The sequence below is a fragment of the Paenibacillus sp. VTT E-133291 genome, assembly GCF_002264395.1.
In the GTDB taxonomy this organism is placed as follows: domain Bacteria; phylum Bacillota; class Bacilli; order Paenibacillales; family Paenibacillaceae; genus Paenibacillus_AQ; species Paenibacillus_AQ nitricinens.
Map to the genome: position 1 here is coordinate 1 of NZ_NFVA01000047.1, position 52,868 is coordinate 52,868.

Annotated in this window: 47 protein-coding genes and 2 pseudogenes; 14 read left to right on the top strand and 35 right to left on the bottom strand. The window is 46.0% G+C overall.

Going from position 1 to position 52,868, the window contains the following annotated elements; translation table 11 throughout:
- A pseudogene (locus CA598_RS18340) lies at positions 1–228 on the bottom strand (RNA polymerase subunit sigma-70); the annotation flags it as partial.
- A gap of 589 nt (positions 229–817) precedes the next feature.
- Between CA598_RS18340 and nrdI the strand changes: the two are divergent.
- Genes nrdI through nrdF form a run of 3 tightly spaced genes read left to right on the top strand, consistent with a single transcriptional unit; the run spans position 818 to position 4,247 of the window.
- A complete protein-coding gene (gene nrdI, locus CA598_RS18345; RefSeq protein ID WP_094871201.1) occupies positions 818–1,177 on the top strand; it encodes a class Ib ribonucleoside-diphosphate reductase assembly flavoprotein NrdI in 360 nt (119 codons plus the stop codon).
- A complete protein-coding gene (gene nrdE, locus CA598_RS18350) occupies positions 1,164–3,248 on the top strand; it encodes a class 1b ribonucleoside-diphosphate reductase subunit alpha (RefSeq protein WP_094877406.1) in 2,085 nt (694 codons plus the stop codon). The genes nrdI and nrdE overlap by 14 nt, the downstream gene beginning before the upstream one ends.
- Positions 3,249–3,287: 39 nt before the next feature.
- On the top strand, positions 3,288–4,247 hold the full coding sequence (gene nrdF / locus CA598_RS18355) for a class 1b ribonucleoside-diphosphate reductase subunit beta (RefSeq protein ID WP_094871205.1): 960 nt from the start codon (positions 3,288–3,290) through the stop codon (positions 4,245–4,247).
- A 65-nt stretch (positions 4,248–4,312) separates the two neighbouring features.
- On the opposite strand, the gene CA598_RS18360 is transcribed toward nrdF, so the two are convergent.
- The 4 genes from CA598_RS18360 to CA598_RS18380 all read right to left on the bottom strand — a co-directional run bounded on the left by CA598_RS18360 (position 4,313) and on the right by CA598_RS18380 (position 9,153).
- Positions 4,313–4,672 (bottom strand): hypothetical protein, encoded by a 360-nt coding sequence (locus CA598_RS18360; RefSeq protein ID WP_094871207.1) that lies wholly within the window; start codon positions 4,670–4,672, stop codon positions 4,313–4,315.
- A 465-nt stretch (positions 4,673–5,137) separates the two neighbouring features.
- A complete protein-coding gene (locus CA598_RS18365; RefSeq protein WP_094871209.1) occupies positions 5,138–5,911 on the bottom strand; it encodes an SDR family NAD(P)-dependent oxidoreductase in 774 nt (257 codons plus the stop codon).
- A 507-nt stretch (positions 5,912–6,418) separates the two neighbouring features.
- Positions 6,419–7,642, bottom strand: a complete 1,224-nt coding sequence (locus CA598_RS18375) for a Ger(x)C family spore germination protein (RefSeq protein WP_094877407.1) — start codon at positions 7,640–7,642, stop codon at positions 6,419–6,421.
- The gene (locus CA598_RS18380) at positions 7,639–9,153 is read right to left on the bottom strand and encodes a spore germination protein (RefSeq protein ID WP_094877408.1); all 1,515 of its coding nucleotides are present in this window, start codon (positions 9,151–9,153) and stop codon (positions 7,639–7,641) included. The genes CA598_RS18375 and CA598_RS18380 overlap by 4 nt, the downstream gene beginning before the upstream one ends.
- A 144-nt stretch (positions 9,154–9,297) precedes the next feature.
- Here CA598_RS18380 and CA598_RS18385 point away from each other — a divergent pair, with 144 nt between their 5' ends.
- Positions 9,298–10,401, top strand: coding sequence for a GerAB/ArcD/ProY family transporter (locus tag CA598_RS18385; protein ID WP_094877409.1), 1,104 nt, complete (start codon positions 9,298–9,300; stop codon positions 10,399–10,401).
- A 78-nt stretch (positions 10,402–10,479) separates the two neighbouring features.
- Here CA598_RS18385 and CA598_RS18390 read toward each other — a convergent pair whose 3' ends face one another.
- Entirely contained in the window at positions 10,480–10,893 is a 414-nt protein-coding gene (locus CA598_RS18390) for a zinc ribbon domain-containing protein (RefSeq protein ID WP_094877410.1), read from the bottom strand.
- A gap of 287 nt (positions 10,894–11,180) precedes the next feature.
- Here CA598_RS18390 and CA598_RS18395 point away from each other — a divergent pair, with 287 nt between their 5' ends.
- Entirely contained in the window at positions 11,181–11,399 is a 219-nt protein-coding gene (locus CA598_RS18395; protein WP_042185808.1) for a PspC domain-containing protein, read from the top strand.
- Positions 11,400–11,446: 47 nt separating this feature from the next.
- Positions 11,447–12,130: a PspA/IM30 family protein gene (locus tag CA598_RS18400; protein ID WP_094877411.1), complete on the top strand. Its 684-nt coding sequence runs from the start codon at positions 11,447–11,449 to the stop codon at positions 12,128–12,130.
- A 36-nt stretch (positions 12,131–12,166) separates the two neighbouring features.
- On the opposite strand, the gene CA598_RS18405 is transcribed toward CA598_RS18400, so the two are convergent.
- Together CA598_RS18405 and CA598_RS18410 are read right to left on the bottom strand one after the other, a co-directional pair.
- On the bottom strand, positions 12,167–12,871 hold the full coding sequence (locus CA598_RS18405) for a DNA alkylation repair protein (protein WP_094877412.1): 705 nt from the start codon (positions 12,869–12,871) through the stop codon (positions 12,167–12,169).
- A gap of 22 nt (positions 12,872–12,893) precedes the next feature.
- Positions 12,894–13,511: a DNA-3-methyladenine glycosylase family protein gene (locus CA598_RS18410; protein WP_094877413.1), complete on the bottom strand. Its 618-nt coding sequence runs from the start codon at positions 13,509–13,511 to the stop codon at positions 12,894–12,896.
- 222 nt (positions 13,512–13,733) lie between these two features.
- Here CA598_RS18410 and CA598_RS18415 point away from each other — a divergent pair, with 222 nt between their 5' ends.
- Positions 13,734–14,372: a 3'-5' exonuclease gene (locus CA598_RS18415; protein WP_094871228.1), complete on the top strand. Its 639-nt coding sequence runs from the start codon at positions 13,734–13,736 to the stop codon at positions 14,370–14,372.
- A 219-nt stretch (positions 14,373–14,591) separates the two neighbouring features.
- Here CA598_RS18415 and CA598_RS18420 read toward each other — a convergent pair whose 3' ends face one another.
- The gene (locus CA598_RS18420) at positions 14,592–15,548 is read right to left on the bottom strand and encodes a 3'-5' exoribonuclease YhaM family protein (protein ID WP_094871230.1); all 957 of its coding nucleotides are present in this window, start codon (positions 15,546–15,548) and stop codon (positions 14,592–14,594) included.
- Between the two features lie 199 nt (positions 15,549–15,747).
- A complete protein-coding gene (locus tag CA598_RS18425) occupies positions 15,748–18,039 on the bottom strand; it encodes an FMN-binding protein (protein ID WP_094877414.1) in 2,292 nt (763 codons plus the stop codon).
- A 493-nt stretch (positions 18,040–18,532) separates the two neighbouring features.
- Here CA598_RS18425 and hemH point away from each other — a divergent pair, with 493 nt between their 5' ends.
- Positions 18,533–19,546, top strand: coding sequence for a ferrochelatase (hemH, locus tag CA598_RS18430; RefSeq protein WP_094877415.1), 1,014 nt, complete (start codon positions 18,533–18,535; stop codon positions 19,544–19,546).
- A gap of 91 nt (positions 19,547–19,637) precedes the next feature.
- Here the strand turns inward: hemH and CA598_RS18435 are convergent, their stop codons facing one another.
- The 18 genes from CA598_RS18435 to CA598_RS18520 form a co-directional block, all read right to left on the bottom strand.
- A complete protein-coding gene (locus tag CA598_RS18435; protein ID WP_094877416.1) occupies positions 19,638–20,090 on the bottom strand; it encodes an IDEAL domain-containing protein in 453 nt (150 codons plus the stop codon).
- Between the two features lie 313 nt (positions 20,091–20,403).
- Entirely contained in the window at positions 20,404–22,218 is a 1,815-nt protein-coding gene (locus CA598_RS18440) for an adenine deaminase (protein WP_094877436.1), read from the bottom strand.
- Between the two features lie 237 nt (positions 22,219–22,455).
- Positions 22,456–23,688, bottom strand: coding sequence for a pyridoxal-phosphate-dependent aminotransferase family protein (locus CA598_RS18445; RefSeq protein ID WP_094871238.1), 1,233 nt, complete (start codon positions 23,686–23,688; stop codon positions 22,456–22,458).
- Between the two features lie 44 nt (positions 23,689–23,732).
- On the bottom strand, positions 23,733–24,974 hold the full coding sequence (locus tag CA598_RS18450) for a Zn-dependent hydrolase (protein ID WP_094877417.1): 1,242 nt from the start codon (positions 24,972–24,974) through the stop codon (positions 23,733–23,735).
- Positions 24,971–26,365, bottom strand: coding sequence for an allantoinase (locus tag CA598_RS18455; protein ID WP_094877418.1), 1,395 nt, complete (start codon positions 26,363–26,365; stop codon positions 24,971–24,973). Before CA598_RS18455 ends, CA598_RS18450 begins: the two co-directional genes overlap by 4 nt.
- A gap of 34 nt (positions 26,366–26,399) precedes the next feature.
- Positions 26,400–26,804: a hydroxyisourate hydrolase gene (gene uraH / locus CA598_RS18460; protein WP_094871244.1), complete on the bottom strand. Its 405-nt coding sequence runs from the start codon at positions 26,802–26,804 to the stop codon at positions 26,400–26,402.
- On the bottom strand, positions 26,804–27,754 hold the full coding sequence (gene pucL / locus CA598_RS18465; RefSeq protein ID WP_094877419.1) for a factor-independent urate hydroxylase: 951 nt from the start codon (positions 27,752–27,754) through the stop codon (positions 26,804–26,806). The genes uraH and pucL overlap by 1 nt, the downstream gene beginning before the upstream one ends.
- A gap of 18 nt (positions 27,755–27,772) precedes the next feature.
- Positions 27,773–28,294 (bottom strand): 2-oxo-4-hydroxy-4-carboxy-5-ureidoimidazoline decarboxylase, encoded by a 522-nt coding sequence (gene uraD / locus CA598_RS18470; RefSeq protein WP_094877420.1) that lies wholly within the window; start codon positions 28,292–28,294, stop codon positions 27,773–27,775.
- A complete protein-coding gene (locus CA598_RS18475; protein ID WP_094877421.1) occupies positions 28,281–28,835 on the bottom strand; it encodes a (2Fe-2S)-binding protein in 555 nt (184 codons plus the stop codon). The genes uraD and CA598_RS18475 overlap by 14 nt, the downstream gene beginning before the upstream one ends.
- Positions 28,822–31,116: a xanthine dehydrogenase subunit D gene (gene pucD / locus CA598_RS18480; RefSeq protein ID WP_094877422.1), complete on the bottom strand. Its 2,295-nt coding sequence runs from the start codon at positions 31,114–31,116 to the stop codon at positions 28,822–28,824. Before pucD ends, CA598_RS18475 begins: the two co-directional genes overlap by 14 nt.
- Before the next feature lie 33 nt (positions 31,117–31,149).
- Complete coding sequence (locus tag CA598_RS18485; protein WP_094877423.1) at positions 31,150–32,049, bottom strand: FAD binding domain-containing protein; 900 nt, start codon at positions 32,047–32,049, stop codon at positions 31,150–31,152.
- Between the two features lie 56 nt (positions 32,050–32,105).
- Positions 32,106–33,035: an ABC transporter permease gene (locus tag CA598_RS18490; RefSeq protein ID WP_094877424.1), complete on the bottom strand. Its 930-nt coding sequence runs from the start codon at positions 33,033–33,035 to the stop codon at positions 32,106–32,108.
- Between the two features lie 3 nt (positions 33,036–33,038).
- Positions 33,039–34,181: an ABC transporter permease gene (locus CA598_RS18495; protein ID WP_094877425.1), complete on the bottom strand. Its 1,143-nt coding sequence runs from the start codon at positions 34,179–34,181 to the stop codon at positions 33,039–33,041.
- Positions 34,178–35,710, bottom strand: a complete 1,533-nt coding sequence (locus CA598_RS18500; protein ID WP_094877426.1) for an ABC transporter ATP-binding protein — start codon at positions 35,708–35,710, stop codon at positions 34,178–34,180. The genes CA598_RS18495 and CA598_RS18500 overlap by 4 nt, the downstream gene beginning before the upstream one ends.
- 109 nt (positions 35,711–35,819) lie before the next feature.
- Positions 35,820–36,977 carry a BMP family ABC transporter substrate-binding protein gene (locus CA598_RS18505; protein WP_094877427.1) on the bottom strand — a complete coding sequence of 386 codons (1,158 nt, stop codon included), beginning with the start codon at positions 36,975–36,977 and terminating at the stop codon, positions 35,820–35,822.
- Positions 36,978–37,214: 237 nt separating this feature from the next.
- Positions 37,215–37,787 (bottom strand): NTP transferase domain-containing protein, encoded by a 573-nt coding sequence (locus tag CA598_RS18510; RefSeq protein WP_179283703.1) that lies wholly within the window; start codon positions 37,785–37,787, stop codon positions 37,215–37,217.
- Positions 37,729–38,847 (bottom strand): XdhC family protein, encoded by a 1,119-nt coding sequence (locus CA598_RS18515; protein ID WP_094877429.1) that lies wholly within the window; start codon positions 38,845–38,847, stop codon positions 37,729–37,731. Before CA598_RS18515 ends, CA598_RS18510 begins: the two co-directional genes overlap by 59 nt.
- Positions 38,848–38,886: 39 nt before the next feature.
- Positions 38,887–40,461, bottom strand: a complete 1,575-nt coding sequence (locus CA598_RS18520) for a PucR family transcriptional regulator (RefSeq protein ID WP_094871267.1) — start codon at positions 40,459–40,461, stop codon at positions 38,887–38,889.
- Between the two features lie 239 nt (positions 40,462–40,700).
- Here CA598_RS18520 and CA598_RS18525 point away from each other — a divergent pair, with 239 nt between their 5' ends.
- A complete protein-coding gene (locus CA598_RS18525) occupies positions 40,701–41,084 on the top strand; it encodes a RidA family protein (protein ID WP_094877430.1) in 384 nt (127 codons plus the stop codon).
- 539 nt (positions 41,085–41,623) lie between these two features.
- Here CA598_RS18525 and CA598_RS18535 read toward each other — a convergent pair.
- Both CA598_RS18535 and ggt read right to left on the bottom strand, forming a co-directional pair.
- Positions 41,624–42,817 (bottom strand): amidase, encoded by a 1,194-nt coding sequence (locus CA598_RS18535; protein WP_094877437.1) that lies wholly within the window; start codon positions 42,815–42,817, stop codon positions 41,624–41,626.
- A 194-nt stretch (positions 42,818–43,011) separates the two neighbouring features.
- Positions 43,012–44,589: a gamma-glutamyltransferase gene (gene ggt, locus CA598_RS18540; protein ID WP_094877432.1), complete on the bottom strand. Its 1,578-nt coding sequence runs from the start codon at positions 44,587–44,589 to the stop codon at positions 43,012–43,014.
- 207 nt (positions 44,590–44,796) lie between these two features.
- Between ggt and CA598_RS32000 the strand changes: the two are divergent.
- A pseudogene (locus tag CA598_RS32000) lies at positions 44,797–45,139 on the top strand (chromate transporter); the annotation flags it as partial.
- A 122-nt stretch (positions 45,140–45,261) separates the two neighbouring features.
- Here CA598_RS32000 and CA598_RS18545 read toward each other — a convergent pair.
- Positions 45,262–45,639 carry a PH domain-containing protein gene (locus CA598_RS18545; protein ID WP_076298221.1) on the bottom strand — a complete coding sequence of 126 codons (378 nt, stop codon included), beginning with the start codon at positions 45,637–45,639 and terminating at the stop codon, positions 45,262–45,264.
- Positions 45,640–45,818: 179 nt separating this feature from the next.
- Between CA598_RS18545 and CA598_RS32340 the strand changes: the two genes are divergently transcribed.
- The 3 genes from CA598_RS32340 to CA598_RS18555 all read left to right on the top strand — a co-directional run bounded on the left by CA598_RS32340 (position 45,819) and on the right by CA598_RS18555 (position 48,576).
- Positions 45,819–45,986 carry a hypothetical protein gene (locus CA598_RS32340; protein ID WP_156114741.1) on the top strand — a complete coding sequence of 56 codons (168 nt, stop codon included), beginning with the start codon at positions 45,819–45,821 and terminating at the stop codon, positions 45,984–45,986.
- A gap of 122 nt (positions 45,987–46,108) precedes the next feature.
- Positions 46,109–48,082, top strand: a complete 1,974-nt coding sequence (locus CA598_RS18550) for an ABC-F family ATP-binding cassette domain-containing protein (protein ID WP_094877433.1) — start codon at positions 46,109–46,111, stop codon at positions 48,080–48,082.
- Between the two features lie 26 nt (positions 48,083–48,108).
- Complete coding sequence (locus tag CA598_RS18555; RefSeq protein WP_094877434.1) at positions 48,109–48,576, top strand: ASCH domain-containing protein; 468 nt, start codon at positions 48,109–48,111, stop codon at positions 48,574–48,576.
- Between the two features lie 101 nt (positions 48,577–48,677).
- Here the strand turns inward: CA598_RS18555 and CA598_RS32345 are convergent, their stop codons facing one another.
- The 4 genes from CA598_RS32345 to CA598_RS18570 form a co-directional block, all read right to left on the bottom strand.
- A complete protein-coding gene (locus CA598_RS32345; protein WP_179281637.1) occupies positions 48,678–48,830 on the bottom strand; it encodes a hypothetical protein in 153 nt (50 codons plus the stop codon).
- 202 nt (positions 48,831–49,032) lie between these two features.
- Entirely contained in the window at positions 49,033–49,650 is a 618-nt protein-coding gene (locus CA598_RS18560) for an NUDIX hydrolase (protein ID WP_094877435.1), read from the bottom strand.
- Positions 49,651–49,682: 32 nt separating this feature from the next.
- The gene (locus tag CA598_RS18565) at positions 49,683–50,636 is read right to left on the bottom strand and encodes a TRM11 family SAM-dependent methyltransferase (RefSeq protein WP_256990547.1); all 954 of its coding nucleotides are present in this window, start codon (positions 50,634–50,636) and stop codon (positions 49,683–49,685) included.
- A 42-nt stretch (positions 50,637–50,678) separates the two neighbouring features.
- Positions 50,679–51,074 (bottom strand): winged helix-turn-helix transcriptional regulator, encoded by a 396-nt coding sequence (locus CA598_RS18570; protein WP_256989872.1) that lies wholly within the window; start codon positions 51,072–51,074, stop codon positions 50,679–50,681.
- A gap of 289 nt (positions 51,075–51,363) precedes the next feature.
- Here CA598_RS18570 and CA598_RS18575 point away from each other — a divergent pair, with 289 nt between their 5' ends.
- Entirely contained in the window at positions 51,364–52,719 is a 1,356-nt protein-coding gene (locus tag CA598_RS18575) for a dipeptidase (protein WP_094871280.1), read from the top strand.
- Positions 52,720–52,868: the final 149 nt, after the last annotated feature.

The following is a 52,868-nucleotide window of genomic DNA, read 5'->3' on the forward strand; positions in this document are numbered from 1 at the left end:
CATGTCTTCTCCGGTGTTATCGAATTTTTTAACTATATGGGCGACAAGTCTCAAATTGTGCTCGATAAGCAAATTTCGGGCTTTAGCATCCCCTTCAGCCATCATGCCTAAGTATTTGCTTTCCTCCTGCTCCGAGAGCGGCTGTGGAAATGCGTTGTTCCTTACGTAGGATACCAGCAACGTCAGTTCTTTGATTAGCAACGCGATCGTACTTAAGAATCCAGGCAACTTGGCGACACCTCCCGCACTTGTACAATGAAACCGATCTGTTAGCCTTACGGGTTCATGGTCATCTTATTGTATGTGGGTAGATGCCTAGAAGTGCATGTACGGGGGAAATTGTACAAACCCATTATTAGTCTCACCGCTTTAGCTTCATTAATGTTCTCCTCCACTTGCCACCCGATTAAGTCCATGTACTTTAACCTACAGCTATATGCAAAGATTCTCTAATATCAGAAGCATATTTCTCACCCGTGATAGATGTTCCACCGCCTGCAGTTCTGCTCAACGGAACGACGCTAATTAGTCATGATAAAAATGATGCAGCAAGATCCAGCATCAAAAACAGTACAACTGCCTTAATAAACTGCAATAACCTGCGAATCTCCGCGATTTCAATACTTTAATAGAACGTTTACTAGACTAATTCCCAACAAATAAGGGCTCTTTCCATGTTGACTTTTCAACATATAGTGATTAAAATAAACAACGCACACTAAATATAGTATGGATATGATTTTCCAGTATTTACAGCTTATCTATTCAATCTTTACATATTTAATGTAGGTTTAATATATACAGGGGGAGAGACTCCATGCTAGTCGCATACGATTCGAAAACAGGAAACGTCAAACGCTTCATTGGTAAGCTTAAGCTGCCAGCTGTGCAGATTGAAGAGCATATGACCATTGATGAGCCTTATGTGCTTATTACATATACCACCGGCTTTGGACAAATTCCAGAGAAGGTGTCTACTTTCTTAAAGAACAATTATTCCAATTTGAAGGGCATCGCCGCCAGCGGCAACAAGAACTGGGGCGAGCTGTTCGCGAATAGTGCAGACTTGATTGCAGATCGGTACAACGTGCCAGTTATTGGGAAATTTGAACTATCAGGCACATTTGGTGATGTAGAACGAATTAAACAGGAGGTGAGCCGAGTTGCGGCATATTGAATTAAACAACATGTTGATGAAGAGAGACGAAAGTGGCTTCTTTCAATTGGATAAAGACCTTGAGGCAGTAGCCGAATTTATGCGGGATGTAGAACGGCGTAGCCTGGTTTTTGCGAATACAAAGGCCAAGGTTGATTATATGATTGAACAGGATTTCTATGAAAATTTTTACGAGCAGTACAGCGTGGCTGAAATTGAGGAAGTTTATCAAATTACCCATGCCTACAACTTCAGTTTTCCATCTTATATGGCAGCTTCAAAGTTCTATACGGATTACGCTGTAAAAACCAATGACCGTAAGCAATATCTGGAGCATTACCCGGACCGTGTGGCGGCAGTTGCCCTTCACCTAGGACGCGGGAACGCCGACACTGCCAGCATGCTTGCCCGTTCAATGATGGAGCAGCGCCTACAGCCGGCGACTCCGACCTTCTTGAATGCCGGCAAGAGCCGTCGCGGTGAGCTAGTGTCCTGCTTCCTTATTGAAATGGATGACTCGCTTAATTCGATCAACTATGTACTAAATACTTGCATGCAGCTGTCGAAGATCGGCGGTGGCGTGGCTGTCAACCTGTCCAAGCTTCGCTCCCGCGGGGAGACCATTAAAGGGGTTGAAGATGCAGCCAAAGGCATTATACCTGTACTCAAGCTGATGGAGGACGGCTTCTCCTATGCTGACCAGATGGGTCAACGTAAAGGCTCTGGAGCCGCTTACTACAACATTTTTGGCTGGGATGTTCTTGAATTTCTCGACAGTAAGAAGATCAATGCCGATGAAAAAACAAGACTCAAAACCCTGTCCATCGGCCTAATCATTCCGAATCGCTTCTATAAGCTGGCGAAGGACAATGAACCGCTCCATGTATTTGCCCCTTACAGTGTGTACAAAGCTTACGGCACGCATCTTGATGACATGGATTTGGATGAAATGTACGATAAGCTGCTAGCCGATCCACGTGTCAAAAAGAAAAAGGCCATGAGCGCACGGGATATGCTGACCAAAATCGCCATGATCCAACTGGAATCTGGCTATCCATATATTATGAACAAGAGCAACGCCAATGAAGCTCATGCCCTGAAAAACGTAGGACAGATCAAAATGTCCAACCTCTGCACGGAAATCTTCCAGCTGCAGGAGACCTCTGAGATTGCCGACTACGGGCAGGAGAATACTATCCGCCGTGATGTTAGCTGCAATCTGGCTTCCTTAAACATTGTCAACGTGATGGAGCATGGCAAAATCCGTGAATCGGTACATGAGGGCATGATCGCCCTGACCGCTGTCAGCGATATGACCAGCATCTCCAATGCCCCAGGCGTAGCCAAAGCAAACAAAGAGATGCACTCGGTTGGTCTCGGTGTTATGAATTTACACGGCTATCTGGCCAAGAACAAGATCGCCTATGAAAGCGAACAGGCTCGCGATTTTGCCCGGACCTTTTTCATGACCATGAACTACCATTCACTGGAGAAAAGCATGGAGATCGCTGCTGCAACTGGCCGGTCTTTCCAGGGATTCGAGGCTTCTGATTATGCGACAGGAGCTTATTTTGAGCGTTACCTGACTACAGATTACCGCCCTGTAACGCCAAGAGTACAAGAGCTGTTCGGTGATATTTTCATCCCATCCCCTGCGGACTGGGAACAACTACGCGATGCAGTAAAAGCAAAGGGTCTATATCATGCTTACCGTTTGGCGATTGCGCCAACTGCCAGCATTTCCTATATTCAAAATGCCACTTCAAGTGTTATGCCTATTGTAGAGCAGATTGAGACACGGACTTATGCCAATTCAACGACTTACTATCCAATGCCGTACCTGCGGCCGGATAATGTATTTTTCTATAAATCGGCTTACCAAATGGATCAGTTCAAGGTAATCGATCTGATCGCGGAAATCCAGCCCCATATCGACCAGGGCATCTCGACCGTTCTGCATGTGAACAGCGATGTCTCCACCAGAGAACTGGCCCGCTCCTATCTGTACGCGGCGCATAAAGGTTTGAAGTCGCTGTATTACACCCGGACCAAAAAGCTGTCCGTTGAGGAATGCCTCACCTGCTCTATCTAACTGGAAGGCTATAGCCGCAGAAAAGGAGATTGCCATATTATGACCGCTATCCAAGCCGTTAACTGGAACCGTCCTGACGACGATTTCTCATTGATGTTCTGGAATCAGAACATTATGCAATTCTGGACGGACGATGAAATCCCATTATCCGATGATAAAATGTCCTGGCTCACACTCAGCGAGACAGAAAAGGATTCCTATATGAAGGTACTCGGCGGACTCACGCTGCTGGATACGATTCAAGGCGGAGTAGGTATGCCGCAGATTATGGAGCATGTCGAAGGCCTTCAGCGCAAGGCTGTGCTTGGCTTTATGGGCATGATGGAACAGATTCACGCCAAATCGTACAGCAGCATCTTCACCACTTTGTCCTCCACGGAGGAGATTGACAGTGTATTCCGCTGGGTTGAAGAGAATCCTTATCTGCAGTTCAAGGCAGAGACCATATCACAATATTACAAAAAAATAGATTCACCCAAAGATCTGTACCTTGCCATGGCAGCCTCAGTACTGCTCGAGAGCTACTTGTTCTACAGTGGCTTCTTCTACCCCCTATATCTGGCCGGTCAAGGCAAAATGACTTGCAGCGGTGAGATTATCGACCTTATTCTACGGGATGAGAGCATTCATGGGGTATATGTCGGTGTACTGGCGCAGGAGATCTTTGACGGGCTTCCAGAGGACGAGCAACGCGAGCTACACCAGAAGCTGGTAGACCTCCTTAGACTGCTCCATGAGAATGAAGAACGTTATACAGAGCAGATCTATGCTCCCATCGGACTGGTGGACGAGGTTAAGACTTTCCTTAGATACAATGCCAATAAAGCCATGATGAATCTGGGCCATGATCCGCTATTCGACGAGGAAGAGATCAACCCGATTGTTCAGAATGGTATCAGTACCCACACCAAGCAGCATGATTTCTTCTCGAAAAAAGGGAATGGATACGTGCGGGCGCTTAACGTGGAGCCGCTAAAAGATGAAGACTTTCAATTTTAAATATAGATAAAGTAAAAAAGTGCGGAGAACATTCTCCGCACTTTTTTGCTAACTGTAATATTAGATTATTGCAAACTTTTTAGGTATGTTCTGGCTTCTTCGTAGGTATCGTAAGCATCTGCAAAATCTCTACCAAAAATACGTTTCAATTGCATTCTCCAAATTGGATTTTTAGTTACATAAGCCCATCCTGCTTGACCAGCTTCACTCGCCATCGCACCTGTAGGGGCTAGCATAGCTGCAACCTCAGGAGTAAGTACACTTTTAGATTCAGTTACATCAGTTGTTCCTGTAAATTTAGGTTTAACAAGCTTCATGATATTTTCAAAGTCTTTAAGGTATCCTGGAACATCTTCAGCTGAAAAATCAATAGATACTACATCGATATGGTTCTCATTTTGGTTGTACTTAATTGTGTATGGCATAATTTTTTTCCTCCAAGTTTTAAAGTTATTTTTTTAATAATAGAGATGAAAATGTATGTAACTTCACAGACAAAAAATACCTGCCCCAGGCTTTTTCAGGGCGAAGACATCTACTTCCTGTATCGTTTTTATAACAACACCCTTTCTAGAATATTAACTAATACATATTACCTATATTATTATCGACAAATTTCTTTTTTTATTTATATTAAAATACAATTTTCTACAAATTCCAACATATCCATGGTCATATTTTCCTTAATTCATTCATTTTTGTGTATCAGCTGTCCCTTACAACCATGCAATTTGCCAACATACGAAGAATCTGTTTTTAGACAACTAAAAAAGACTCTGCGTGCGACTTCCAATTTTAATCCAGTCACCCTACAGGTTTTTGGAACCAGAATACGCCGCAAAGCCTTTAATATTATATATTAGTTGTTATATAAGTAAATTAATCCTTAATTACTTTGTTGCGGAATAGCCCCCGTCAATCACATGTGCTGTACCTGTAATAAAGGAAGCCTCATCACTTAGTAGGAAGCATGCAAACGCAGCTACTTCCTCAGGCGTACCGTATCTGCCCAGAGCCGTTCCAGAAGCGATAAGAGATTGAAGCATCTCTACATCATCAGACAACAGCTTTTCATATCTGTTCATGGTTGGTGTTGGGATAGGACCAGGGCAAATAGCATTTACTCTGATGTTCCGGTGACCCACTTCTTTGGCAACCGATTTAGTCATGCCTACAATGGCATGTTTACTTGCTGAATAGGCTGCATCATTGGCCATCCCAATGAAAATACCATGCAAAGAGGAACAATTTAGAACGGAAGCTCCGGATTTCATATGTGGTAATGCATAATGCAACATGTAGAATTGGCCATTAAGATTTGTCTGAATCACCTTTTGAAACAATATCGGATCATATTCTGTAACATCCGCATTATCTCCTGTAATTGCTGAGTTGTTGTAAAGGCAATCAATTTTTCCGTAGGCTGCCAATGTTTGATCTACAATATTTTTGCAGTCTGCTTCAAGAGAAACGTCTGCCCGAACAAACAACGCTTGCCCGCCTAAAGCTTTGATTTCTTCAACTGTGTTAGCTCCAGCATCTGATCGATTGGCAACTACTACAGTACCACCCTCACTTGCTACTCTTAAGGCTGTAGCTTTTCCGATTCCTGTACCTGCACCTGTAATAATAACTACTTTGTTCTCAAATCTGTTGCTACTCATTATGTGCACCACTTTCTTCTGTCTTTTTCAGGAGGAGGATTCGAACCTCATAGACCCTAAAGTCACCTGATGCAATGCGAATTGGAACATTTTTGCAGAAAAATCGACAAAATTATCCTCTATATGACAACTTTATTGTATTTAATTGTATATAGCAATCAATATTTTGATCGACATAAAAAATACACCCCTTAGAATTTCATCAGAAAAACCAGAAGTTTTATCCAATGTATATTCTAAGGGGTTTGGTAGTTTGCAAATCCGTCGTTGTTAATGAAACCATATTCCAAACAAATTATTTATTGGCTTATAGATAAGGATAATTAGAAACAGCGGACTGGGGATGTTCAACTTTAACAACGCGCATAAGGTCGCGCCAAGCCCCAAAATCCAAAATATAAAATATACGCTAAGATCACGTACTCGGCGCTTTCGTATTAATTTAGGCAAATCAAGTGCCATACAACCAACAGCAATCACCAAAAAAAACAGTATTATCATTTGGCTTCACTCCTTGATTTTTTCAAGAAAAGAATTATCTGTTAGACCTACGCGGTTAATAACTACTGAGGCACTATAATGGATGGGCAATGATTTAAGGTAATCGTCGCCCTTTTTTTGCTGTAGCTTTGCCCAAGCTTTAGGGCTGGCATGGTAGATCGATTGTCCAAATCCCATAATATCAACATTGAAGCGATTAGTTACTTGCTCCACAGTGTTTTGCATCCGTTCTATAATCCGTTCCTCTGTTTCCTTTTCCAAACGTCTTATGGTGCTCTCCGATTCCAAATTTTCTGTACTTTGCACTTCTTCAATGTTGCAAAGCGCCTTCACATTAAGGTAAATATGCGGCTCTCCATCAATAATTTTCACTTTGCGTTTGGTTGAAGCCTGGATCGCTTCGATAACAATGGGCTTTCCGTCTTTTCCAGCTATCGGGCCAGAATGTGAGGTTACCTTATCGTTGATATAATTGTAACCAATCGTTTCACCCTCGTTTAGCCAACCGATCAGTTTGTCTTTTCTGAACACAGCTACAGTATGGTATTCCAATCTCGCCTTAGGCATTGTTCGCTCTACATTGCTTTTATCTCCCCCCTCTTTGGGATCTCCCATAACTTCCACTCCTGTCAGTACAGGATGTTCACCTTCAGCCAATAAATTTTCAATAAAATCATCCAGCGTGACAGCGACTGTTTTTGCTGAATCTTTATAAGAATTATCTAGGGAACTAAATAATTTGTTCGCTGGTAATTTATCCATAGGTGTAAGGACATTCAAGACATCGCTGGCGGTTGTATCTCTGGCAACCATAACGTAGAAATCCATTCGAGCTTCCCGACTTCTTTTAAATACGTCAAGTATCTCGCCCACTCCGGAGCGGGCAAGTTCCTCCCCAATAACCAACACCCGGATATGACCAAGATAACTCGTCCTGGAACTATCCAGATTCAACTTACGCTGCGCATCATAAAACGTAGGTACCGTAAATTTATAAACAACCACTGGGACTCCAGTGCCTCCCCCTCCTCCATTCGATTGTGAGGAAATCGCAGATGGAATAACGACCTGCATCGAAACTGTATAACCAGTTTCAGCCTTATCGATCCCTATCCCCAGGACAAAGGCTACCTCATTTAGCTCCTTTCTTTCCCAACAGCCACTTAGCACTAGCGTAAATTGGAGAGCTATCATCAATCGAAGAGCGCCTCTAACTAATTTTTTATTCATTGTGTTGATTCCTCATCACTGGATGTGCTTTGACGAAATAGGTTCTGCGTTTTGTTCTCAGCAGGTCTTGTCTTTAAAAAAGGCCACGGAAAGCGAAAAACAGAGTCTTTTAAGTCTTTTGAATTATAAGGTCCGAGCGGACTCATGTAAGGCATTCCGAAAGAACGCAAACTCGACAAATGCAGTACGATGATAAAAATTCCGAATAGAATTCCAAATAATCCGATAAATCCGGCAAAAGCTATAAGCACAAAACGGATCATCCGCGCAGCTATAGACATTCCTGTCTCCGGAATAACAAAACTAGAAATGGCTGTAAGCGATACAATAATGACCATTGCAGATGAAATAAAACCCGCTGCAACCGCTGCTTGCCCAATCACCAACGTTCCGACAATGGAAATCGCCTGTCCAATATTTTTAGGTATCCGCACCCCGGCCTCCCGCAAAATCTCATAAGTCATTTCCATGATCAGCGCCTCGACAAAAGCAGGAAAAGGAACACTCTCCCGCTGGGCAGCTAAACTAATTACAAGATTGGTCGGTATCATCTCCTGATGATAAGTAGTAATCGCAACATACAATGAAGGTGCAAGCAAAGTAATAAAAAACGAAATAAAACGAACTAACCTCAGCAATGTTCCAATATCGGCCCTTTGGTAATAATCCTCAGCAGACTGAAAAAATGCTACAAAAAATGTGGGTACCAATAGTACAAAAGGAGTTCCATCAACAAGAATGGCCACTTTTCCTTCCAAAATACCTGCTGCAATCGTATCCGGACGATCACTGTTGTATACGGTAGGAAAAGGTGTAAATACCGTCTCTTGAATAAATTCTTCAATATATCCACTCTCGAGAATACTGTCCGTATCAATTTTATTCAGACGGCGTTTTACTTCTTGTACCAACTCCTTATTCGCTATGTTGCTTAGATACATAATGGATACGCTAGTTTGAGTCACCCTTCCGATCTGAACGGTTTCCAGCCATAAATGGCTATCTTTTATTTTCCGCCGAACCAGTGCCGTATTCGTCCGCAAATTCTCAGTGAATCCTTCCATTGGACCACGTACAACCGATTGGGAACTGGGCTCCCCTACATTGCGGTCTTCCCAGCCAGGTAAACCGATCCGGAGAGCGGTGGATGTCCCATCGAGCAGCAGCATTACACTACCGGACAATAATTCGTGTACAAATTGGCTGAAATCAACGATGACGGTTAGATCACCGGCTATTAATATCTGTTTCTTAATGATCTCAATCTTCTGCTCGGGCTCAAGCTTCCCCAGCTGTTCATAAGGAATATGTTCCTGCAAAGAATACAAAATTGAATTATGCAGCACCTGAGTATCCACAAGACCATCTATGTAAATCAAAGAAATATGAGTGTTTTCTTCTATCTGCAACTCTTTGATCACTACATCAGAGCTTTCACCCATCAATTGGTACAACTGAGCAATATTGGTTTTCAATCGATTTGATAATCTACCAGTCTCCGAACTCTTCATGATGTAGCCTCCACTTCACTTAGATTAATGAGTATAGTTTGATATTAATTTTGATAATTATTCCTTTCTAATTAAAATTCGGAATGGCATAATTCTGGTAACTACAACCATACTAAAACTAGTCCAATAAATTTGAGGGGGTATATGCATTTGGAGAAAGATCGAATTAGTACCAATCAAATGATTATACTTGGGTTATTCACATTTATTGGGGATATGGCACTTGTATATCCAGCGTTAATGATATCAGGAGCGAAACAAGATGCATGGATTGCTGCTTTGATTAGTATTCCCTTGGGCCTAGCGACCATAAAACTGTTGCTCTGCTTAGCAGACATTGAACCAAACAAGAATATTATCGAGCTTAGCCTACAAATTCTAGGAAAATGGGCCGGAACTGCTGTAGCCTTGTTCTATCTAGTGTTCTTCTTGATTGCCGCTTCAACTTACATAAGAGAAATTGAAGATTTCATGTGTACACAGATTTACGAGAAGACACCCGGTGGGGTTATCCGTTTTATGGCCATTTTCCTACTGTTATATGGTGTACGACTGGGTCTGGAAACATTGGGACGGGCAGCTCAGCTTTTTTTCCCTTTGTTTGCAGTTTTTTTGATCGGTCTGCTGCTTCTGCTGACTCCCGATGTCAAAATGGAACGTTTATACCCCATTATGAACACACCAGTACCGGACATGCTCCATACTTTGATGTATGGTGTTTTTTATCCTTTTGGTGAATTATGCGTGTTTCTTATGGTATATCCTTATGCTCAGAAGAATAGCAAAACAAGCCGGGATATTTTCATAGCCCTGATCATCGGAGCTCTGGGACTTAACCTCATCTTATTTTTTTCACTTACCGTTCTTGGTGTTTACGCTTCTGAACATCAATTTTATGCCGCATATATTCTTGCTCAAAAAATTAATATTGCTAATTCCCTACAACGTATTGAAGCGCTTATGGCTACTGCATGGATTATCAGCACGTACTTCAAAACAGCCATTTATTACTATGCTTTAACCTTAGGTACAGCCCAATTATTTAAACTCAAAAGCCACCGTCCTCTGATCCTACCCACTGGATTTTTGTTATTTGGTATGTCACAACTGATTGCCAAAGACATCATTTTTTATGTAAAGGAAATCCCCGCCTACTGGGTAGATTGGGATTTCACCTGTGCATTTGTTCTGCCGCTTATGTTGCTAATTGTCTATTATTTCAAGAAACGTTTTGCTGCCAAGGTTTAAACAACCTCTCTCCTAAAAATAAAAAAGGACAGCTATTAAGCTGTCCTTTTTTCCATGAATTCCTTGTATGCAGTAAGTTTATTCCTTCTTATCCAAAGTAATCGACGATGGTGTTACATCACGAATAGGTTCATTGGATGCTTCAAAAGTTGATCCACAACTCGGACAAAAGCGAGCCTCAATAGCCACATTGCCACCGCATGCTTTACACTGCTTCACATCTGACAACCCAGCGATTTGCTGCAGATTGACCTCAATCTCCGATTTCAGTTCAAGAATACGGGAAATATTCTTCTCGATCTGCTCACTCGGCAGTGGTCCTGCTCCTTGTGTTACAGCTTCAAACAACAGTTTACCCATTACTTGATACTGCTGGTCAATGTCATTCTGCTTGCTGTTGTTCTGTAATTTCAAACGATTGATCTCCACCACTGTCTTTGCCTTATTCCCAGCCTCGCTTACGCCTGCCTTTACCTTGTTAAAAAAGCTCATGTTCAGCCCCCAATTCCGTAGTAGTCATATATAAGCATATTTCGACACCGCCACAAGTATTCCTCTCTTTATTGTACCTAACTTCAACCGCGATTTGTAGTTCATCCACAATCATGAACTTATTTCCCCCGCCTTCCTGCGGGAACGAACCTCGACTCAGGTCTGGTATTTAAAACCGCCTTCAGGCCGTTTTGCCGCTTTCGAAAAGGCTATACAATAAGTACATAAGCAAGCGGGTTGCAAGATTTAATAATACTCACCCCCATAAGAGAGGATGACAATAATAAATGAAAAAATTATATCGTTCCAGAAGTGACCAGAAAATTAGTGGTGTATGCGGAGGTCTTGCCAGTTGGTCAGGCATCGATGCCACAATTCTCCGTCTCGTAACGGTTGCGGCAGCACTTTTCAGCTTCGGTACCGTACTTATCTTTTACTTTATCGCCAGCATCATCGTCCCTAAAGAACCTTTTGGCAGCTTTTCGGATGGACATGATTTCTATTAACAGATCGTCCTTTAATACCAATCAAACATACTAAGGAGAGATATAACATGAGTTTATTCAAAAGAATTTCCACCCTTACTAAAGCTGCCCTACACGAAGGTCTGAACAAATTAGAAAATCCAGTGCTACTGACAGGTCAGTATCTGCGCGATCTTGAGAACGAAATAGCTGCGGCAGAACGCAATGAGCGTGATTTAAAAGTTACAGCGAGTGTATTGGAACGCCGTAAGCAAGAATATACTCAGTTGATAGAGCAAAGCGAAGCTGAAGCCGTTCAGGCGGTTGAGCAAGGAAATGAAGAAAGAGCGCGCCTTGCACTCATGGCCAAGCTGCGGTATACAGAACAGCTGGATGAGAGTATCAATAGTCAGGTGCAAACGCAGCAATCCCTGGCAGAGCTGGAGATCAATATCGCTAGAGCTAAAGAAGAGCGCGAACAGCTTAAAGCGAAAAGAACTGAACTTATCGCTCGTGCTCAGCAAGCTACAGAAACACTAAGCTCCGCTCCTCATAGCAACAGTGTAAAAGGACCTAATGTGGGTACCGCTTCACGTGGCTTCGAACGAATGGAAGAGAAGATTTTCGAGTGGGAAGCTCTGGCGGAAAACGCCAAGTATAAATCCAACTCAGGAGCAGGCGCAGCTTCGTCCATTGATCCTAACCTTCGTAGTGCTGTTGATGATGAAATTGAACGTATCCGCAACCGGAAAATCAATACCGACAAAAAATAAATATAATAACAGGCCCCTTATTTCTCAGCTACTGAGCTATATAAGGGGCTTGTTTTTTCTATTCCTCTTCATCCCGCGAATCATTTTTTTCGATTCCGGATCTACACGGTAAGACTCTGTGATTTTCTGCAAAGCTTTGTTATAGGTGAAATCATCTAAAGTATTAGTTCTCAAATAACCTATCGTAGCCGCAGGCAGCTTCACATAACACATCGATAACGCCCAAGAAACTGCCATTTTTACATAATACCCCTCATGTCTGACCTTATCGAGTAGTTGTAAAATCCGGTTGATGTACGCTTCTTCAATAAAGAAATTAAGCATCATTACTACCGCAAATCGAATCTCGTATTCTTCGTCAGATGATAGATACGGAACTATAAAATCCCACATCTGTTCTTTATTCTTCAAGGTAATCTTCAGTCCTGTACAAAAGCTATCACATACCGACCAGTTATCGATTTTGGGGATAAAATCTGCGATATATCGCAGGATGTCTTCAAGCTCTGCTTTCACGTAACCAAGCACCATACCCTGCAGCATTACTTCTTCAAAATAATCTGACTCGGCGTGCTCCAAATAGGCTCTCCAGTCACCCTTTGCAATGGTTTTGGCGAGTTTACGCAGCTCCGGTAGCCTGACTCCTATCACATTATCAATCGTCGGAAGTAAAGCCGCAGAAAACTTCTGGTAGTCCGCATCTGCCAACTCCACTAGCTGTTCCTTTATTGATTTCTCCACTATAATGCTCCCTACGTATTAATTATTGAAATGAAATCTCCCATAAATATATGGAGGCTACCGAACCGAATGGTGAGTACCTGAGACGGTATTGTTCGAAGTCCTCTTTGGTAAGCGTATCAAGCCCATACAACTTCATCATGCCACGACGAATGGCGATATCTCCCCAACTAACTACATCTGGGCGCTCCATACAATTGATAAGCATCATCTCTGCTGTCCACTTACCGATGCCTTTTAACTTCATGAGTCTTTGAATAACCTCTTGATTGGATAACCCATATAGTTCCTCCAGCTTAAACGCCCCATCAGCAATCAGCTTGGAAATGTCATGAATACAAACCGCCTTTTTCATCGTCATACCGCAACCCTGAATCTCATCCGCCGTGTGTAAAGCTAGCTGCAGCGGAGTGATTTCTCCGAATTGAGCCTGCGTTCTTGTCCAGATGGTCCGAACTGCTTTGACTGAGATTAGCTGACCTACTATGGCATAAATAAGCGCAGTGAAAAGATCTGGAATAATCACACGTTCCACTTTCCCCATTCGCGCCATCGCCGCACCTAGCACTGGGTCCACACTTCCGAGGTAATCGATTTCTGCTTGTCCATATTCAAAAAATTTAGTGATTACAACTCCCAAAGTATGTCCTCCCGTTTTTGAGCTTAACAATAATATACAATATCTATTTTGCAGTGTACGGATTCTTGAATAGGATAGCAAGATAACGAAACTTGAAAAAGCTACAACACTTCTTGTACACCTTATTTTTACTCAACTACTATTTGTAACTTGTACTAGATTGTATTTATCATTTTACTACTTTAATATGAATGTATATATGATAGATGAGGAGCTTTACGAATGGACTTTATAGCAATTGACTTTGAAACGGCGAATTCCAGTCGATCCAGCGCCTGTGCTTTAGGACTTGTGGAAGTTAAAGATGGCGTTATCACTGCAGAACATTCTTGGCTGATCGATCCGCAACAGCGGTTTGACGGCATGAACATTTCGATACATGGCATCACCCCCTCCATGGTAATCGGTCAACCTACTTTTCACGAATTATGGCCCGCCGTTGAACCTTTGCTGCATGGACGAATCGTTGTAGCACACAATGCCGCTTTTGATATGAGTGTACTGCGGTATTGCCTCGATGGGATGTCCATAAGCTATCCGAGCTTTCAATACTTATGTACTTATTTATTAGGGAAAAAAATGCTGCCCGAGCTTCCCTCTCATAAACTTAATGTAGTATCCGAGCATTTCGGCATTGAGCTGAAGCACCATGACGCTCTCGATGACGCACGCGCAGCGGCTTTAGTTCTATTAATGCTTATGGAGCGAGAATCACACCTTGACCCGCTTTTGCTCTCTAGCAGCCAAGGATATACTAGCGGAACAATGTTTGCTGGTGGATACACTCCTTTTTCTGCTCGTAAGAGTAAGCCTGCTAAGAAACCTGTGAACAATCAAAGAACGAAAAACTTCTATTTATAAGAAAATATTAAGTTGTTTAGCAAAAAACACCCAATCGGCTTATAACAGCTGGTTGGGTGTTTTGCATTCGAAAATGATATAGCATACATGCCGATTCATTCACTATGAAGAAATCTAACCTTGCTGGTCATTATAGGGAAGAATTCCGTATATTCTATCAGCGATCAGTGAACATCCCATCGGTTCATCCAGATCACCAACCAAGATCAACACAACATACTAAATCTTCATCCGATATACTGCTTTATTCTCCAATCCTCTGATGAATGGCGTCCATTCTTCGGTTTCTGGTGTGGTATCCAGCGCATCCTCGACCATCTGCAGCTTCGCATCCATCGCGTCAATATGATGCAGCGCTACGGCCTCAGCCGTTTGCGGCTGAACAGGACTGCCCCATTCACCCAGGTTATGGTGTGACAATACGAGATGCTGTAACGCTAGAACCTTCTCTGAATTCAAATCAATGTCTAAACGGATGGCCGCTTCCGTAATCCAGTTAGATGCCATCGAAATATGACCAATCAGCTTACCCTGAACACTATATTCTGAGACAATCCCGAGCTGAGAGACCATCTCCTCCGGCTTCGCGATATCATGCAGAATAATTCCAGCTTTCATTAAATCTGGATTCAGGAATGGACGCTGCTTGCACAGAAAATCCCCAATCTCCAGCATACGGACCATATGATAAGCAAGTCCGGCAAAATAAGCATGGTGATGCGTTTTGGCAGCCGGATAATGCATCAATTTCTCTTCCACTTTGCTTACACAAAAGGAGACAATCGAAGCAATCTCCGGATCTGTAATGCTTGCCATAACCCCTTTAATCGTATGAATAAGGTCTACTGGACGAATAGGAGCGGAGCGAATGAAATCCGTTAACGCTACGCCATCCTCATCGTTCACCAATCTGATTTTGGTTACTTTGATTTGCAATTTCTCACGATAAGTGTGCGCAATCCCGCGAACCTTCACCAGTGCCATAGGAAAAAAAGTTTCTTTATCGGTTGTGCTGACGTCCCAATATTTCGCGGACAATTGTCCACTGGAATCTCCCAAGACCAGGTCGAAATAATCCTTTGGAGGAGTACCGTTCGTTTGTTTGATCGCTAGCTCTCTTAAGAGATAAAAGCCAACAAATTCATCCTGTGGAGCGAGCTGTTTAATTTGTGTCATGTTGAAGCCTCCTATTAATAACAGGCTTTGTACCTGCCCTCTATATTAAACTTTAGACACTCACGTCCAAAATCCCTTTAAATCACTATACGATCTATTTTCACTTTTATGTACAGGTAGATAAAGGAGGTTACTCCACGGGCCATAATATGGCTCTAGAATAACCCCCTGTATAGATTAACTATTGATTGATAATTGCTTATTTACCAGCGGATTCAAGGGCTGATTTAATAGCTTCTACCACTTTTTCAGATACTTCTTTCTCAGCATCATTATTTCCGAAGGCTGCTGCGCGATATCCATACTTGTGTAAGCTATAACCTGTGGAAGTCGACTCAATCTCGCTCTTCACAGCCAGCTCAGCGTCAGTCAACTGGTTAACCGGTCTTGTATTTCCGTTTTTATCTAAATAGTAAACGAGCATTTTAACAGGAACGCCATGTTCTACATATGTCATAACATTCACAAGCTTATCAGCACTTACACCAATGAAGATTCCATCAAAGTAAGCCGCTTTATTAGCTTCTACAATTTCAGCTTTCCCGTATGCTCTATCCACCGCAGTCTTGAGAGCTACACTACTACTAGTTGCACCGGAAACAGCGTCTACAGCTTGCACAGCTTCTCTAGTACCTGCTGCAAGGAAGCTAGAAGTCAATTGTGGAATTGCTTTTACCACCTCTGGGTAAGCAGCTTTGCCTCTATCCACAAGATTCATTCCTACACGATACAAAGCAACATTTACGATCTTACCGTTACGTAGTGTAACGTCTGCTCTATTTGTTCCTTTATCATAAGCATCACCAAATGCAGTAAACGTTCCGTCTTTATAGGTCCCTTGAACTTTGGATGCGTTAGTCAAAGCATCCGTCAGTGCAGCTTTGGCAGCTGCGGATAGCTCCTCTTGACCTGTGATATCGGACATTTGCACACCTTTTTCAAGTAATCCTGAAGTAAGTGTACCCACCAGTGATTTTTGTTCTGCACTTAGCTTGTCATCAGCGATCAGCTTGCCGTCAGCACTGAACAAGCTTACTTTAATGTTTGTAACTGCATCTGAAGCCATATCAACAAGCAGTAATACTTTAGATCGGTTATCTACACCTGCGAATTTTCCGTCAAAATATCTAACTTCACCAGGAACCTTTAGTGCTTTTTCAAAAGCTCTTTCTACGGCTTGGTTCCAACCGTGACTGCTTTCTGTAGCGCCAGAAATTCCATCAACCTTCTCATCATAGTTAGTGAAGTAAGATCCATTAGCAAGCAACTTAGCTGTCATCGGAGCATTAGCTTTTACAACTTCCGCATAAGCTGTTGCACCTCTGTCAATTAGGTTGTTCCCAAGTCTGAACAGCTTCACATCCACTAGCTTACCGTTGCGGATCACGATGTCAGCTCTTTCAACACCCACACTTCTTGCAGTTCCATAAGAGGAATAGAATCCGTCTACATAAGCAGAAGCATTGTCAATCTTTGCATTCTGCTCAGCATCCCAGAAGGCATTAATCGCAGCCTTAAAGTCGGCTTCGAGTCCTGCAACAGGCTCTGCAGCTGTTCCTTTAGCCAGCAATGCTGGTGTTATAGCTGCAACTGCTGCGGATTGCTCAGCTGTGTAGGCCTTCTCATCCACGAAATCACCGGCACTGTTCAGCGGGTACACCTTAACAGCTGTGAGCTTATTGGATTCGTAGGTTGCAAATACTGCATATTTACCTGAAGGATCTATGCCCATATGAACACCATCAAAGTAAATTGCATCTGTATCTTTCACTGTTAGAGCTCTTTCAAACGCTCTGTCTACAGACAATTTCCATCCATTACTAGAGCGTGTTGCTCCCGAAACAGCGTCTACTGCAGCTGCTCCATCTCTTGTCTTGCCAATCAATTTATTCTCCATCAATCCATAAGCTTGCCATAAAGCGCTATAATTGTTACGAGCATCTCTGTCGATCAGCTTAGGGCTGGTTCTCAGGAGATCGATGCTAGTAATTTTTCCATCTTTAATTTCGATCTTAGCGCCTTCGGTACCTTTGGAGTAAGCATCGCCATACGCTACGTAAACTCCATCTTGATATACATTTTCCTTAACTGTAACCGGAATTGCTGTAGGCACAGGCTTAACAGTCGCTGCTGGAACTACTGTAGCCGCTGGAGCAGCGGTTGCTTTTGGCGTTGTAGCTGGTTTTGTCGTTGCTGCTGGTGCCGCTGTTGCCTTTGGGGTTGCTACTGGTTTTACCGTTGCTTTCGGTGTTTCTACTGGTTTTGCTGTTGGCTTTGGTGTTGCTACTGGTTTTGCTGTTGCTTTTGGTGTTGCTACTGGCTTTGCTGTTGCTGCTGGTTTTGCTGTTGGTTTGACTGCTGGTGCATCCGCTTCTTCAGAAGCTGCGGATACTGCATCCACCTTCAAGTTCAAAGCAGGCACATTAAGTGTGTAAGCAAATGGCGCTAACAATATTGCCGCGCTAACCGTTAAAGAAATTAGTTTTTTCAATAAAATTCTCCTTTACCAAATCCCCAGTGATATATAGCTTTTCTTAACCAAACTTACCTTTCACAGTGCCCCTTCTCTTCTTATGAAGCGTGACTTCTCTCTTCATAAGAACCCATCCCCCCTCTCATGCCAATGCGCGACCCATCACTTTCCAAAAAAGAATGCCTTAAATCTATTCATTCCTTCCTTTTAACAATAAACCGCATAAAAGGTGAAATAATTCACATAAGATGATAGAAAAAGAATGAATGCGTTTTTTCATCAATTTCTGGTTTGATACTACCAAAGTTTTCCGCCATTCCTCTGTATCTAAAATCACACACCCTATAAGAAATATCACTATTTGCTCAAGATTGTGATTTTTAATAATCTTTTCCAGAAAATATCCCCTCTTCCTCTTCCTTATGTAAATAACGTGATCTCGATTATTGTGTTTTCAAGAATAGATATGCTATTTTAAAACGATCTCTAACATGGGAAGGAGTCAAATCCATTGCACAAACAGCCACCTATTGGAGTTATTCTCGCCCAAATTGGCACACCTACTGCACCTACTGCAAAGGCGGTACGTCCTTATCTGAAACGTTTTTTATCCGACCGCCGAATTATAGATTATTCACCACTGCTCTGGCAGCCTTTGCTGCGAGGCGTTATTCTGCGCTTTCGTCCACGCCGCTCGGCTGAGCTGTACAGACAAATCTGGACAACAGAAGGATCACCTTTACTCTCCCATTCATTAACTCAGCAGTCTGGTTTGCAAGCATTTCTAGGTCCGCATTATCAAGTAGAGCTGGGCTTAGCGTATAGCGAACCCAGTATGGAGCAAGCAATGAACAAATTGGAAGCTGCCGGAGTCACACGAATCATCATTGTGCCGCTATTCCCGCAATACTCGTCCACTACGACGGCATCTGTCTTCGATCAAGCAAGTTTTGCTGCATTAGGACGCCAAAGCTCCACTGGACCGGTTACGAAGCGACTGATTCCAGCGCTCAGATTTATAGATGCTTATTACAATGAACCCGGTTATATTTTAGCTATGAAGTCGCATTTACTTCAGCAAATGAAACTTCTGAACTCTGATCCTGATTATTTCGTACTAACCTTCCACGGCATCCCCAAGCGTTATGCAGATACAGGCGATCCCTATCCAGAGCAATGTATGGAAACCGCGCGTCTTCTCGCTTCAGCTATGAATTGGGAGCCCGAACGCTGGCAGCTTACTTTTCAATCACGCTTCGGACGCGAAGAATGGGTAGGTCCCTCTACAGCTGATGTTTTGGGAAAGCTAGCGGAACGCGGAATTCATAAACCTTTGATATTCTCACCGGGACTTGTAACGGATTGTCTGGAAACGCTGCACGAGCTAGCAATAGAAGGGCGCGAACAATTCGAGGCTGGAGGAGGACATGCTGAAGACTTCACAGCGATCCCCTGCTTGAATAATCATGAGGACTGGCTTCAATTTCTGGCTCAGCATGTTGCACAAAACGCCATAGGCTGGTAACATAAAAAACCGTCTTGTCCGCAAATATTCTTTGCTGCAGACAAAACGGTTTGCTATGCCAGTTCATAAGATCTAAGAATTAAAAAGATCCTTAAGCTGTAAGCTGCTTATATTTAGTAGTCAGTTCATGGAACCATTGCTTATCCTGTAAGGTCAATGCAAAGTCGATCAGCTCGGCGATCTCACTCGGCTCTAAATCAGCAGAGTCATTAAACGAGACTTCAGCCATTGCCGTAGCTTCTCCGTTCCCATCCTCTGCATAATTATAAGAGAAGCAAATCTTAATATCACTTTCCAGAAATTCATTACGCAGGAAATATAACACCTCACACATTAACACAGGTCTAACATGATCCTCAAAGACACATTCCATAACCTTTGCCCAATACTGCTGGTTGCTGAGGTGTAGCTTATCATTGGTTAAGAGATATTTCTCACCCTGAAAATCGGTGACAAATCTCAGCTCAAGCGGCTTCATTTTAAAAATACTAGCCATTTGCTTCATGCTAATATTTAGAATGTCTTGCGTTTCTAGTCTGATCATCTCTATGCACCTCGTCCCTCTTAGTTGGGCTATCTGAAATCTAATGATATCTTTAATTTCGTTATATGCCAATCATGTAAAATTAACTCTATCCATTCACTTTAATTTTTATCTAATTTAACATTATTATCGTCAACTGACTACGCTTTGTTAATATTTTTTCATTAATTCCACAAAAAAAATGTTTCAATCTTTGTCCATCTGTTTAATATGTATACTTAAAAAACTTAAATCTCATTATTTTCATAACAAAAAAACTGTTCAGATTGGTCATAAACGACCTCTAAACAGTCTTTTGCCTACTTGTTATTTCTTAAACAAACAGCGGCACTAGCTGTATTCCGTCTTCCGGTGAAATCCGAACCAGTCCTTTATCTGTAATTCGCAATGTCGGGATAACTGCCAAAGCAAGCAGCGATAAGGTCATAAACGCGTAGTTCAAAGTACAGCCAGCATCATATAGCGCTTTGCTGATCGCAGCTGATTTTGCAGCAGCAATTTCGAAGGGTTCCGTGGACATTAGGCCTGCAATAGCCAGCGGGAATAACGTCTCTCCACTGGACGTGATCATGCAAACACCACCCTGGGCATCCGCCACCGCATTTGCAGCTTTAGCCATTAACTCATCATCATTGCCGATGACGAGTACATTATGACTATCATGAGCAACCGTCATTGCAATGGCAGCCGGCTCTTTAAATCCAATACCTTCGACAACGGCCACTGATTTATTGCCTGTACCTTTATGTCTTTCGAGCACGGCGATTTTGCACAAACCTTCTATAGCATTTACATCCAGTTGCCCCTCGACTACTGGTATCGAAACCATACGCTCAATAGTCTCCACATGATTTTCTCTTACTTTAATAACTCTTGTAGTAAGTTCACCGGTTTGAATTGGAGCAGCAATGATGAAATCTTCTGAAGTAGGACGCTGTGGCAAATGAACCGAAGCCAACACTTCCTCCGGATAGGTGAATTCAGCAAGCTCTGCCGTCATTACTCCGTTCTCAGCAACAACTGCACCTGCGGCAATCGTCAGCACTACATTAATATCTGCCAAATTCCCGTCCAGAAGGATGATATCTGCAAAAGAACCCGGAGTAATAGAACCGATATCCCGCGCTAAACCAAAGCGTTCAGCAGTATTAATGGTAGCCATTTGGATAGCTGTTATGGGCTTAACACCTTGAGCAATAGCATCACGCAGAACGAAATTCATATGCCCCTCATCTCGTAAGGATTCCGAACTACGATCATCCGTTACCAGCATCATTCGGCGTGTATCAATGCCGTGTTCTGTATGGGCTGTAATTGTTTTAGCCACATCATGCCAAGCGGAGCCACGGCGCATTTTGGCATACATCCCCAGTCGAACGCGCTCAATCACATCGTCTGCCGTCACACACTCATGATCGCCAGTCACACCTGCCGCCGCATACACGGGCAGTCTCCAGTCGCTGGAAGGCCATGTGAAATGACCGTCTACAAATCTGCCTGCCCGCAGCGTAGCTTGAATTTCTCCAAGCATTTTCTCATCGCCATAAACAACGCCAGGAAAATTCATCACTTCACCCAGCGCAATCACGTCAGGTCCCCAAGTAAAGGCTTCTGCCACTTCTTCTGGTCCAATAGAAGCTCCCGTTGTCTCGAATTCCGCACCTGCCGCAGGCACACAAGAAGCTACCTGCATGTAAGCCGCTAACGGTGTTCCCCGCATCTCATCGAGCATTAATTGAATCCCTTTCAGCCCGAATACATTAGCAATCTCATGAGCATCAAAGAAACCGCCTGTTGTGCCCAGCGGCAGAACCGCGCGTGAGAATTCTGTAACGGTAAGCTGGGTGCTCTCAATATGACAATGGCCATCGAGTAGTCCCGGAGCTATATACTTACCGTTCGCCTCAATGACCTGAGTCCCTTCACCAATCATATGTGTCACATCTTTACCAACATAAGCGATACGTCCACCTTGCACACCAACAGACATTCCTTCTAAAATTTCACCAGAGCATACATTGACCAGCTTCCCACCTGTAATTACTAGTGTTGCCGGTTTATCTCCTCTGGCCGTAGCCACAAGCTCAGGTACACAATCTGCTAAAGGCTTTCTTGTAAAATCTGTCATTTTCATCTCTCCCCCGTTAGTATCCATGTGCGTTCTTGATGTAGTGAATAGATTCATAATAATAGAGGATTGCTTAAGCATCGGCTGTGTTGTTATCATAGTTGGCAAATCTGATATTGTACGAAAAAACGGCTCCGTCATCCCTGTAGATGATAGCCGTTTTCTTAATCCAAAGATTGTCCAACAATCCGGACATGCCCCTGGTATGAACTCACCCGCCAGCATCTATTCCAACGATTATCTTACGTTTTCCTCATATACGTCAAGTGCCGCCTGAACACCAAGACCGCAAGCCACTCCAAATCCATGTCGCAGCAACGCTGCTTCCAAAGCTCCCAGCAAACGCAGCACATTATTTGTACGGCAGCTAAAGCCCATCGTGCCAATGCGCCAGATTTTTCCTTTCAGAGGTCCAAAGGAGCTGGCAATTTCAATGCCGAACCGCTCCAGCAGCAGCGTGCGTACAGATTCCCCCTCTATGCCCTCAGGAATCAGCACACAGGTTACAACGGTAAGTTTGCAAGAAGGCTCCCCGTAAAGTTCAAGCCCTATCGCTGCTAAACCAGCTATAAGTGCTTTTTCATGGAGCTGATGTCTGGCGAATCTGGCATCCAATCCTTCTTCTAGCGCAAGTCGCAAGCCTTCCCGTAGTGCATAGAGCATAGAGGTCATCTCTGTATGATGATTAAGACGTTGCGGGCTCCAATAATCCTGAAGCATGCCTAGATCGAAATAGTTGCTGCGGACAAAAGACCGCTCACCAGCCTGGACATCACTGGTTCTAATCCCACGTTCTACTCGCTTCCGGGTGATGAGCTTAGCTTCAGCGCGGTCATTATACGTTATCGGTGCCATTCCAGAGGGGACGGACAGGCACTTCTGTGTGCCGCCCACGACCGCATCAAGCATCCAAGCATCCGTTTCAACAGGAATGCCCCCAAGAGTTGCAACTGCATCCACTATGAATAGAGCATCCATTCGGCGGCAGGCTCTGCCAATCTCCGCGAGTGGCTGCACCCGTCCTGTAGAGGTCTCACCATGCACCATCGCCACCACATTCGGCTTAAAGGTCTCCATAGCCGCTATCACTTCATCTGGTTCAAACACACTTCCCCATGGTTTTTCCAAAACGAATACCTCAGCTGCACAACGTTCAGCAATCTCATGCAACAAATGTCCAAAACGTCCAAAGATCGGAATCAGCACACGTTCCCCCGGCAGAATCAAACTGACCATCACCGCTTCAATGCCAGCGCGAGAGGTCCCATCTATCGGGTAAGCCCATGTATTTCGGGTAGCGAACAGCTCCCGCAGCATCTCCATCGTTTCATTCATCATATGGGTGAACTCGGGATCAAACTGCCCCAGCACGGGAAAAGACATCGCCCGCAGCACACGTGGATCCACCTCCACCGGACCCGGAGTCATAATGCAGCGCAGGGACGGCGACAAATCTTCGTAACGCTTCATGATGATCTCTCCCTTCAAGCATCAACGCCTTCGGCGAACTCTTTTTAATAAGCTAACTCGTATAACATGGCAGTCAGCACCTCAAGCCCAGCAGCGAGCTGTTCAGGAGAGGTATACTCTTCCGGTGAATGGCTGATCCCAGCACGGCTTGGTACAAAAATCATCGCAGTGGGGCAACGCGGCGCAAAGAGCTGGGCATCATGTCCTGCTCCACTGACCATCCTGCGGTAGGTTTTGCCCTGTTCCAGGCAGATATTCTCCAGCGCTGTAGAGAGCTTAGTATCCATAGGTGTAGGGAGTGTATGAAGCACAGGCGTAACCTCCAAGGTTACTCCACGTTTTGCGACGATTTCATGATATTGCGAAAAAAGCCACTCACAGAAACACTCTAGTTCATCCTCTTCACTGTGGCGGATATCTAAGTTAAAAAGAACCTCACCCGGAATCACATTTGGCGTATTCGGATACACCTCAAGCTTGCCTGAGGTTGCTACGAGCGGATCACCTGCCGCTATAGCAGCACCTTCTAGTACATACAGCATTTCTACCGCACTAGTCAGTGCATCGTGCCGCATCAACATCGGCGTTGTTCCCGCATGATTAGCCACACCACTGACCTTGATCATATAGCGTCTCTGTCCAACAATCCCCTGAACTACCCCTATCTGCGTATCTGTTTTCTCCAGAATAATTCCCTGCTCAATGTGCAGCTCTACAAAAGCACCAATATCATTTCTGGCTCCAGTCTCATCTGTTACACCTTGCAAAAGGCTGGATTCCGCCATTGCTGCCTTTAACGTTACTCCATCTGCATCCATACAGGTCTCTGCCTCACTTCCGTCATATCTTTCCGTGACATGACCTGATCCCCAATAAGCAAGGGGAAATCGGCTACCCTCTTCTTCACAAAAAGATATGACCTCAAGCGTACGCTTCGGCTGACCATAATTCATCTGCAAATCTTGAAGCGCAAGCATGGCTGCTGCGATCCCATAAGCTCCATCATATTTGCCGCCATTGACCACGGTATCGATATGTGATCCGGTTAATATGACCTTTTGCTCCGGACTGCGTCCACACAGGCGCCCATAAACATTGCCCACCTTATCGGTGGTAACCTTTAAACCAAACTCAGCCATTTTTTGCTGCAAAAAGATCTGCGCCCGCCCCCATTCCTCCGTGTATAGCAATCTAGTAACTCCCGGCCCAGGTGCGGTATATGCCGCCAGTTCCTCCAGGAGCTTGAGCAGCTTCTCGGGCGATGCTTGCACTCTGGAATCATTCATAGGCTGTACTGCTCCTTCCTAATCTGCAGCCACTGTCCACCTTCCTCAGCAAGTACGCCTTCTTCAGAGGTATAGACCACCCGGCCACGGCTTATCGTAGCAGCTACCTTGCAGGATAGAGTTCTTCCGATGTAAGGACTATGCTTGTGACGGTATAACAAATCTTCAGCAGCCAACGTATAGGTTGTGTTTGGATTCAGCAGTACGAAGTCGGCATCCAGTCCTAGCGCGATAGTGCCTTTAAGATGCTCCATCCCAAAGCGTTTTGCGGGATGCCCGGCGAGCAGGCGAGAGATTAATGTAATTGGCAATCCCCGGACATTTACACCTTCATGGAACATAAGCTCTAAGCTGCTTTGGGCACCTGAGATTCCACCCCAAGCCTCAAAAAAAGACAACTCAGGGTTCATCTTCAAGTCCGTCGGACAGGGTGAATGATCTGAAGCGATTAAGTCGATTTTGCCCTGGGCGAGCATTTCCCATAACTTCTCCTGCTCCAGTACACTTCGCAATGGAGGGGCACATTTCGCCACAGGTCCTAGCTCCTCCATATCCCTTTCTGTGAGCACCAAATAATGTGGACAGGTTTCAGCCGAAACGTCCAGTCCTCGAACCTTGGCTTCATAGATTTTCTCTATGGCGGCTGCAGTGCTGATATGGACAAAATGCACCCGACATCCAGTACGTTCACTGTACAGCAGTGCCCTGGACACTGACTCCAGCTCCGCTTCAGCAGGGCGGCAAGCCGCAAAATCACGCGCACTGCTTCTCCCATTTCGCACGGCATCAGCGGTCAGCACTGCCGTGATCGCCTCGCTTTCGGCATGAAGGGCAAGAATCCCGCCCAAAGCAGCAATTCGCTGCATTCCTTGATAGAGCGTATCCTCATCCACTTCACGGAATCTGCCTTCACCCTCCCCTCCGGGATTAGAGAGAAAAGCTTTGAAGCCAGTGACCCCGGCAGCTGCCAATGCTTCCAAATCATCCAGATTTCCCGGAACGAGACCACCCCACAGCACATAATCAACCGCGGAATTACCCGCCGCCGCCTTCACTTTTTGATGGAGTGCCATCTCGTTCACCGTAGGTGGATTGCCGTTAAGCGGCATATCTGCATAGGTTGTGCAGCCGCCAGCTGCCAAAGCGGCAGAACCGCTGCGAAAGCCTTCCCAATGTCCCAGCGCAGGCTCATTAAAGTGCACATGCATATCAATCATACCGGGGAGGACATAGAGCCTATCTGCGTCGATGACATGGGTCAGCGGTCCAGTCGAAAGCTCCTCACCTAATGCGACGATCCGTCCCTCTGATACAGCAATATCCAGCTTAAGCACCTGATCGGGCAGCACTACATTCCCGTTCTTAATCACAAGTTCGTAGGATTCCTTCATGAGCTGCCAACCTCCACTGGTCGTTAAATTTCTCCTAACTTCCCCGATACGTACTGTATCCACCAGGAGCTACTAACAAAGGTACATGGTAGTGCTGCATGGAGCTCTCTATATGAAATCGAATAGGTATCTGTTCTAGAAAAAAAGACATCTCACGTTGAGTGTCTACTGAGCTTTCTGTTACTTCTATGCCAGCTGCTGACACTTTGGCATTGGCTCTACGATAGTAATCGCCGACCATAAACAGCAGCTCGTAACAACCAGCCTCCATCTCGGTTCCCTCCAGCAGCGGAGCATCCAGCCTCCCGTCACTGTTCGTGACTTTTTCACACAGAAGCTTGCTCATCCCATCCGTAAGCTTCCAGAGCTGAAGCGTCAGTCCTGCAGCAGGAATGCCCCGCGACAGATCCAGCACATGGGTGGTAAGCCGCCCGCTCATTACGCTGTCTCTCCGGCCAGATCTGCACGGCTGACAGAAAAGCCCTGAAAACCATAGGGTGGACGAGGTTCGGTGAAGACCCCACCTTTAGTTTCTTCAGGCTCAACAATGGTTTCCCAAGTCCGGTTATTGGACTCAAATGAAACGGTAGCCAGCTGTGGAAAACGGGACAACACGCGCAGTCCAATTTGATAAATCAACGATTGGATTGATGGACTGTTGAGCTCATGAAAAGCACTATGGGCGATATCACGAATCTGCTCCGCAGCCACATATTGACCCTGATCTCCATCCAAAGCGTGCTCCACATTAATGTAGGTCCAGTTAATATTCAGAAAAATATAAAGCGGACGGTCAAAGCTTTCTGGCAATGTCGTATATTCATCTCGGACAAATCCATAAAACGAGCTTCCGCTCACTTTTATCAGCTGTAGATCCTTCAACCGGCATCCATGAGCAACAACCTCAGTCCCACTTTCCCCACGCTTTACTGTCAGCGAAGCCGAGTAGGATTCATTATTGGAGTGCCGCAGCACTAAATGACTCTGCCTAAGCCCCTCACCCCCGGGCACCATTACCTGTTCAAAAGGTAACCGGTCTGCGGAAACCGAAACCGCGGTGACATGACTGTATCTATCGATAAAACGGCTGCTCAGAAGCTGCAGTAATCCTTCCGTTGTGCTGCCCGTGTAGTCAGCGGTATTGCGGAGAATGAAATTTTTCATAGAATCAGTAGCTACGACCATTGAATTATCCCCCTCTGAAAATGAAGGAAGAAAGGCTTCACCCGTAACGGCAAATGTAATATTATGCGCGAATATAATGTTGTCGCAGCCCGTAAAGGAAGATTCGGAAACAGGGGTAACGGCCAGCGGTTTGGCATAGGTACGATAGGTTAGAACATCGCTTTTTCCATAAAACATAGTACGTCCGTTCATTGGTTCCAGCATGGCTGACGCCCTCCCCGATTATGATGAATGAATGATTAAATCACTTAGGCGGAATTTCGTAATAAGGCCGATCTCAGAAAAAGCCTGCACCCATTCCTCCTGAGGGGAACGTTCTACCCGTGCTTCCATGGCGTTAATGATGGCATCTTTGTTCTTACCACGTACAGCTAAAATAAAAGGGAACTGAAATTTTTCTGTATATTTTCTATTCAGATCATTCAAAAGATCAAACTCTTCCCTTGTTAGCCGATCTAGTCCGGCTCCCTGCTGCTCTGATGCTGACAAAGGTGTAACCTGAAGCCTAGTCGCCAAATCTGGGTGAGCTTTTAATAGTCCCTCCATTCGGCTACGATCAGCACTCAGAACGGTTTGCATCATGGTACTATGCAAATGCTCTATAGAATGGAACGGGATCTGCTTATAAACCTCCTCTGCTACCCACGGTGAATGTTCAAAAATGCCGCCCAGATGCTTCACAAAATCCGTTATCCTCATGACATTTATCTCTTCCAGCGTATACCTGTATTCAGAAACGACCATCCACTCCACCTCCTATAGCTTTATTGACAGCTCGCAAAATGCCTCCGTATCCTGTACAGCGACAAATGTTACCCGATAAAGCTTCCTCTACTTCAGCCTGAGTAGGATGCGGATTCTCATCCAGCAGGGCAACCACCGAGATGACCATCCCTGGCGTACAATAACCGCATTGGAACCCGCCTTCTTCTAAAAAAGCACACTGAACGGGATGCAGCCCCGCCTCACTAAGACCCTCAATTGTTGTAATTTCGGCACCTGAGCATTGATAGGCCATCATCAGACATGAATTCACCGGATGTCCATCGACCAGCACCATACAGGCTCCGCAACGGCCAATCTCGCAAGAGCGCTTCGTTCCGGTCAGCTCCAAATCTTCACGTATAACATTTAAGAGCCTACGGGAGGGTGGAATCTCCGTGGATATCGCTTTACCATTGAGGCTGCACTTGAAGGTGAACCTCTCTTCTGTAAAAGCTTCCTCAGACGATGCGGGGTTAGGGTCCTCTTCATTTAGATTTGAAATGGGATTATAGCTCGGCATGGATATTCACCGCCTTTTGTGGAATAAACGGCGTAGATTGCAGCCATTCGGGATCAATGGGCAGCTTAGTTACCCGTTTCCCTACTGCCTGAAATATGGCTGATGCGACTGCCGGAGCTAAATTGACGGAACCCACCTCTCCAATGCCGCGAGGACCATACGTATCATGATCTGGCAAATCCTCTATCGGCTGCACCTGAATGCTTCCGTTCATGTCGGCAATGGTCGGCACCAAATAAGTGTCTAGATTTTTGGTGACATAGCTACCGCCTGACATTACAGCATCCTCTGACAAGGTGAAGCCCACCGCCATACTACTGCCACCTTCGATCTGCCCGAGATACCCTTGCGGATTAGCCACCGGCCCCGCAGCTACCGCATGATATTGGTCCAACACACGGACACGTCCTGTAAGCAGATTAACTTCCACGCGCACTGCGATAGCCGAATAGGTGTATAGGAAATGTGCTCCCACTCTTTTAAAAGTTGTGGTTGGATAAGTAAACTTTGTATTACAGACAATGGGTTCTGAAATTCGCTGTGCCAGGTCCTTGTAAGTCAGAAGCAGACCGCCGTCTTTTAGCCAAATGCCGCCAGGACCGAGCTTCATTTCATAGTCATCCAGCCCCGGCTTTATCGTAGCAGCTGTCTGCAACACTCGAGCCGTGAAGTCTGGACGTAGCCGTTTTAGGGCCATCCACATCATGCTTGTCGAACGTGAAGCTGTACTTGATCCGCTATCGGGCACGACGTCCGTATCGCCAATGACGATACTTAGATCCTCTGCTGCGAAGCCAAACTGTTCAATCAGCATTTGTTCCATGGTCGCGATTAAGCCCTGCCCAAACTCCTCGTAACCAAACACCGCCTCAATCTTGCCCTCTAGCGTCAGAGACAGCCGGCCACCCGCGGGATCCGGAATGCCATAACCAAGTCCTGCACCATGCATAGCGATTGCAGCACCCGTTCCGGTGACGATCCATGGTTCCACAAAGCCTAAGCTGCTGTCTGTAGAAGATACCTTAGTCATTAGAGGCGAGTCCGCCAATGCTTTCCACACCTGAAAGGCTCCATCGGTCTGAGCAACTTCCTGACCCAGGGGCCCCAGATCTCCATATTTACGCAAATTGCGGCGGCGCATTTCCCACGGATCGATCTGCAATCGCTCAGCCAAACGATCGATTTGTCCTTCCAACGCGAAAATCGCCTGATTGCCGCCAAATCCTCGAAATTCACCGGACACACCGTTATTGGTATATACAGCGAAACCTTCCACCTCTATATGATCGATGATGTAAGGGCCCATTACATGTTCTGTCGCGAAGTTGAGCACCTCCGCACCGAGCGTTGCGTAAGCCCCCGTATCCGAAATAATTCTGACCTGATGCGCCTTGATGATTCCTTCGTGATCGCAGCCAGTTTTCATGGTGATTTTCATAGGGTGACGTTTAAGTCCTGCACGGACCGATTCAGCTCTCGAATTATGCAGTCTTACCGGACGGAGTGTCCGCAAGGCGAGCAGCGCACCATACGGTTGTACATTCAGCTCGTCTTTTCCTCCAAAGGACCCGCCGATCGGACTCGAGATGACTCGAATATCTTCTTGAGGAATAGCCAGAATTCTGGATAGCTGCATGCGATCCATTAACCCATGTTGTGTAGCTGAATACACGGTAAGCCGTCCGTTATCTTCGGGGATAAACAATCCGCCCTCAGTCTCCATATAGGTATGCATTTGGCGAGGTGTGTAGTAGGTCTCCTCCACTACGTGGCAGCAATCCTTAAATACCGCTCCCGGTTCGCCCTTGCAGTATTCCGTATGATGAAGCACGTTTCCCTCGGGATGCAGAAGAACAGCAGCTTTCTTCATGGCTTCTTCCGGATCTTCCAACAGTGGTAGAAGCACATAATCCACTTCGATAAGAGATAAGGCGTATTCCGCAATTTCGTCCGTCTCAGCCGCGACTGCCGCAATCGCATCGCCAGTGTAACGCACACGATCGCTGCAAAATACTGGTTGATGCGGCAAAGCTATGCCAAAGCCGTTAAGTCCGGGCACATCCTCATGAGTAATTACAGCGTGTACACCAGGGACTTCTATGGCCTTCTCAATGCGTATGGACAAAATACGAGCATGTGCCTGCTCACTGCGGAGCACGCGGCCAATCAACATACCTTCCGCCCTCATGTCGGTCAAATACTGCAGCTTGCCGGATACTTTGCCCTCTCCGTCGGGCCGTGTACGCCAGCGGCTCCCGCTGGATTCCTTATTCAGCAGCATTTTCCCTCTCTCCTTTCGTGGGTTATTCACCTCTTAACTCCGTATATTCATAGCCTTCCACAGCTCAGATACAACCAAATTTCCAGCACTCTTTTTCTTGTAAAGTTCTGTTGCAAAGGGATCACTATACGTCTCAAAGCTGTTCTCAACCACTTCATATAGAGAAGCCAACAGCTCCTCTGTATACCCCGCGCCTTCAAGCATAACTTCAGCTCTGGTTAACCGCTGCGGCCGCCCAGAGCCCCCACCTGCTGCGATACGAACCTCGCGGAAACGATGTTCCTCATCGATCGAAGCTGAGATTGCTACCGTTACAAGTGAAGGAGTGAAAGCTTCCCTGCGGCCAACCTTGCGAAAAATTTCAAGTCTATCTGTTAATGGATTCTCTCGGCGAGCAGGTGATATGCGAAGCTCAGCCACTAGATCTGCCGCAGGTTTAATCCCACTCCAGTGATTGTTTAGCCACTCTGTCAACGGTAGTGTCGTCATAAATTTACCGTCAAAGGAGATCAACTCAGCGTCATATACCAGTAACGCGGGTAGAATATCACCGAAGCCAGAAGCGATATTGCCACCAAGCGTGGCTAGATAACGCACTGATGGAGCCGCTATGCAACGTGCGGCCTCTTGCAGCGCTGGAGCCACTGCCTGCACAAGCTCATTGCTTCGGCACTGTGAAAGTGGGACAAGAGCGCCAAGAGATAAGTGGAACTCCGTCAAAGTGATATCCGCGAGATCTGGGATTTGCCTGAGATCAATCAACTGCTTCGGCATAAGCGCCGTTCCGCTTTCCCACCCTGTTCTCAGCAGTGTCCCTCCCGCGACATATTGGGCACTTTCTCCAAGTGCTATCTTTCTCTCCCAAGCTTCGTGCAGGCTGCGGGGTTGAATTACATCAGGTAACCTTCCTTCCTCTTCCCGTAAGACCCCCATACACTCCGCCTCCTTTTTGAGTACCAGATTGCTGATGCCTCCTCATGCAGCTTGCCTTAAAACCTTTGTTCCCGAATATAAGGCACTCCGAGCGCCTCCGGTGTGCCGGATGGTTTGTTGCGGTTGCGGTACCCCAGGTACATCAGGACTAGAATGGTCACAAGGTACGGAATCATTTTGAGAAAATAGGGCGGGACTGCACTGCCCAGCAATTGAATACGGAAGCCAAGCGAATCCAATGCCCCAAAAAAGTAAGCGCAGAACAAGGCACGCAGCGGATTCCATCTGGCAAAAATCACTAGCCCTATCGCAATCCAGCCTCGGCCGGCCGTCAGTCCTTCATTCCAGGTTGGCGCGTAAGCTAATACCATATCCGCTCCGGCCATACCGATGAGGGCAGCGCCGATGATCACATAACTGTAGCGGATAAGCTGCACACGGATCCCCATCACATCTGCGGTAGCCGGACTGTCTCCGACTGCCCGCAAATGCAGGCCCCATGAAGTGCGGTGAATTAGTAGATGCAAAACAAGCACTAGCAGCAGGCTGAACCAGGTTAGGTAATCCATTTTGCCGAATATTTTTCCGAGGAACGGTACATTTTCCAGCCAAGCCAGATGCAGCTTAGGGGAGGTTCCCGGCAAAGGAATGCCGCTGATCGGTTTGCCTAGATAAGCGCTCAACCCACTGCCGAACAGGGTCATCGCAAGACCGGACATGGTTTGATTCGCCCGCAGAGTCACACAGAGAAAAGAATGCAGCAATCCAAGCACAGCCGTTACAGCTACGGTAGCCAGCAGAGCCAGCAGCAGGTTTCCGGAGCGAATATACACGATACAAGTGGTGACTGCTCCCATCAGCATTAATCCTTCAGCTCCAAGCTGGATAATGCCGGCTCGTTCATTTAGAATGCCTCCCAGCGTAGCCAGCAGCAGTGGGGTCCCTGCGGATATTGCGGCGATTAATAGCTGTGTCGTAAAGTCCATCGGCTACCGTCCTCCTTTCATCTGAACCCCGCTACGGCCAATGCGGAAACGATAGATCATATCACCAGCAATCAGGAAAAACAGGATAGAGCCCTGCAGCATTTCTGATATCGATGAGGGCAGCCCGATAGTTTGAACACTATATCCGCCAACAATTAGGCCACCGAATAGAATAGAAGTAACAATTAGACCGAGTGGATTCAATTTAGCCAACCAAGCCACAATAATAGCGGTATACCCATATCCCGGAGAGATGCCCTGCATCAGCTTATGTGTAACACCTGAGACCTCAGCCATTCCAGCGATACCCGCGAGCCCCCCACTAATCAGCATGACGATAATAATATGGCGCTTGATAGGAATCCCCGCGTATCTGGCTGCAACAGGATTGGCCCCAATCAGACGGAGCTCGTAGCCCCACTTGGTGAAACGAATCATGAAGTAATAAATCACAACGGCGATAAGTCCAAATAACAGTCCGATATGAAGTCTTGTACTTCCGAGAACAGGCAGCGACTGAGCCGCAGTAAACATTGGCGATCCGGGGAAATTAAACCCTTTAGGATCTTTCCAGGGTCCGAATACCACGTAATCGAGCGCCAATAGGGCAACATAATTCAGCATTAATGAAGTGATAAGTTCATTTACTCCAAAATGCGTCCGGGGGATAGCGGTCAGCAATCCCCAAAGCGCTCCCGCCGCAATGCCAAATAGCAGCATTAAGGATAAAGACCAGAATGAAGATAAATCAGGAAAATAAATCGTGACCGCGGTAGCCGCCATAGCACCAACGGTCAGCTGACCTTCCGCTCCAATATTCCATACGGAAATGCGGTAAGCTACCGCAATCCCAAGCCCACACAGGAGTAAGGGGATCGCCTTAACCATCGTTTCTGTAAGGCCATACGTAGTGCCAAATGCACCACGGAACATTTTCTCGTAGACCAGTACCGGATTCATCCCATTCGCTGCGATAAATAAGGCACACAGCAATAACGCTAGAATGATAGATACAATAGGAGTCCACCAAGGAGAACGGACGCGGCTGGCATCATATTCCACACGTAGAGAGAACCGTTTGCCGGAGTGAGTTGGGATAGGTTCAAGTACAGCTGCTGCGGTATTTCTTCCATTCTCCAGGCTCATACGGCGCTCTCCTCTCTGTTATGAATACCAGCCATCAATAAACCAATGCGCTCCCGATTCGCTTCCCCATGTGTACTTTCACCAATAATGGAGCCGTTGTAGATTACTAGAATCCGGTCAGACAACTGAAGCAATTCATCTAAATCCTCCGAAATTAACAGCACGCCACTACCTGAACCACGCAGCTCCATAAGAAGGTCGTGAACACCAGCCGTAGCACCTACATCCAGCCCTTGCGTTGGATGAACAGCGACCATCAGCTTCGGCCGATGGCTGATCTCACGTGCAAACAGCAGCTTCTGCTGATTACCACCTGACAATTGCTGAACTGGTGTATCCATCTCAGGTGTTTTGACGTTAAAGCGCTGGACCAGCTCCTCTGACCACGAACGGTTCTTCGCAGACTTCAGGAAACCGAATTTGGAGTGCTCCTCTGAGCGGTAAGACTTAAACAAAAGATTATCCACCGATCCGAGGCGTCCAGCTAAACCGCTCTTCATCCGATTCTCCGGCACGTGGGAGATTCCTGAATCAATTGCCCCTCTAACCGAAGCCGATTTCACCGTCTTTCCATCAAACGTGATTTCACCACTTTTCCAGCTCCTAAGACCTGTTAACACTTCGGCCAGTTCCTTTTGCCCATTGCCAGCTACCCCAGCTACGCCTACAATCTCTCCTTTGCATACGTTCAGTGAGAAGTGATCCAATGCTTTTCGCCCGTGATCGGCAAATACGTCCACATCTTTCACTTCTAATAAAGAATCCCCTTCAAAGGCTTCCCGCTCTTGACGGGTGATGGTTATTTCCTTGCCCACCATCAAACGAGCCAGCTCTAACTCATCTGTATCTGCCGTAGTCAGCGTGGTGATCATTTTTCCTTTGCGCATGACGGAAATCCGATCGGAGGACGCCATAACCTCTTTCATTTTATGAGTCGTCATAATGACCGTCTTTCCTGCCTGCTTCATGACCCGCAGTGTTTCAAATAGCTGTTCCACCTCTCCCGGGGTCAGTACAGAGGTTGGTTCATCCAGAATAATAATGTCAGCCCCGCGATACAGCGTCTTAACGATTTCAACACGCTGCTGCTCACCCACGGACAACTGCCAGATCGGGCGATCCACCGGGAAATTCAGTCCAAACCTTTTCGCTAATGCCTCGATCTCCTTGTGTTTGTTCTTCATCCACTTACGGCCGCGCCAGAAAGACGACTTTTCGCCAAGCACGATATTTTCTGCTGCTGTGAGGCTTTGCACCAGTCTAAAGTTCTGAAACACCATACCTACACCTAGCTGCGCAGCATCTTTAGGAGAACGGATCTGAGCACCTTTCCCATGAATGAAGATTTCTCCTTCGTCTGCTCTATACACCCCTGACAGCATGCTCATCACCGTACTTTTACCTGCCCCATTCTCACCAAGCAGCGCATGAATCTCACCCGCATTTGCCGAAAAGTCTACTTGATCACTGGCGGTTACCGAGCCAAATTTTTTCACAATCCCCCGCATTTCAACTGAAGTTCCCCGCATGGCCTGTGCCCCTCCTTCCTTCAAGTTGTAGTACGGGTGGGGAAGTTTCCGCTTAACGGAACCCGCCCCACCCATAGATTGTGCACATTTTATTCCCTATTTTTAAACATTATTGCGGGATGGTTCCTTCCACACCTTTTACGAGCCAGTTCATGCCCAGCACTTCCTCCAAGGTCAGCTTCTGACCCTCCTGAACCTTCACATTCCCTTGATTATCTGAGATCGGACCTGTGAAAACCTCAAGCTCACCGCTGATAATTTTGGCTTTGGCGTCTTCGACAAGCTTTTTCACATCCTCTGGAATCTTGTTCCCGAAAGGAGCCAACTCCACCATACCGTCAGCCATATCACCGGAATATTGCTCGCTCTTCCATGTTCCATCTATAACTGCCTGCACAGCTTTTACGTAATAAGGACCCCAGTTCCATACTGGATTCGTTAAATAATTATCCGGGGCGTATTTGCTCATATCCGAGTCATTTCCCCCGGCAAAAGCGCCCCGTTCAGCAGCAGCCTGCAGTGTAGCAGGGGAATCCTGATAAGCCAAAAGCACATCCGCCCCTTTATCCAGCAAACTGATTGCCGCTTGGCGTTCAGTCGTCGGGTCATACCATGTATTCGTCCAAACCACATTTACTTTCACATCCGGATTGACACTTTGTGCGCCAAGGGTATATGCATTCAAGTTATAAATTACTTCACTGATCGGAAAAGCACCGACATAACCCAGCTGATTGTTTTTGGTCATTTTTCCAGCCGCAATACCGCTCAAATAACTGGCTTGATAATTCTTCCCGAAGTAGGTCCCCATGTTCTCTGCGGTTTTATAACCAGAAGCATGCATGAACTTCACATTGGGAAATTTGCCTGCTACATTCAAAGTAAAATCCATATATCCGAAGCTCGTTGTAAACACGATGTCGTGTGATTGCGCAAGCTCTGTAATGATTCGTTCCGCATCGGCACTTTCAGGAACATTTTCTACAAAGTCAGCTTTAATTCCAAGCTCCTTCTCCAGATACAGCCGCCCTTGATCATGTTGATACGTATAGCCGCCATCCCCTGGAGGACCGATATACACAAAAGCAACCGTCGGTTTCTTTGCAGCCGGTTCTGTTGTTGCAGTTGCATCTGTTGCCGCTGTAGTTGTCGCTGGTGCCTCCGTTGCATTTGTAGAAGTATTATTGCTGCCACACCCCACCAAAGCCACCGTCATCAGAACTATTAATGCAAGACAAGATGTTATGAACTGACCCCTTTTTATCATAATTCTCCTCCTCCAAATCATCTCTCATCATGGCTGCAACCATTAATGTACTTCTACTATACTTAGAGGTGGTCTTTGCGTAAATTTATATAACATACGTTTGTGTTAGATGATAAGAATTAGAGCTTTTTTTGTGTGGTATGCACTAACTGGTTTTTCAAAGGTGAGATCCGTGTCATATTATATGACTAAAGGCGAAAAAAGAACACTTACTCAGATCACTTTTCGATTACATTTCTATTTTTCGTTCCTCAGTATCCATTGCTCCTGAATCTCACCAAAATCCTCTTCTGTATCTGCATCCATGAAATAGTGGGTGGATTCAGACTCCAGAACGATTCCCTTATAATCAGGCGAACGCAAAATCGCTGCCGCTCCGCGATCCCCATCCAATCCCTGTAGTACTGGAAACAACGTCTTCGAAAATAAAGCCGGTGGCATAGCTGACCCATTGCTGACACTAGCCACATAATCCATGTCCGGTGATTGTTCAAACGTTTGTATTAAACGATTCACTAATGCCGTAGTAATAAATGGCTGATCCGCAAGCGCCACAACTACTGCATCGGGCTGCAAAGGCAATACCGCATTAAGACCGCAGCGCAGTGAAAAAGACAATCCTAGATGTGCGGTTAAGCAAGTTTCGGTACGTCTGGATCCTTGCGGTTCAATCGCGGGTGGCAGCCATTCCAAGTTGTCATCCGCACGCACTACCACGATTAGCGGTTCTAGATTGCAACGATCCAATTCACTAAGCGCGACGCTCCCGAGTGAGACCTCCTGCGACAATTTCAGTGAAACCTTGGACACGCCCATCCGCCTGCTCTGCCCCGCTGCCAAATATATTCCTGCTACCTTCAATACTCTCCACTCCTTTGGGCAGTTCTCGTGAGCCCGCCCTTCTAATTTGAATAATTTCAGCTATAATACTGACCGCAATTTCCTCCGGACCTTCTCCACCAATGGGCAACCCTACAGGCGCATGCAAAGATGCAGGAGCCTCAAGCTCTTCCAGTAAAAGAGATATCCGCACCTTCGACCCGATAATCCCTATATATAAAGGAGCAAGCGGAATCACACTCTCCAGGAACTGTCTATCTCTCCCAAGCTGATGACTGCAAATCAATACATAATCCTCCTGAGCTATGCCCAATCGCTGAACAACCTCCATAGGGGAACAAATTACCTGTTCAGCTCGAGGAAACTTATTGTGCAAGCTTCCTTCGCGCCAATCCGCAACCGCAACCCGAAAGCCAACGTTGTCGGCAAGCTCCGCAATCGGAACCACATCACGCCCCCCGCCAAAAATCACAAGCCGCGGTTTGGGCACGAAAGACGTATCGAATGCTGTCAATTCTGCTGGAGCGGCCATAAAGTGACCTGTCGCTAGGTTTTCTTTTGCCGAGGGGGATAATTTTGGACGGTTCTTGTTCTGCGATAGCGAAGTATCCGGCTCCAGCTTATAGGCAAAACCTTTCTCCACTGCTTCGCGGAACAGAACTAGATTCTCTCCCCTAGCCAATCTGTCACTCGCCTGCACTAAAAGCTTGTAGAGCTCACCCTGCACGGGTTCAAGCACCACTTTAATTTTGCCCCCGCACCCGACAGTTTCACCCCAGGACAAATCATCCGGAGACAACATATTGTATTCCACAATTTCGGGCAGCCCTCGTTCCCATATTCCAGAGGTACGTAGCTGCAGATCGCTTTCCAGACAACCTGGACTCAGACTTCCAATCGTGCCCCCTTCAAAAAACAGCATCACTGCCCCGGGTTTACGATACGAATGCCCCTCCACTTCTATCAACGTCACCAGCACCGCAGGTGCCTTATGGGTTTGAATATGCATTGCGATCTCATGTGTATTCACGAGGTTCCCCTCCTCCGTGTTTGCATTTCAACCCAGTCCTTAGTCCCGCCCAAGCATTCTCCGAAACATGAACACTAGCTTCAGCCTCATTAGATCATTTATTTTTTTAAAATCGACGTCCAGGAGCTCACTAAGCTTCTCGATTCGGTAGGTAGCCGTGTTCCGATGAATAAACAGCTTTTTGGCTGTCTCATTGACATGCCCATCGTTCTCTAGATAAACCTCCAGCGTCCGCAGCATTTCTCGTACATACTCCGGCTCACGGCTAAGCAGTCCTCTAAGCGTTCCGTTGCAATATTTCTCCATGACCTCTGTCGGGATTTGCCCAAGAAGCAAGGAAAGCTCAAGCTGCCGATAATGTACAACATTCCCATGCACTCCCTCAAACTGAAGCATCCCCATACATTCCTTCACCTCCGCAAAAGCCTCCTTCAGCCCATCCGGCTTCACTTTATAACTACTTATCGCAGCTCGTGGATAATCCCCCTTGTCAAACTTCAGGTTGTCAAAACAAGCCTGAATTACATCCCGAAATTGCTCAGGACTCTGAAGTGTTGCCGGATAGATGGACAATAATCCTTGGTCTACAATCACATGAATGGCCGTTGATTCCCGCAATACGGGGTGTTCAGTGTATTCTTCTTTTAATCTAAGCAGCTCACTTTGGCGGTCTTCAACAGTCGCAACAATATCAGTTAATACCAGTTGAAATGGCGACTGAAGCAGTTCAATTTCCAATTCGAGCGTAGCCTGTGCTAAATCGGCGTAAGATAAGTTACCATTTAGACAACGTCTCAGCAATCCACTGAATTCCCTATGTTCTGCCTGTTCAAAATAATCCTCGTATCCTGAATGAATATGATAAGAAATAAGTTCAGCGCCCTGAACGAACAAGCTCTCTTCCACCGGGAGCAATAAAGGGTCGATGGAACAATACAATAAATAGCCCGAACACTTTTCTCCTTGCATTAGTGGTGTTCGATAACCCGTACGAGCTTCTACACGAAAACGTTGATTACGCTTCTGCCAGGGCCAACCCTCCAGCAGCTGTGACGTCTGATATTCAGAATTGTTATAAATTACATCCCCGCGTGCGCTAACCACTACAAGTGAATGGCCAATCACTTCAGACACCGAGTCAAACAGTGGACGGCTGCGGACAGATCGCAGGGCAAATTGCATCAGCTTTTTCTGCTTCTCCATTATGCCCTGCAAAACATGAGTACTCCGGCTAAGCTCGGCGCGAAACAGGCCATTCATTTGATCCGAAAAAGTGAACTGGAACGGCAATTGGATTAAGGGGAAGCTAAGGTTCTCCGCTTCTGCGATTAGCTTCTCCGGTACTTCATCCCAAAATCGTCCCAGCTTAATACCCAAGGCCGACGAGCCCCTTCGATTCAGTGTTTGCAGCAAAGCAGAGGCATCCTCCAGATTATCCTTGATTAAATAGGCTGTCGTTAGCAGCATCTCGCCTTCTTTGATCCAATCCGAAATATCAGGTGCGTCCATCACATTAATCGATTTCACAATTCGATGTTTCCCCTTGGACCCCGCGATAAGCTTCGCCTCGGACAAAGGATAAATGGACAACGCTTCTTCAACCGTAAGATGCATGCCATCCCTCCTTTTTAGGATCAATAGAACCATTTCTGATTTATAATGTTATTTTATGTAACATTATAATTAAAATGAACCTCCTTGGATAGAGTAAAATTAAAATTTAATGATAATTATGTTAGTTAACATTACATTAAATATATGTATCTAATGAATCATTAAACTTTAGTTCACATCACTTGTGTTAGAGGTATAATTAGATCGGACAACATTAGGATGGATTTGGAGGGGATCTTTTGAGTAAAAAGCAAGTGTTTACGGGTTCACCCTGGGAGTCGGTGGTTGGATATTCTCGCGCCATCCGAATCGGCAATCGTATCGAAGTCGCAGGAACAACAGCCATGCAAGACGGGGAAGTAGTGGGTGTAGGAGATCCATACGCGCAGACGAAATTCATTCTACATACCATCGAAAAAGCGCTAAACCAGCTAGAAGCTGATTTGTCGCATGTAATTAGAACAAGAATGTTCGTGACAGACATCTCACGCTGGGAAGAAGTCGGCAAAGCACACGGCGAATTCTTCAAAGATATTCAGCCTGTAGCAACCATGGTAGAGGTAAAGGCGCTTATTGATCCACTATTGTTAGTAGAAATAGAAGTCGAAGCATTCGTAGAATAGAGCTCGGACGGGGCATGGCACCTTCTTCACGGAAGGTGCTTTGTTTGCGTGTTCAGAGTGAACCGCGAGCGTGTCATAGCTGACCTTTGTGGCGTGGGGCATTTTTGCCCTTCTTTCCTGCAATATGGCCGGAATTCTTGGATTCTGGGGGATTTATACCCCTCTTTCCTGTAATATCGCCGGAATTACTGGATTCCGGGGCATTTCTGCCCTTCTTCCCCGCAATATGAGCCAATTTTTCGAATTCTACGGGATTTATACCGTTATTTTCAGCTATATGAGCCGATTTCGCGCATTCTACGGGACTTATACCGTTATTTTGAGCTATATGAGCCGATTTCACACATTTTACGGGATTTATACCGTTATTTTTCTTCACATGGAGGAGTTTACTGAAACGCTGGTCTTAAGCCAACTTTTGAGCGCTGAATTTATCTTTTACTCTAACACACCATTATTGAACCTACTTCATCACATTGAGATCATTTTTTAAAAACCAATTTCACCTATCATCTCAAAACCCATCAGGTCCCGTCATCTCAAGGTCGCCGCCATACCTCCTTCACCCATGAGAGTAACCGAAGATCCTGCCCATGTCCGGCTATAACCGACAATCCCAGCGGCAGTCCATTTGTAGAGAGCATAGGTAATGTTACCTGAGGAAGACCTGCCAGTCCGGCTATGCAACTCAACATCATCGCTCCACTACGGTTCTCTTCCAATTGACGCAACCCCCCTCCACGCAGTGGAGCAGGACCAGGTACTGTTGGAATCACAAGACAATTATCTTCTCCTAGCAATCCGCGCAATTGAGCAGAAATCTCCGCTCGTTTATTCAGAGCGATACTGTGGTCCTTGTCAGCTAAACTGGCAGCCCAAGAGAACCGTGCTGCAATATCTGGCCCAAAGAATGGTTTTACCTTTTCAATCCAGGCGCAATGGGTTGTCCAGATTTCATTACCCTGTAACTCTCGAAAAACATCCATCCAGACCTTCAATCCTTCTGGAGCTATTTCAGTTTTGAGGAAATGATCAGCACCAGTCCGCAAGCAGTTCAATCCATCCGCTAGAATACTCACATCCTTTGGAACGACCAATTCCCAACAGTCCGTAGCGACAAATAAAGTTCCCATTTTCTTTTGTGAATCATCCCCTTTTTCATCCATGCGCCCAATCCCAAGTAAAACCTCCCCAACCTTCTGGAGCACATCCATACGGTCAGCCATCCAGCCTACTGTATCAAATTGCGGTGATAACGGGATCACGCCTTTCAGATCCACCACACCATGTGTCGGTCGAAAGCCATATACTCCGCAATACGCAGAAGGGACTCGAATAGAACCACCCGTATCTGTTCCGAGAGCAAAATCAACACTACCAGAAGCTACGGCTACTGCCGATCCACTAGAAGAACCGCCCGGGATACAACCTGCGGCACGGGGATTTATCGGCGTTCCATAATGATGGTTCTCACCACCCAGACTGTACATCAGCTCATCCGTATGAGTCGCCCCTCGAAGCGTCGCTCCCGACTGGAGAAGCCGGCGAACTACTGCCGCATGTTCTGTAGAGGGATTGTGGCTCCGTAACCAATCTGGATTACCTGCAGAAGGGCTGTGCCCTGCTATCGCATACACATCTTTTACAGCAAAGGTCATTCCGTCCAATATCCCATTCCCTAACCGTCCGACTGTTAGCTCAGAATCTATGAACGCACCATACCGATTATCCAGAATCATAGCTCCACCCTCACCTCACCGTTCCTTCTAAGATCTTAATCAACCGGTCATCCGTCATTTCTATTAAGAACCTATCGCTCCGTTAAACTAGGATTTTCCCATTTGCCTTTCCGAGAATCCTCTCACGATATCTTTCCCACCAAATAACGGAAGGAGCAATTCGGGGGATTTGGAGAGAGCATCTCACCCTACCAACCTATCGCCGCGCCATCGCAGCGCGGGTCCGTCCCTCCACTACGATATCCATTGTCATCTATGGAGATCACGTGGGCATGACCCACGATCCCGTCGTATGCGTCCACTTTCCGGACAATATGACCAGCCGCCTCTAAATCAGACAGCACCTCATCTGCTACCCGGCCCTCCACCTTCAGCTCCTGCGTAGGCTCCCCCCACGTTCTCCCCCACACAAAACGCGGTTCACTTACAGCTGTTTGCGGATTCATCCCATAATGCAGCATCCTTGTGAGGAGCATCGTCTGAGTCTGCGGCTGACCTTCTCCGCCTTGTGTACCATACAGAATCATAGGTTTTCCCTCTCGGCAGGCCATGGCTGGCATCAGTGTGTGGAAGCTTCGTTTATGCGGTTCAAGCGTATTGATGTGATTCGGATCAAGCGAGAAAAACGAACCCCGATTCTGCAGCAGAATCCCCGTATTTCCAGCTACCACGCCCGATCCAAACTCAAAATACAGACTTTGAATAAAAGAGACCGCATTCCCCTCTTCATCCACAACCGCAGCATATGCGGTATCACTACCGATAGGCTGACTTGTCAGCTGCGCTGCTTTTTGCATCGAGATCGTAGAGGCTAGTTGCCCTGCATAGTTCTTATCTAGCAGCTGCATCAAAGGAATAGCACTAAAATCCGGATCTGTAAGCACTCTATCCCGATCACGAAAACTCAGCTTCAGCGCCTCAACGAGCAGATGATAATATTCGTAAGAGCCATGCTCGATTTCTCCGAAATTAAAATGCTCCAATATATTAAGACTCATCAGCCCCGTAAACCCTTGAGAATTTGGCGGCACTTGATACACCCTATGCCCGTGATATTCCGTATGAATCGGCTCAACCCAATCCCCCTGATGATCCGCAAAGTCATCCCGAGTGAGATAACCCCCGGCTCCCAGCATATAATCACAAATATCTTCTGCAATCTTCCCCTTATAAAAAGCGTCCCGTCCACCCGCAGCCAACGTCTTCAGAGTTGCCGCCAGTTGTGTCTGCTGAAATCTCGATCCAGCAGACACAACCACTCTGCCCGGCATATATATCGCGGATGCCTCCGCTGACAACGCCGCTCCAGCAAGCAGCGTATTATTCCGCTGGTCCGGCGACAGCGGAAACCCACTCTGAGCGTAGCCAATGGCTGGCTCCAGCACCTCTGCCAGCGTTAAACGGCCATACTTACTGAGCATGGCATCCCAGCTATCAACCATCCCCGGCACGGTGATGGCACTGCGGATCCCCCGCCTCGGGATAGCTCCCTCCCCGGCAAAGCAACTTCTGCGAACTCCATAACCCGATCGTCCGCTTCCGTTATACACCCGAACACGCGCCTCTTGCGCGCAATAGGTCAACCAAAACGAATCCCCACCAAGCCCCGTCATATGCGGGTAGACCACAGCGAGCGTAGCACTGACCGCCACTGCCGCATCAAAGGCATTTCCTCCTCTTTCCAAAATGCGCGCACCCGCAGCCGAAGCTAAATAATGAGGGCTGACGACCATTGTTTTGGTGCCTATTACAGGTTTCTCCGCCATATTCCCCATCTCCCTATAAACTTTCCACTCATTTAACGTCATTTAACATCACATAAAAATCCCCTGTCAATCGATTACACTAACCCGCAAAATTAACATCCTTTTTTTGTGATCCATGCACAAAGATTAGCTAATTGCTAGTCAACCACGTAGCTTCAAACATATGAATTGTATAGAATGGGCTCTAAAAACAAGGGGAGATCTCACATGATATCCATCCATAAAGATTATGTACAAATAGCTATCGCCATGTTCAGAACTGGGATTGTCGGCTATGGCGGAGGACCTTCGGTAATTCCATTCATCCGGCATAATGCGGCAGCTCGCTACACTTGGCTAAGTGATGATGAATGAGGGGAGACATTGGCGATTGTAAAGGCACTACCAGGGCCTATTGCCACCAAGATGGCGGCTTATCTCGGGTATAAACTCCGAGGAGTTAGGGGGGGCTATACTGTCAGTTCCGGCACATATTTTACCTAGCTGCCTGGTCATAATCATACTGTTATCAGCTGTGAATTATTTAAGTAGATCAAGGGTAGTAGCTGGAAAGCGCTCATTGCAGTAATCGCATTCTGGGCTATCAAGCGGCTTAAGGTACATCCTGCCTTAGTTCATCTTAGCCGCTTTTACGTATGGGGATCTTGTACTCCGCTACACTGTCTAACTGAACTATTTTAAAATATATTGTGACAATACCGCCTGCACCTCATAAATATTCACAGATTTATTAAAGGTCTTCTTGAGTGGCACAGTGCTGCTGGAAATATAGATACATAGCTCCGCATCCAGATCAAAGTGCCCTGCCGTCTCCACGGAATAATGCGAGATGCTTTTGTACGGGATGGAATGATAATCCGTCTTTTTGCCCGTCAGTCCCTGTTTATCCACTAGAATCAATCGTTTGTCTGTAAAAATAAACATATCTCTAATCAGCTTGTAGGCCCGTTCAATTTTCTCTTGAGGGGCAAGAATTTGTGCATATTCCCGCTGTACCTCCGCAAGATTTACTTGTGATGCATTACCCATCAATCCGTCAAAAATCGCCATATAACTTCCCCTTTTCATCTGTTATTTTTAGTGGCTTGTCTCCTCCCACATAGAACCATATTATTCAACGATTCATATTCTATGCAGTGTAAACTTCGCTTTGCCATCTTTTTACTTGCTAAATTTCCGATTATTGTTTACACTGTCATTAAATTTGTTATGAAAGGGGTGTGGAAGGTATGGATCACAATTGGACCAATAGTGTTATGAGTCGGCTACCTAAAGCGATAGCTGGCATTGCTCATGTAAATGGCGATAACGGGAGAAGTCTGTCCATTTCCATGAATTTAATAACACTACACAATTGTGAAATGCCTTTCCTGCCATCACCCGGACGGATCAGTTAACCGGAGAATGATAAGGCCGTGGGGAAATTTCCCTACGGTCTTTTTTTATGGTTTTTTTGCAGAATTCCAGTTTCGATTTAGGGTTCTGGCGGTGCAAAGGGCATTCTTAAAGGAGAATATATATGATTATTCAATGCCAAAATGTTCAAAAGTACCACGGTGCACAGCTCGTACTAAATAGCATCACCTTCGATATCCGCCAAGGAGAAAAAATCGGTCTCATCGGCCGCAATGGTTGTGGTAAAACTACGCTTTTCCATTTACTTAATGGCGAAGAGCGCCCCGATCAAGGGCAAATCTCCATTCGCAAAGGTAGTGTAGTAGGAATGCTGGCTCAAATTCAAGAGGTTGCCAAGAAAGAAACCGTATATGAAGTTCTACAGCGTAGCTTTGCTGAACCTTTGCAATGGCAACAACGCCTGCGAGAGCTGGAGCTTGAAATGTCCACCTTCAATACCGGGACAGATGAAACACTATGGAATCGGCTGCTGAAAGAATACGGTAGCCTTCAGGATAAATTTGAGACCGCAGGAGGCTACGAAATTGAATCCACAATTCAGCGAGTGGCCACTGGTTTAGGAATCGACGCTGGGCAATATAGCCGACTCTTCTCCACTCTTTCTGGCGGCGAGAAAACTAAAGTCGGACTTGCAGAGCTGCTGCTGCGTAGACCCGATGTACTCCTACTCGATGAGCCAACCAATCATCTGGACATGAACGCCATCGAGTGGTTAGAGCAGTACTTACAGAGCTATGACGGTACAGTGCTAGCCATTTCCCATGATCGTTATTTCCTCGATGCTGTAGTCAAGAAAGTGATCGAGATTGAGGATGGCGAGGCTTTTACCTTCCATACCAACTACAGCGGCTATCAGGTAGAGAAGGAAACACGTCTGCTTCAACAATTCGCTGATTACCAAGAGCAGCAGAAAAAAATAAAACAAATGCAGGAAAGCATCAAACGTCTCATCGAATTTGGCAATCGCGGGACGCCTCCTAACCCTGCTTTTTTCCGGAGAGCAGCCTCCATGCAAAAAGCTCTGGATCGCATGGTGAAGCTTAAACGTCCTATTCTGGAGCGCAAGTCGATGGATTTGCAGCTACAGCAAAATGATCGTTCCGGCAATCAAGTTGTCATTCTGGAGGATGTCGGTAAAGCATATGGAGAGCGGAGCCTTTTTACAGACGCAAATGAAGTCCTTCGCTATGGAGAAACTACGGCGCTTATTGGTGGTAACGGGGCAGGAAAAAGTACACTATTAAGAATTATTTTAGGTCAGGAAACGCCAGATACTGGAAGTTGTATACTGGGTTCAAGAGCCGTTGTCGGTTATCTCGCGCAAGAGGCCGTCCCTGAAAACAACAAACAATCTGTACTCCGTTACTTCCGTGAAGAAGCCGGACTAGAAGAGGGCGAAGCTCGCGGACAGCTCGCGCGTTTCCTATTCTATGGTGCCGATGTATTCAAAGACATCACGAATTTATCCGGAGGGGAATGGACCCGCCTGCGTTTCGCTGTGCTGATGCATCGTAAACCGAACCTGCTGATTCTGGATGAACCAACGAATCATCTAGATATTGACTCCCGCGAGGCGCTGGAGGAAGCTTTAGAGGAATTCCCAGGTACAGTACTGGCCGTATCCCATGACCGCTACTTCATTAATCGTCTGTTCCATAAGCTCTGGTCCATTGAAAGTGGACGATTTGGAGTTTTCAACGGCAACTATGAGTATTACAAGGAAAAACAAGCTGAGAAGGCATCAGCATCAGCAGCATCAGCCTCTGTTCCCGATCAACCTAAACCTTCCTCTTCAGAAGGAATAACTTCATCACGCTCCGGTAAGCCCCAATCTAGCGGTTCAGTGAATGTTACTACAGCTAACTCGTCCAGTTCCCGCAAGAAGAGCGTCCACTTCGACTGGGAGAAGGCTATTGCAGAGGTCGAGGAACAGCTTGAGGAAATTGATGTAAAAATGCTAGATCCACAGATTAGTAGCAATGCGGCAGAGCTTGCGGAGCTACTAAAAGAACGCGATATAATGCAAGAGCAACTAGATGAGCTTTATGCGGGTTGGATGGAAACTGCGGGACATTAACGATCATTAAACGAGGAGATACGGATATGAGCAACGAAACGAAGATTACGCTTTTTTGGGAAGAATATACCCAGCTTTATCCACAAGCAGCGGCTAACTACGAGGCTTGGGCCTTTGGTGACAGTCCTCAAATGGCCGATGAACTATTGGATCTGGTGATCCAAGGGATCAAGACTGGCACCGCTTCGAACTATGAAATTTATGCAATTTCCGACGAGACACTACCTGAAATTGGCCGACACAGTATTCTGCTCGATGGCCACGGTAATCCACAAGCTGTGATCGTTACGACAGATGTGCAAATTACTCCTTTTGATGAGGTAGGCGCTGATTTTGCCTATAGCGAAGGCGAGGATGACAGAACGCTGGAGTCATGGCGCCATGAGCATGAGAAGTTCTTCTCCAGAGAATCTTTAGCGTTCTTGAAAAAGCCTTTTGATCCAAAAATGAAGGTGGTTTGTGAGAACTTTAGACTGGTATTTACGAAATCATAAGAAACTCAAGAAACTAAAAAGGCGGCCTCTTCCGTTAGGAAGAGACCGCCTTTGATGTATACTATACAACTATTAGAGTTAGATAATAATTAAAATACGGCTCAGCGCCAAAACCCCAGAATCCAGCCAATCACAGAGATCCATAACGGAATGCTGATTAAAATACCCCAAATCAGCCCAGTGGCAATATTGCCCTCTGCAGGACGCACAACATTTTCCTGTTTTAATGGAATGCTCAGCTCTTCTTGTTCCATGCGATCCCCTCCTAAAATTCTTATCGTCACAGTAGAGGAAAAAATGTAGACCGCTCGACCCAAAAACTTAGAATATTGACTTTATTTTAGATATAAAGGCTCAGCGGCTTAACACTGAAAGTGCTTACATAATAATCATTAACCAAAATTTTAATATTTTAAAAACTTCGGTTTACGGAAGTCATTCATCATATGCAAATTCTTAGTCCAATATTACTACTTTTTCTGGATTTCGTAAATATTCAAACATCGTCTGAATCTGCTCTTTGGTATTCCGCTCCACGGAGAGCTCAGGCAGTTCATCTTCAGCAAAAAAGGAAACTTCACTCGTCTCCACCCCTTGCATCGCCTCACCGCCCACAATGCTGCACAAGATAAAAAACTTGTACACATGATACGGCTCCGGAGGATGGTTATGAAATTTCTTATCCAGAACAGCCAGCAAGCGAATTGCCTCTGCCTCAAATCCTGATTCTTCTTGAATTTCTTTAACAACGACCTCACTCGGTGACAGACCAATATCTCCCCAGCCGCCGGGAAGCGCCCACTTTCCATCTAATTTCTCGCGGACCAGCAGGATTCTGTCCCCCTGAAAAACAACACCACGGATATCTACTTTCGGCGTAGCGTAGCCACTCTCACTAGCAAAGGAGAGTCTTATTCTCTCCTTGCTTTCGAATGTATAATTAGCGAGGATGTCTACACTTAGCTCCCGCAAAGCTTGATAACGTTCTATATCGTAGACATCTTTAGCGTAAGTTAGTCCAGTCTGTGCGATGGCCTGTATTTCTTTAGCCCAGGTTAACCATTTCTGCTCCATTGCTGCACCCCTTTAAAAGATCTTCATTAGGATTACTGGCAAAGCATTAAATGACGGGAGAACAAACCTTTTTTAGCTTCACAACGGTCTATAATCGTAAATCCAGCTTCATTAATCATCTCATCCATCGGTTCGATCGCAACGATAACCACCCGATCTGCAATCCGGCGTGCATTCACTAGAATCGCAAACTGTTCCTCAGGTGTAATACTAGAATATAGATTATAAGGCATATCTACAATAGCAACGTCGTAATGTTCTGTGATGTCAGCGATATCCCCTAATGTTACCTCACTTGAGAATCCAAAATGAGCAATATTTGTTCGGGCACCGATCGCGATCTGAGGATTAATGTCACGTCCGACCATGTTGATTCCCATCGACAAAGCCTCTACCATTACTGTTCCGATGCCGCAGCAAGGATCGATAGCTTTTATCCCTTCCGGATTCGGAACGGCGATGTTGACCGCGGCTCGGGCAACACGTGTGCTAAGCGCGATAGAATAGCTACGCGGCTTCTTCATTTGACGGAACCACGTAGCCTTGTTTTTATGATAAGAGCCAAAGTACCAGCGCCCACCCAGCGTAACAATACCATATACCAACTGAGGGTGGTTTACATCCGCTTCCCCTTCAATACGCAGCCCAATTTCTCGCTCGATCACTCTACGCTCATCATATTCTATTTTGTCCGCAGGGGACAGATCATTAGTCTTCACAAAAATAACCTTAAATGTCTTGCCGCCAAGCTCCACTTGCTCGGTTTGATCATAAATCTCAGGCAAGCTGTCTCCCTCGTACATAACATCCAATCGTTCTTTAATGAAGGGACTGCGGCTGACATCCACCTCTACCTCACTCTTAAAGATGGAAGAAGATACTTCCTCTCCAAAAAGACAACGAAGCTCCATCTGACATAGCGATAACTCGTCCTCTGAACAGGTGTAAGTATATATAAATGTGTTGTTTCCACTTTTCTTTTGCAAAATAATCCATCCTCTATACCAGGTAATTGTACGACTAGCTTACTACTCCTGCATTTCGTGCTGAATATCATAACCTACTCGTGCTTTGGCGATTTCAGCGTTGTTCCTATTGACCCATTCCACTAGGGAAGTTAAAGGATCCAGCAGGGACTCCCCTAAACTCGTCAGACCGTATTCAACAGTCAAAGGCACCGTAGGTGTGACTTTACGCCAAACTATACCGTCTCGTTCTAAATGACGCAGAGTCTGGGTCAGCATCCGTTGTGATATTCCACCAGAACGCCGCTGCAGCTCTTTAAACCGCAGTGCTTTTGCACCTAAGTTCACAACAATGAGTACACTCCATTTGTCCCCAATCCTATCCAGAATTTGACGAGTGACGGAGTAGTCCTCTAACGTTGGCATTAGCCGAATGGGTTCGTCTCTTGAATGTTCCAAAGTGGTTACCTCCATGTAACTTAAGCATGTAATCGCACTTTTGTATCTCTTGAGCTTATCCAGCTTATCATGGTTACTGTTAGTAATCAACAACCGGAAAAGAACTATTCTTTACGAAAGGAAGCGCCTGTCACGATCATCAGATAAGACATCTTCCCGATCGCTTTTGATCCATAGTGAGTTCTCCAGTATAATGATTCCTATAGAATGCTAAACAAGACGGTCACGTATGGCAATTAAGCTCATAGCCGGTTTTGCGCAGCAAAACTTAAGGAGGTACATACACACTATGTCATATGAAACGTATTTTTCAACACACCGGGATGAACATCTAGAAGAACTAAAACAATGGCTCAAGATTCCAAGTATTTCTGCCTTGTCTGAGCATAAGGACGATGTACTAGCTGCAGCCCATTGGCTGACGGACACACTAAAGAAAGCCGGACTTGAGAACATTGAGCTTCATCCGACAGCGGGACATCCCGTCATATATGCTGACTATCTTCATGCTCCGGGTAAGCCTACCATTCTTGTATACGGCCACTACGATGTGCAGCCAGTAGATCCGCTGAACCTGTGGACTACACCTCCGTTTGAACCAGAGATCCGTGACGGCAAGCTGTATGCACGTGGCGCAACGGATGACAAAGGGCAAGTATTCATTCACCTCAAAGCGATTGAAGCAATCCTGAAACAAGAAGGTACTCTTCCTGTTAACATCAAGCTCTGCATCGAAGGTGAAGAAGAAATCGGCAGCGCAAATCTCCCTCCATTCCTGGAAGCTAACAAAGAGAAGCTGGCTGCGGATGCGGTGCTAGTCTCGGACACTTCCCTGCTGGAACGCGGTCGCCCTGCAATTTGCACAGGACTACGTGGCCTAGGATCACTTGAAGTGAGCGTAACTACAGCTCTTACAGACCTGCACTCCGGTTCTTACGGTGGTGGTGTTCCGAATGCACTGCACGCTCTCGTGTCCCTGCTCAGCTCCCTTCATGACGACAAAGGTCGTGTTTCTGTAGAAGGCTTCTATGATGGTGTACCTGAACTTTCTCCAATGCTACGAGAGGAATTCGTGAAGCAAGGCGTGAATGAAGATAAGATTCGCGAAGGACTTGGACTTGACGCATTATACGGTGAAGAAGGTTATTCTTTTGTAGAACGTATTGGTGCTCGCCCTACACTTGAGCTTAACGGTGTCTATGGGGGCTTCCAAGGTGAAGGAAGCAAGACCGTTATTCCAAAAGAAGCACATGCCAAGATTACTTGCCGTCTCGTTGGCGATCAGGATCCACAGCATGTTCTTGATGCCGTTGAAGCGCATCTGAAGGCTAATATTCAAACCGGAGCGAAAGTCCATGTGCAGCAAATGGAGAAGGCGCGTGCCTTTAACATTGATCCATCGAACCCTATTCTGCAAACTGCAGCAGACGCTTACGGCAAAGTATACGGAACCCGTGCCCTCTTCACCAAAGACGGTGGCTCCATTCCGATCATGGAAAGCTTCTCCCGTGTACTTGAAGCACCAGTGGTCCTGATGGGCTTTGGCCTTGATGATGAGAACCTGCATGCACCGGATGAGCATTTCAACCTTGAGAACTTTGATAAGGGACTGCTCACCATTGTTGAGTTCTTGAAGACTGTTTAAGATCAAAGGGTAGTTAAAAAGCCAGGCTCCCCCTTCGTGGAGGAGCCTGGCTTTTTGATGAACAATATCATTAAACAAAGCAATAAAAAAATCCCTGCATCGCAAGGATTTGGAAGTTTAAATTATGGAGCGGGTGATGGGAATCGAAC

What these genes read in the sequence shown, in the direction of transcription:
- uraD (WP_094877420.1), bottom strand. Translation starts at nt 28,294, where the DNA reads ATGGTCGTTTCTGAATACAGGTATACGCTGGAAGAGATAAATGTCATG.
- CA598_RS18415 (WP_094871228.1), top strand. Translation starts at nt 13,734, where the DNA reads ATGGACTTTATAGCAATTGACTTTGAAACGGCGAATTCCAGTCGATCC.
- CA598_RS18505 (WP_094877427.1), bottom strand. Translation starts at nt 36,977, where the DNA reads ATGATAAAAAGGGGTCAGTTCATAACATCTTGTCTTGCATTAATAGTT.
- CA598_RS18450 (WP_094877417.1), bottom strand. Translation starts at nt 24,974, where the DNA reads ATGAATGATTCCAGAGTGCAAGCATCGCCCGAGAAGCTGCTCAAGCTC.
- CA598_RS18475 (WP_094877421.1), bottom strand. Translation starts at nt 28,835, where the DNA reads ATGCCGAGCTATAATCCCATTTCAAATCTAAATGAAGAGGACCCTAAC.
- CA598_RS18385 (WP_094877409.1), top strand. Translation starts at nt 9,298, where the DNA reads ATGCATTTGGAGAAAGATCGAATTAGTACCAATCAAATGATTATACTT.
- CA598_RS18360 (WP_094871207.1), bottom strand. Translation starts at nt 4,672, where the DNA reads ATGCCATACACAATTAAGTACAACCAAAATGAGAACCATATCGATGTA.
- CA598_RS18520 (WP_094871267.1), bottom strand. Translation starts at nt 40,461, where the DNA reads ATGCATCTTACGGTTGAAGAAGCGTTGTCCATTTATCCTTTGTCCGAG.
- CA598_RS18395 (WP_042185808.1), top strand. Translation starts at nt 11,181, where the DNA reads ATGAAAAAATTATATCGTTCCAGAAGTGACCAGAAAATTAGTGGTGTA.
- CA598_RS18400 (WP_094877411.1), top strand. Translation starts at nt 11,447, where the DNA reads ATGAGTTTATTCAAAAGAATTTCCACCCTTACTAAAGCTGCCCTACAC.
- nrdI (WP_094871201.1), top strand. Translation starts at nt 818, where the DNA reads ATGCTAGTCGCATACGATTCGAAAACAGGAAACGTCAAACGCTTCATT.
- CA598_RS18555 (WP_094877434.1), top strand. Translation starts at nt 48,109, where the DNA reads ATGAGCAACGAAACGAAGATTACGCTTTTTTGGGAAGAATATACCCAG.
- CA598_RS18435 (WP_094877416.1), bottom strand. Translation starts at nt 20,090, where the DNA reads ATGATCAGACTAGAAACGCAAGACATTCTAAATATTAGCATGAAGCAA.
- CA598_RS18495 (WP_094877425.1), bottom strand. Translation starts at nt 34,181, where the DNA reads ATGAGCCTGGAGAATGGAAGAAATACCGCAGCAGCTGTACTTGAACCT.
- CA598_RS18490 (WP_094877424.1), bottom strand. Translation starts at nt 33,035, where the DNA reads ATGGACTTTACGACACAGCTATTAATCGCCGCAATATCCGCAGGGACC.
- pucL (WP_094877419.1), bottom strand. Translation starts at nt 27,754, where the DNA reads ATGCTGGAACCAATGAACGGACGTACTATGTTTTATGGAAAAAGCGAT.
- CA598_RS18560 (WP_094877435.1), bottom strand. Translation starts at nt 49,650, where the DNA reads ATGGAGCAGAAATGGTTAACCTGGGCTAAAGAAATACAGGCCATCGCA.
- CA598_RS18380 (WP_094877408.1), bottom strand. Translation starts at nt 9,153, where the DNA reads ATGAAGAGTTCGGAGACTGGTAGATTATCAAATCGATTGAAAACCAAT.
- CA598_RS32345 (WP_179281637.1), bottom strand. Translation starts at nt 48,830, where the DNA reads ATGGAACAAGAAGAGCTGAGCATTCCATTAAAACAGGAAAATGTTGTG.
- CA598_RS18455 (WP_094877418.1), bottom strand. Translation starts at nt 26,365, where the DNA reads ATGAAGGAATCCTACGAACTTGTGATTAAGAACGGGAATGTAGTGCTG.
- CA598_RS18420 (WP_094871230.1), bottom strand. Translation starts at nt 15,548, where the DNA reads ATGACACAAATTAAACAGCTCGCTCCACAGGATGAATTTGTTGGCTTT.
- CA598_RS18390 (WP_094877410.1), bottom strand. Translation starts at nt 10,893, where the DNA reads ATGAGCTTTTTTAACAAGGTAAAGGCAGGCGTAAGCGAGGCTGGGAAT.
- CA598_RS18445 (WP_094871238.1), bottom strand. Translation starts at nt 23,688, where the DNA reads ATGAAGCGTTACGAAGATTTGTCGCCGTCCCTGCGCTGCATTATGACT.
- uraH (WP_094871244.1), bottom strand. Translation starts at nt 26,804, where the DNA reads ATGAGCGGGCGGCTTACCACCCATGTGCTGGATCTGTCGCGGGGCATT.
- CA598_RS32340 (WP_156114741.1), top strand. Translation starts at nt 45,819, where the DNA reads ATGGATCACAATTGGACCAATAGTGTTATGAGTCGGCTACCTAAAGCG.
- CA598_RS18440 (WP_094877436.1), bottom strand. Translation starts at nt 22,218, where the DNA reads ATGACAGATTTTACAAGAAAGCCTTTAGCAGATTGTGTACCTGAGCTT.
- ggt (WP_094877432.1), bottom strand. Translation starts at nt 44,589, where the DNA reads ATGGCGGAGAAACCTGTAATAGGCACCAAAACAATGGTCGTCAGCCCT.
- CA598_RS18575 (WP_094871280.1), top strand. Translation starts at nt 51,364, where the DNA reads ATGTCATATGAAACGTATTTTTCAACACACCGGGATGAACATCTAGAA.
- CA598_RS18500 (WP_094877426.1), bottom strand. Translation starts at nt 35,710, where the DNA reads ATGCGGGGAACTTCAGTTGAAATGCGGGGGATTGTGAAAAAATTTGGC.
- nrdF (WP_094871205.1), top strand. Translation starts at nt 3,288, where the DNA reads ATGACCGCTATCCAAGCCGTTAACTGGAACCGTCCTGACGACGATTTC.
- pucD (WP_094877422.1), bottom strand. Translation starts at nt 31,116, where the DNA reads ATGCTGCTGAATAAGGAATCCAGCGGGAGCCGCTGGCGTACACGGCCC.
- CA598_RS18485 (WP_094877423.1), bottom strand. Translation starts at nt 32,049, where the DNA reads ATGGGGGTCTTACGGGAAGAGGAAGGAAGGTTACCTGATGTAATTCAA.
- CA598_RS18375 (WP_094877407.1), bottom strand. Translation starts at nt 7,642, where the DNA reads ATGAATAAAAAATTAGTTAGAGGCGCTCTTCGATTGATGATAGCTCTC.
- CA598_RS18545 (WP_076298221.1), bottom strand. Translation starts at nt 45,639, where the DNA reads ATGGCGATTTTTGACGGATTGATGGGTAATGCATCACAAGTAAATCTT.
- CA598_RS18550 (WP_094877433.1), top strand. Translation starts at nt 46,109, where the DNA reads ATGATTATTCAATGCCAAAATGTTCAAAAGTACCACGGTGCACAGCTC.
- CA598_RS18365 (WP_094871209.1), bottom strand. Translation starts at nt 5,911, where the DNA reads ATGAGTAGCAACAGATTTGAGAACAAAGTAGTTATTATTACAGGTGCA.